The sequence below is a fragment of the Roseateles depolymerans genome (genome assembly GCF_003387155.1).
GTDB lineage: Bacteria > Pseudomonadota > Gammaproteobacteria > Burkholderiales > Burkholderiaceae_C > Roseateles > Roseateles depolymerans.
In genome coordinates, this window is the sequence record NZ_QUMT01000003.1 from 626,914 (window position 1) to 681,395 (window position 54,482).

57 protein-coding genes and 2 tRNA genes (2 of these 59 only partly in view) are annotated in these 54,482 nt (G+C 66.4%); 15 read left to right on the forward strand and 44 right to left on the reverse strand.

Annotated elements, in window-relative coordinates; translation table 11 throughout:
- Positions 1-689, forward strand: partial view of an ABC transporter ATP-binding protein gene (locus tag DES44_RS16620; RefSeq protein WP_083525277.1) — the 3' portion only. Its footprint begins 451 nt before the window's first position; the window shows 689 of its 1,140 coding nt (coding positions 452-1,140); the start codon falls outside the window, past its left edge; its stop codon occupies positions 687-689.
- Between the two features lie 63 nt (positions 690-752).
- Here the strand turns inward: DES44_RS16620 and DES44_RS16625 are convergent, their stop codons facing one another.
- The 4 genes from DES44_RS16625 to fba form a co-directional block, all read right to left on the reverse strand.
- A complete protein-coding gene (locus tag DES44_RS16625) occupies positions 753-1,892 on the reverse strand; it encodes a hypothetical protein (protein ID WP_058933652.1) in 1,140 nt (379 codons plus the stop codon).
- A gap of 13 nt (positions 1,893-1,905) precedes the next feature.
- Entirely contained in the window at positions 1,906-2,802 is an 897-nt protein-coding gene (locus tag DES44_RS16630; protein WP_058933651.1) for a phosphoribosylaminoimidazolesuccinocarboxamide synthase, read from the reverse strand.
- Positions 2,803-2,908: 106 nt separating this feature from the next.
- Positions 2,909-3,352 (reverse strand): gamma-glutamylcyclotransferase family protein, encoded by a 444-nt coding sequence (locus tag DES44_RS16635; RefSeq protein ID WP_198164887.1) that lies wholly within the window; start codon positions 3,350-3,352, stop codon positions 2,909-2,911.
- Positions 3,353-3,368: 16 nt separating this feature from the next.
- Entirely contained in the window at positions 3,369-4,433 is a 1,065-nt protein-coding gene (gene fba, locus DES44_RS16640; protein ID WP_058933650.1) for a class II fructose-bisphosphate aldolase, read from the reverse strand.
- A 289-nt stretch (positions 4,434-4,722) separates the two neighbouring features.
- Between fba and DES44_RS16645 the strand changes: the two genes are divergently transcribed.
- A complete protein-coding gene (locus DES44_RS16645; protein ID WP_058933649.1) occupies positions 4,723-5,742 on the forward strand; it encodes an STAS-like domain-containing protein in 1,020 nt (339 codons plus the stop codon).
- A gap of 566 nt (positions 5,743-6,308) precedes the next feature.
- Here DES44_RS16645 and pyk read toward each other — a convergent pair.
- A complete protein-coding gene (gene pyk / locus DES44_RS16650; protein WP_058933648.1) occupies positions 6,309-7,739 on the reverse strand; it encodes a pyruvate kinase in 1,431 nt (476 codons plus the stop codon).
- 140 nt (positions 7,740-7,879) lie between these two features.
- On the reverse strand, positions 7,880-10,201 hold the full coding sequence (locus DES44_RS16655) for an NADP-dependent malic enzyme (RefSeq protein ID WP_058933647.1): 2,322 nt from the start codon (positions 10,199-10,201) through the stop codon (positions 7,880-7,882).
- A 353-nt stretch (positions 10,202-10,554) separates the two neighbouring features.
- On the opposite strand from DES44_RS16655, the gene pstS reads away from it, so the two are divergent.
- Complete coding sequence (gene pstS, locus DES44_RS16660) at positions 10,555-11,706, forward strand: phosphate ABC transporter substrate-binding protein PstS (RefSeq protein WP_058933646.1); 1,152 nt, start codon at positions 10,555-10,557, stop codon at positions 11,704-11,706.
- A gap of 30 nt (positions 11,707-11,736) precedes the next feature.
- Here pstS and DES44_RS16665 read toward each other — a convergent pair whose 3' ends face one another.
- From DES44_RS16665 to def, 8 genes are all read right to left on the reverse strand, one after another.
- On the reverse strand, positions 11,737-12,930 hold the full coding sequence (locus DES44_RS16665) for a phosphoglycerate kinase (protein WP_058937149.1): 1,194 nt from the start codon (positions 12,928-12,930) through the stop codon (positions 11,737-11,739).
- 165 nt (positions 12,931-13,095) lie between these two features.
- Positions 13,096-13,425 carry a branched-chain amino acid transport AzlD family protein gene (locus DES44_RS16670; RefSeq protein WP_058933645.1) on the reverse strand — a complete coding sequence of 110 codons (330 nt, stop codon included), beginning with the start codon at positions 13,423-13,425 and terminating at the stop codon, positions 13,096-13,098.
- A complete protein-coding gene (locus DES44_RS16675; protein ID WP_058933644.1) occupies positions 13,422-14,159 on the reverse strand; it encodes an AzlC family ABC transporter permease in 738 nt (245 codons plus the stop codon). The genes DES44_RS16670 and DES44_RS16675 overlap by 4 nt, the downstream gene beginning before the upstream one ends.
- A gap of 171 nt (positions 14,160-14,330) precedes the next feature.
- Positions 14,331-15,095, reverse strand: a complete 765-nt coding sequence (locus DES44_RS16680) for a head GIN domain-containing protein (protein WP_058933643.1) — start codon at positions 15,093-15,095, stop codon at positions 14,331-14,333.
- Between the two features lie 105 nt (positions 15,096-15,200).
- Entirely contained in the window at positions 15,201-15,605 is a 405-nt protein-coding gene (locus tag DES44_RS16685; protein WP_198164958.1) for a hypothetical protein, read from the reverse strand.
- Between the two features lie 233 nt (positions 15,606-15,838).
- Positions 15,839-16,684: a zinc metalloprotease HtpX gene (gene htpX / locus DES44_RS16690; RefSeq protein WP_058933642.1), complete on the reverse strand. Its 846-nt coding sequence runs from the start codon at positions 16,682-16,684 to the stop codon at positions 15,839-15,841.
- 232 nt (positions 16,685-16,916) lie between these two features.
- Positions 16,917-17,873 carry a methionyl-tRNA formyltransferase gene (gene fmt, locus DES44_RS16695; protein ID WP_058937147.1) on the reverse strand — a complete coding sequence of 319 codons (957 nt, stop codon included), beginning with the start codon at positions 17,871-17,873 and terminating at the stop codon, positions 16,917-16,919.
- 41 nt (positions 17,874-17,914) lie between these two features.
- Entirely contained in the window at positions 17,915-18,430 is a 516-nt protein-coding gene (gene def, locus DES44_RS16700; RefSeq protein WP_058933641.1) for a peptide deformylase, read from the reverse strand.
- A gap of 214 nt (positions 18,431-18,644) precedes the next feature.
- Here def and DES44_RS16705 point away from each other — a divergent pair, with 214 nt between their 5' ends.
- From DES44_RS16705 to DES44_RS16715, 3 genes are all read left to right on the forward strand, one after another.
- Positions 18,645-19,799, forward strand: a complete 1,155-nt coding sequence (locus DES44_RS16705) for a LysM peptidoglycan-binding domain-containing protein (RefSeq protein WP_058933640.1) — start codon at positions 18,645-18,647, stop codon at positions 19,797-19,799.
- Between the two features lie 23 nt (positions 19,800-19,822).
- Positions 19,823-21,067: a DNA-processing protein DprA gene (dprA, locus tag DES44_RS16710; protein WP_058933639.1), complete on the forward strand. Its 1,245-nt coding sequence runs from the start codon at positions 19,823-19,825 to the stop codon at positions 21,065-21,067.
- Between the two features lie 124 nt (positions 21,068-21,191).
- Positions 21,192-21,644 (forward strand): Smg family protein, encoded by a 453-nt coding sequence (locus tag DES44_RS16715; protein ID WP_058933638.1) that lies wholly within the window; start codon positions 21,192-21,194, stop codon positions 21,642-21,644.
- 125 nt (positions 21,645-21,769) lie between these two features.
- On the opposite strand, the gene DES44_RS16720 is transcribed toward DES44_RS16715, so the two are convergent.
- The 4 genes from DES44_RS16720 to yajC all read right to left on the reverse strand — a co-directional run bounded on the left by DES44_RS16720 (position 21,770) and on the right by yajC (position 27,739).
- A complete protein-coding gene (locus DES44_RS16720) occupies positions 21,770-24,244 on the reverse strand; it encodes a DUF1631 family protein (RefSeq protein ID WP_058933637.1) in 2,475 nt (824 codons plus the stop codon).
- Between the two features lie 34 nt (positions 24,245-24,278).
- Positions 24,279-25,310: a protein translocase subunit SecF gene (gene secF, locus DES44_RS16725; RefSeq protein WP_058933636.1), complete on the reverse strand. Its 1,032-nt coding sequence runs from the start codon at positions 25,308-25,310 to the stop codon at positions 24,279-24,281.
- Positions 25,311-25,351: 41 nt separating this feature from the next.
- A complete protein-coding gene (gene secD / locus DES44_RS16730; RefSeq protein WP_058933635.1) occupies positions 25,352-27,292 on the reverse strand; it encodes a protein translocase subunit SecD in 1,941 nt (646 codons plus the stop codon).
- Positions 27,293-27,415: 123 nt separating this feature from the next.
- Positions 27,416-27,739, reverse strand: a complete 324-nt coding sequence (gene yajC / locus DES44_RS16735) for a preprotein translocase subunit YajC (protein ID WP_058933634.1) — start codon at positions 27,737-27,739, stop codon at positions 27,416-27,418.
- 236 nt (positions 27,740-27,975) lie between these two features.
- On the opposite strand from yajC, the gene DES44_RS16740 reads away from it, so the two are divergent.
- Genes DES44_RS16740 through DES44_RS16750 form a run of 3 tightly spaced genes read left to right on the forward strand, consistent with a single transcriptional unit; the run spans position 27,976 to position 31,484 of the window.
- Entirely contained in the window at positions 27,976-28,641 is a 666-nt protein-coding gene (locus tag DES44_RS16740) for a GntR family transcriptional regulator (protein WP_058933633.1), read from the forward strand.
- A gap of 4 nt (positions 28,642-28,645) precedes the next feature.
- Positions 28,646-29,647, forward strand: coding sequence for a proline racemase family protein (locus DES44_RS16745; protein WP_083525274.1), 1,002 nt, complete (start codon positions 28,646-28,648; stop codon positions 29,645-29,647).
- Positions 29,648-29,666: 19 nt separating this feature from the next.
- Entirely contained in the window at positions 29,667-31,484 is a 1,818-nt protein-coding gene (locus DES44_RS16750) for a glycine betaine ABC transporter substrate-binding protein (RefSeq protein WP_232309910.1), read from the forward strand.
- Here the strand turns inward: DES44_RS16750 and DES44_RS16755 are convergent.
- The 4 genes from DES44_RS16755 to DES44_RS16770 all read right to left on the reverse strand — a co-directional run bounded on the left by DES44_RS16755 (position 31,441) and on the right by DES44_RS16770 (position 36,566).
- On the reverse strand, positions 31,441-32,589 hold the full coding sequence (locus tag DES44_RS16755) for an HDOD domain-containing protein (protein ID WP_058933632.1): 1,149 nt from the start codon (positions 32,587-32,589) through the stop codon (positions 31,441-31,443). The two genes, DES44_RS16750 and DES44_RS16755, sit on opposite strands and share 44 nt — an antisense overlap.
- A gap of 123 nt (positions 32,590-32,712) precedes the next feature.
- Entirely contained in the window at positions 32,713-33,453 is a 741-nt protein-coding gene (locus DES44_RS16760) for an ABC transporter ATP-binding protein (protein WP_058933631.1), read from the reverse strand.
- Between the two features lies 1 nt (position 33,454).
- Positions 33,455-35,497 carry a branched-chain amino acid ABC transporter ATP-binding protein/permease gene (locus DES44_RS16765; RefSeq protein ID WP_083525273.1) on the reverse strand — a complete coding sequence of 681 codons (2,043 nt, stop codon included), beginning with the start codon at positions 35,495-35,497 and terminating at the stop codon, positions 33,455-33,457.
- A 31-nt stretch (positions 35,498-35,528) separates the two neighbouring features.
- Positions 35,529-36,566 carry a branched-chain amino acid ABC transporter permease gene (locus DES44_RS16770; protein WP_058933629.1) on the reverse strand — a complete coding sequence of 346 codons (1,038 nt, stop codon included), beginning with the start codon at positions 36,564-36,566 and terminating at the stop codon, positions 35,529-35,531.
- 153 nt (positions 36,567-36,719) lie between these two features.
- Between DES44_RS16770 and DES44_RS16775 the strand changes: the two genes are divergently transcribed.
- Positions 36,720-37,481 carry an enoyl-CoA hydratase/isomerase family protein gene (locus tag DES44_RS16775; RefSeq protein WP_058933628.1) on the forward strand — a complete coding sequence of 254 codons (762 nt, stop codon included), beginning with the start codon at positions 36,720-36,722 and terminating at the stop codon, positions 37,479-37,481.
- A 14-nt stretch (positions 37,482-37,495) separates the two neighbouring features.
- On the opposite strand, the gene DES44_RS16780 is transcribed toward DES44_RS16775, so the two are convergent.
- Positions 37,496-38,017: a GAF domain-containing protein gene (locus DES44_RS16780; protein WP_058933627.1), complete on the reverse strand. Its 522-nt coding sequence runs from the start codon at positions 38,015-38,017 to the stop codon at positions 37,496-37,498.
- 609 nt (positions 38,018-38,626) lie between these two features.
- On the opposite strand from DES44_RS16780, the gene DES44_RS16785 reads away from it, so the two are divergent.
- On the forward strand, positions 38,627-38,863 hold the full coding sequence (locus DES44_RS16785) for a hypothetical protein (RefSeq protein WP_058933626.1): 237 nt from the start codon (positions 38,627-38,629) through the stop codon (positions 38,861-38,863).
- 82 nt (positions 38,864-38,945) lie between these two features.
- On the opposite strand, the gene DES44_RS16790 is transcribed toward DES44_RS16785, so the two are convergent.
- Positions 38,946-39,506 (reverse strand): thymidine kinase, encoded by a 561-nt coding sequence (locus DES44_RS16790; RefSeq protein WP_058933625.1) that lies wholly within the window; start codon positions 39,504-39,506, stop codon positions 38,946-38,948.
- Positions 39,507-39,690: 184 nt separating this feature from the next.
- On the opposite strand from DES44_RS16790, the gene DES44_RS16795 reads away from it, so the two are divergent.
- The 4 genes from DES44_RS16795 (at position 39,691) to selD (ending at position 42,895) form a co-directional block, all read left to right on the forward strand.
- Positions 39,691-39,894, forward strand: coding sequence for a hypothetical protein (locus DES44_RS16795; RefSeq protein ID WP_058933624.1), 204 nt, complete (start codon positions 39,691-39,693; stop codon positions 39,892-39,894).
- Between the two features lie 158 nt (positions 39,895-40,052).
- Positions 40,053-41,093, forward strand: coding sequence for a ProQ/FinO family protein (locus tag DES44_RS16800; RefSeq protein ID WP_116001740.1), 1,041 nt, complete (start codon positions 40,053-40,055; stop codon positions 41,091-41,093).
- An 88-nt stretch (positions 41,094-41,181) separates the two neighbouring features.
- The gene (locus DES44_RS16805; protein ID WP_083525272.1) at positions 41,182-41,802 is read left to right on the forward strand and encodes a tRNA-uridine aminocarboxypropyltransferase; all 621 of its coding nucleotides are present in this window, start codon (positions 41,182-41,184) and stop codon (positions 41,800-41,802) included.
- A gap of 25 nt (positions 41,803-41,827) precedes the next feature.
- On the forward strand, positions 41,828-42,895 hold the full coding sequence (gene selD / locus DES44_RS16810) for a selenide, water dikinase SelD (protein ID WP_058933622.1): 1,068 nt from the start codon (positions 41,828-41,830) through the stop codon (positions 42,893-42,895).
- A 195-nt stretch (positions 42,896-43,090) separates the two neighbouring features.
- On the opposite strand, the gene DES44_RS16815 is transcribed toward selD, so the two are convergent.
- From DES44_RS16815 to rplX, 20 genes are all read right to left on the reverse strand, one after another.
- Positions 43,091-43,167: transfer RNA gene (locus DES44_RS16815), tRNA-Met, on the reverse strand.
- 174 nt (positions 43,168-43,341) lie between these two features.
- Positions 43,342-43,418, reverse strand: a tRNA-Met gene (locus DES44_RS16820).
- A gap of 77 nt (positions 43,419-43,495) precedes the next feature.
- Complete coding sequence (gene dsbD / locus DES44_RS16825; protein WP_083525271.1) at positions 43,496-45,472, reverse strand: protein-disulfide reductase DsbD; 1,977 nt, start codon at positions 45,470-45,472, stop codon at positions 43,496-43,498.
- Between the two features lie 173 nt (positions 45,473-45,645).
- On the reverse strand, positions 45,646-46,035 hold the full coding sequence (gene rplQ / locus DES44_RS16830; RefSeq protein WP_058933620.1) for a 50S ribosomal protein L17: 390 nt from the start codon (positions 46,033-46,035) through the stop codon (positions 45,646-45,648).
- A gap of 95 nt (positions 46,036-46,130) precedes the next feature.
- Positions 46,131-47,123, reverse strand: a complete 993-nt coding sequence (locus DES44_RS16835; RefSeq protein WP_058933619.1) for a DNA-directed RNA polymerase subunit alpha — start codon at positions 47,121-47,123, stop codon at positions 46,131-46,133.
- A 153-nt stretch (positions 47,124-47,276) separates the two neighbouring features.
- The gene (rpsD, locus tag DES44_RS16840; protein ID WP_058933618.1) at positions 47,277-47,900 is read right to left on the reverse strand and encodes a 30S ribosomal protein S4; all 624 of its coding nucleotides are present in this window, start codon (positions 47,898-47,900) and stop codon (positions 47,277-47,279) included.
- Between the two features lie 272 nt (positions 47,901-48,172).
- Entirely contained in the window at positions 48,173-48,577 is a 405-nt protein-coding gene (gene rpsK / locus DES44_RS16845) for a 30S ribosomal protein S11 (protein WP_056194196.1), read from the reverse strand.
- A gap of 25 nt (positions 48,578-48,602) precedes the next feature.
- On the reverse strand, positions 48,603-48,968 hold the full coding sequence (gene rpsM / locus DES44_RS16850; RefSeq protein WP_058933617.1) for a 30S ribosomal protein S13: 366 nt from the start codon (positions 48,966-48,968) through the stop codon (positions 48,603-48,605).
- A 33-nt stretch (positions 48,969-49,001) separates the two neighbouring features.
- A complete protein-coding gene (rpmJ, locus tag DES44_RS16855; RefSeq protein ID WP_058933616.1) occupies positions 49,002-49,115 on the reverse strand; it encodes a 50S ribosomal protein L36 in 114 nt (37 codons plus the stop codon).
- Between the two features lie 62 nt (positions 49,116-49,177).
- Complete coding sequence (gene infA, locus DES44_RS16860) at positions 49,178-49,396, reverse strand: translation initiation factor IF-1 (RefSeq protein WP_009855680.1); 219 nt, start codon at positions 49,394-49,396, stop codon at positions 49,178-49,180.
- A gap of 52 nt (positions 49,397-49,448) precedes the next feature.
- Positions 49,449-50,759, reverse strand: a complete 1,311-nt coding sequence (secY, locus tag DES44_RS16865; RefSeq protein WP_058933615.1) for a preprotein translocase subunit SecY — start codon at positions 50,757-50,759, stop codon at positions 49,449-49,451.
- 25 nt (positions 50,760-50,784) lie between these two features.
- Positions 50,785-51,216, reverse strand: coding sequence for a 50S ribosomal protein L15 (gene rplO, locus DES44_RS16870; RefSeq protein WP_058933614.1), 432 nt, complete (start codon positions 51,214-51,216; stop codon positions 50,785-50,787).
- 25 nt (positions 51,217-51,241) lie between these two features.
- Positions 51,242-51,424 (reverse strand): 50S ribosomal protein L30, encoded by a 183-nt coding sequence (rpmD, locus tag DES44_RS16875; RefSeq protein ID WP_058933613.1) that lies wholly within the window; start codon positions 51,422-51,424, stop codon positions 51,242-51,244.
- A gap of 16 nt (positions 51,425-51,440) precedes the next feature.
- Positions 51,441-51,959 carry a 30S ribosomal protein S5 gene (rpsE, locus tag DES44_RS16880; RefSeq protein WP_058933612.1) on the reverse strand — a complete coding sequence of 173 codons (519 nt, stop codon included), beginning with the start codon at positions 51,957-51,959 and terminating at the stop codon, positions 51,441-51,443.
- Positions 51,960-51,977: 18 nt separating this feature from the next.
- Complete coding sequence (gene rplR, locus DES44_RS16885; RefSeq protein ID WP_058933611.1) at positions 51,978-52,337, reverse strand: 50S ribosomal protein L18; 360 nt, start codon at positions 52,335-52,337, stop codon at positions 51,978-51,980.
- A gap of 11 nt (positions 52,338-52,348) precedes the next feature.
- Positions 52,349-52,882 carry a 50S ribosomal protein L6 gene (rplF, locus tag DES44_RS16890; RefSeq protein ID WP_058933610.1) on the reverse strand — a complete coding sequence of 178 codons (534 nt, stop codon included), beginning with the start codon at positions 52,880-52,882 and terminating at the stop codon, positions 52,349-52,351.
- 19 nt (positions 52,883-52,901) lie between these two features.
- Positions 52,902-53,297, reverse strand: coding sequence for a 30S ribosomal protein S8 (gene rpsH / locus DES44_RS16895; RefSeq protein ID WP_058933609.1), 396 nt, complete (start codon positions 53,295-53,297; stop codon positions 52,902-52,904).
- 23 nt (positions 53,298-53,320) lie between these two features.
- Positions 53,321-53,626 (reverse strand): 30S ribosomal protein S14, encoded by a 306-nt coding sequence (rpsN, locus tag DES44_RS16900; RefSeq protein ID WP_058933608.1) that lies wholly within the window; start codon positions 53,624-53,626, stop codon positions 53,321-53,323.
- A gap of 8 nt (positions 53,627-53,634) precedes the next feature.
- The gene (rplE, locus tag DES44_RS16905) at positions 53,635-54,174 is read right to left on the reverse strand and encodes a 50S ribosomal protein L5 (protein ID WP_058933607.1); all 540 of its coding nucleotides are present in this window, start codon (positions 54,172-54,174) and stop codon (positions 53,635-53,637) included.
- A gap of 10 nt (positions 54,175-54,184) precedes the next feature.
- Positions 54,185-54,482 carry the 3' portion of a 50S ribosomal protein L24 gene (gene rplX, locus DES44_RS16910; RefSeq protein ID WP_058933606.1) on the reverse strand. 20 nt of this gene lie beyond the right edge of the window, so the window shows 298 of its 318 coding nt (coding positions 21-318); its start codon lies off the right edge, out of view; its stop codon occupies positions 54,185-54,187.

Below are 54,482 nucleotides of genomic sequence, written 5' to 3' on the forward strand. Positions count from 1 at the left end.
CGCTGTCCGGCGGGCAACGGCAGCGGGTCGCGCTGGCCCGCGCGCTGGCGCCGCAGCCGCGACTGCTGCTGATGGATGAGCCGTTCTCGGCCCTCGATGAGCACTTCCGGCTGCCGCTGCGGCGGCAGTTCCGTCAGCTGCAACGGGCCCTGGGGCAGTCCTGCCTGATCGTCACCCATGACCGGGAAGAGGCCTTCGAACTGGCGGACCGGGTGGCCGTGATGCTGGGGGGTCGGATCGTGCAGTGCGCGTCGCCGCGTACCTTGTGGCGGGAGCCGGCGACGGTGGCGGTGGCGGACTTCCTGGGCGTGTTCAATCGCCTGGACGCTCGCGGGCTGGAGGGCGCGTGGCGACGGGAGAGCGGGCAGTGGCTGGCGCCCATCGAGGCGATGCAATGGCTGCCCGCAGGCATCCCGTGGCCGGAGGATGCACTGCGCCTGCAGGCACGGCTGCAGGCGGTGTATTGGGGGCAGCAGCGGGTGGCGATGGAGCTGCTGCTGGAGGGATGCGAACGGTGGGGCGACGCTGGCGTTGCGTCAGCTTCAACGGCAACGGCAGCGTCAGCGGCCGCGTCTCAGCATCCGCGTCCCCTCACCGTCTGGTGCGACCATCATGCATCGTTGCCTGAACCCGGGCAGGTGCTGCGGCTGGCAGTGCCGGCCTCGGCGCTATGCTGGTTGCCCGATTAGGCGACGGCTGCCGGCAGACTATCCGTTGACAGCACGCCCCTTTGGACCCGTCCCGTCAGCCGATCATCCCGTCAGCCCGCTCTCCGTCAATGCCTCACGCCAATGCCGCTGATGGGCGGCAAACTGGCCCCACACCTCGGTGGCCAGGGCCTCATGGCGCTGCGCATCCGCCGTCTCGCCGAGCAGGCGGTAGACCTGGGCCAGCCGGCTGTGGGTGATGGCCTGGTCGTCCAGGTCGCAGCGCGGATCGAGTTCGATCTCGGCCTCGCGGGCCTGCAGCAGCGCCAGGTCCGGCTGCCCGCTGTTGGCACGGCACCAGGCCACATCGGACAGCAGGCTGCTGCCCAGCCGCTCCAGGCCCAGTGACATGGCCTGCGGCAGGTGCTGTTCATACAGCTGCCGCGCCTCCTCGAAGCGACCTTCGACGGTGAGCACCTGGGCGCGCAGCACCGGGGTGAGCTCGTTCATCATGGCTGCGCCGACGGCGGCGTCGTAGTGATCGACCGAATCGACGCTCAGCAGCATTTCCTGCACCCGCACCGCCCCGCTGAGGCTTTCGCGGCGCAGCTGTGCCACCCGCATGGCCGCCATGTTGTACATGAGGGCCGACAAGGTGGTGTCGTCTCCTTCGGCCGTGGCGTGGCGGCGGGCCTGCTGGTACCAGCGCTGGGCCGTTTCGCTCTCCCCCGTGAAATGCCAGGACACGCCCAGCGCCATGCCCAGCCGCGCCAGAGCGCCGTGGTCCACGTCGGGCCGCGCCAGCGACAGGCAGCGACGCGCATGCAGGATCAGCCCGTCCAGCTCGTGCCGCACAAAGGCCAGTTGCGTCAGCCAGGCATCGGCCAGCACCTGCACCTCTTCCAGCCCGGGATGGGTGGAGGCGATCACATGGGCACGCTGGATGCGCTCCTGGGCCGGCTGCAGGGCAAAGCCGTTGTAGTAGGCCATCAGGCCTTCGGCCAGGTGCAGCCAGGCGCCGATGTCCGCATGGGGATGCTGGAAGGACAGCTGGTGCAGCACCGTCAGCGCTTCACGCGCCTCCGACAGGGCGCCGTGACGGGCCAGTTGCATGGCCCGGCGGGCCCGCGGGCCGACCGATGCCATCGGCGACGGGGCCGCGGCGACCTGCTGGTCCAGCTGCTTGAAGAGTCGCGACTTGATGGCCGCGGTGGCGGCGCTGGAGGCGGGTGTGGGAGCGTCCATGGCCGTTGCGCTTTCAGCGTGTCAGCCGTTCAAGCGCTTCCTGGTACTTCTCGGAAGTCTTGGTGATGACGTCAGCGGGCAGCGTGGGCGGCGGTGCCACCTTGCCCCAGGGCTGGCCGTTGACGGTGGCCTGCTCCAGCCAGTCGCGCAGGAATTGCTTGTCGTAGCTGGGCGGGTTGCTGCCGACGGCGTAGCTTTCAGCCGGCCAGTAGCGGGACGAATCGGGCGTGAGCACCTCGTCCATGAGGGTCAGGGTGCCGTCGGCGTCCAGGCCGAATTCGAACTTGGTGTCGGCAATGATGATGCCCTTGGTCAAGGCGTAATCAGCCGCACGGCGGTAGAGCTGGATGGCGATGTCGCGCACCCGCTCGGCCATGTCGCGGCCGATGATGGCGACGCAGCGCTCGAAGTCGATGTTCTCGTCGTGGTCGCCCATCTCGGCCTTGGTGGCCGGGGTGAAGATGGGCTCGGGCAGCTTGCTGGCGTTCTGCAGGCCGGGCGGCAGTTGCACGCCGCAGACGGTGCCGCTGGCCTTGTATTCGGACCAGCCGCTGCCGGCCAGGTAGCCGCGCACCACGGCTTCGATGGGCAGGGGCTTGAGCCGCTTGACCAGCATGGCGCGGCCACGGACCTGGTCCTGCTCATCCGCCGTCACGACCGACAGCGGATCGTCGCCGGTGAGGTGGTTGGGGACGATGCCCTCGAGCTTGTCGAACCAGAACAGCGCCATCTGCGTCAGCAACGCGCCCTTGCCGGGAATGGGCTGGTCCATGATGACGTCGAAGGCCGAGATGCGGTCCGACGCGATCATCAGGATGCGGTCTTCACCCACGGCATAGTTCTCGCGCACCTTGCCGCGGGCAAGGAGGGGAAGGGAGCGGATGGAGGAGGTATGCAGGGCGGCGGTCATGGACGGTGCGCACAGGGCAGTGCGAGGCTGGTGCGGGAGAACTTCGGGATTCTAGGGAAGTTCTGCGTCAGGTCCGAGATCCGCGCTTGTGGTTCTGGGGGGGCGGTCAGCCGGCTGTGGGCGGCTTGGTCGCGTCGAAGCCCGCATACTGCTCGATGAAGCGGGCCTTGCCCTCGCTGGCAAAGCGCGCTTCATCCCACGCGCCGGGCTCCAGGGCGGCAGCCCGGTCTTCCTTGAAGAGATAGGTCCAGGCCCGCAGGGGCAGGCCGTCCGGGCCGGTGATCAGCACTTCGCTGCGCTGGTAGTCGTCGCCTTCGAAGGCATCGAGCCGGGGCCAGGCGGCCTCGGGCAGGTCCAGGTAGACGCAGCCGGAGACATCGCCGCCGGTGTGGGGACGCAGGCCGGGATAGTCCTGGCCGCGGACCGGATGGCGCGCATGGTCCGCCAGTCGGGCCGGCTGCGGGGGATGGGCGGGCGCGGCGTCGGGTCCGCAGACCCGGGCCATGATGTCGGCCCACATGAGCGAGCCGTAGACGAAGAGGTGGGCCACGTCGCCGCGCGCCGGTTTACTGCACCACCTGGGCCAGTTCGCCGCTGGCGTAGGCCTTGGCGGTGTCCGCCAGGCTGCGCGGCTTGATCTTGCCGGCCTGGCCTTCGCAGCCAAACTCCACATAGCGCTGCTTGCAGATCAGCTTGGCCGCTTCGCGGGCCGGCTTGAGCCACTCCCGGGCATCGAACTTTTCCGGGTTCTCATGCAGGAACTTGCGGACGGCGCCGGTCATGGCCAGGCGGATGTCGGTGTCGATGTTGATCTTGCGGACGCCATACTTGATGGCTTCCTGGATCTCCGACACTGGCACGCCGTAGGTTTCCTTCATGTTGCCGCCGTACTGGCGGATGATCTCCAGCAGGTCCTGGGGCACGCTGGAGGAGCCGTGCATGACCAGGTGGGTGTTGGGGATGCGGGCGTGGATTTCCTTGACGCGGCTGATGGCCAAAATGTCGCCGGTGGGCTGGCGGGTAAATTTGTAGGCGCCGTGGCTGGTGCCGATGGCAATGGCCAGCGCATCCAGACCGGTGGCCTTGACGAATTGCGCCGCTTCTTCAGGATCGGTCAGCAGGGAGGCATGGTCCAGCACGCCTTCGGCGCCGATGCCGTCTTCCTCACCGGCCATGCCGGTTTCGAGGGAGCCCAGGCAGCCGAGTTCGCCTTCGACGGTCACGCCGACGCGGTGCGACAGTTGCACCACTTGGCGGGTCACGTCGATGTTGTACTCGAAGGAGGCGGGCGTCTTGCCGTCGGGCATGAGCGAGCCGTCCATCATGACCGAGCTGAAGCCCAGGTCGATGGCGCCCTGGCAGATGGCCGGGGTTTGGCCGTGATCCTGGTGCATGACCAGGGGGATGTGGGGATACGCTTCGACTGCCGCCTGGATCAGGTGCTTGATGAAGCTTTCGCCGGCATATTTGCGGGCGCCGGCGCTGGCCTGGAGGATGACCGGGGCGTTGACTTCGTCAGCCGCCGCCATCACCGCCTGGACTTGCTCCAGGTTGTTGACGTTGAATGCAGGAATGCCATAGCCCTGTTCAGCGGCATGATCCAGCAGTTGGCGCATCGAGACGAGTGCCATGAGAGTTCTCCGGAGAAGTGAATAATTCTTGAGGCGTGGACGCACCCGGGGGCAGGCGATGTAACCACGCCGTAACTGCAACGATTCTAGCCAGCCCCTGTGAGGTCCCTGTGTCGGCAGCTGTAACGTCCCCCAAACAAGTGCTGCGAGCCATGGAGGAGCCGCGTTCACAGTCGCCCCTGGAACGGGGGTCTGTGCGCTTGCACACCGACAAGCGGCGCCGGTAGGCTTGCGGACCAGGGGGAGCAAACTTCGTGCCTTCGCCCCAAGCTGTCATTCGTGGAGTTTCATGACCCGTCTTGTGCTGGACCAGTTGACGTTGTGGATCACCGCCGCTGCCAATGAACATGGGCTGGATCTGGCCTCGTATGTGGAGGAGCGCACCGGCGCGAGTCGGCGGGCGGCGCAGGCGGCGCTGAAGCGGCTGGTGGACGCCCAGTGGCTGGTGCGCAGTGGGACGGGACGGCGTCCGATGTACGCCCCCGGTCCGCTGCGGCAGGTGGTGCGCAGCTTCACGCTGCACCAGTTGCAGGAGGACGTGGCTTGGCAACGGGATTTCGCGCCCCACTTTGATTTCCCCCGGCATGTGCAGCGGATGGTGCAGCATGCCTTCACCGAGCTGGTGAACAACGCGATTGATCACAGCGGCGGGACGAGCGTGACGGTGTCGCTGCGGCAGACGCCGCGGCATGCGCAGTTGCTGGTGTCGGACGATGGATGCGGAGTGTTCGAGAAGATCTGCGGCACCTACGAGCTGACCGATGCTCAGCATGCGATGCTCGAATTGAGCAAGGGCCGGCTGACGACCCAGCCTCAGGCCCACACCGGGCGGGGGCTGTTCTTCAGTTCGCAGTTGGCGGATGTGTTCGATATCCATGCCAACGGAAAAGCCTTCCAGCGACGCGCCTGGGAAGGCAACGCCTGGCAACCCGGGCGCGGGCTTTCGCGTCAGGGAAGCTCCATCTACATGGCCGTTTCTCTGGACACCTCCCGAACCCTCGATCAAGTCCTCGGTCAGTGGAGCATCGACGGCTCCGGCATCGCGTTCGATCAGACACGCGTCATGCTTCAGCTCGTCGTCGGGCCAGGTCAGATGCTCGACTCCCGCGCCCAAGCGCGCCGTGTGGCCACCCGGTTGCCTCAATTCAAACGCGCTGAAGTCGACTTCGCTGGCGTCGAGGATGTCGGGCATGCGTTCGCCGATGAGCTGTTTCGGGTGTTCGCTAAAGCGCATCAGGAAGTGGAACTCGTGCCGGTCAATATGTCGCCCAGGGTCGCTGCGTTGGTGGAGGCGGTGAAGAACGTTTGAAGCGGTGTTCGAACGGTCGTGTTTTTGGCGTGGATCGGCGGGGGGGGAGTTGTCACGGCGCGCTGGGGGGGCCGAGCGAGGAAGCAGGATGGGGGCGGGCTGGGGGTTGCGAGTCCGGAGGTCTTGAGGGCAAAGCCCTCAAGACTCCCCTGCGGTGCTCGGAAGTCGGGGCGGGCCCAACTCGCTTCGCTCACCTTCGGCTCGCTACGCTCAAACAGCCGGTCCCTCTAGCTAGTCATTGATGCGCGCTCCGCGCGCCCCCGACTTCCTCCGCTCCTCGGCTCCTCCCACGCAACCCCCAGCCCGCCCCCATCCCGCTTCCCTTCCCCGTTCAGCGCACACTCGGGGAAAAACTCCCCCCTTCAAGACCTTCAGCCTTGGGAGGAAACAACAGGGGTCAGCGCGCAGCAGTCAGCAGTCAGCAGTCAGCAGTCAGCAGTCAGCGGTTAGCCGTTAGCCGTTAGCCGTTAGCCGTTAGCCGTTAGCCGTTAGCCGTTAGCCGTTAGCGTTTTGGAGGTTAGCGGTTGGCGGCTTTCGCTTGGCGTCCAGCGTCTCGGCTCTCTGGCTCAGCCGACGCGGCAGACCTTCAGCATGTTCGTGCCGCCGGGGTAGCCCATCGGCTCGCCGCAGGTGATCGCGTAGGTGTCTCCCGGCTTGAGCACGCCGCGCGCGACCAGCAGCTCTTCCGCCGCCTTCAAGGCCTGGTCACGGTCATCAAAGTTGGGCATCAGCACCGGCGTGACATTGCGGTAGAGCGCCATCTTGCGGTGGGTCAGCACTTGCGATGTCAGCGCATAGATCGGGACATGGATGCGGTGACGGCTCATCCACAGTGCCGTCGAACCCGACTCGGTCAGCGCAACGATGGCCTTGCAGCCCAAATGGTGCGCAGTGAAGAGCGCGCCCATGGCGATGGACTGGTCAATGCGGCCAAACTGCCGGTTGGCAAAGTCAGTGTCCAGGCTCACGAATTCGGCGTTCTCCGCCTCCAGCGCAATGCTGGCCATCTGCTCGATGGTCTCGACCGGGAAGCGGCCCGCGGCCGTCTCGGCACTCAGCATGACCGCATCGGTGCCGTCCAGCACGGCATTGGCGACGTCGGACACCTCCGCACGCGTAGGCACCGGGTTGACGATCATGGACTCCATCATTTGCGTGGCCGTGATGCAGAGCTTGTCCAGCTCCAGCGCCATGCGGATCATGCGCTTTTGCAGCGCCGGAACCGCCGCATGGCCCACTTCCACGGCCAGGTCGCCCCGCGCCACCATGATGCCGTCGCTGGCCTTGAGGATGGCTTCCAGGTGCGGAATGGCTTCGTAGCGCTCGATCTTGGCAATCATGCCGGGCTTGTGGCGCCAGCGCTCACCCGCCACGTTGGCCAGTTGCCGGGCCATTTCCATGTCGGTGGCATTCTTGGGGAAGCTCACCGCCAGGTATTCGCACTGGAAGGACATCGCCGTCTTGATGTCCTCCATGTCCTTGGCCGTCAGAGCCGGCGCCGTGAGGCCGCCGCCCTGCTTGTTGATGCCCTTGTTGTTGGACAGCTCACCGCCCTGCTTGACGATGGTGTGCACCTGCGAGCCGCGCACCGACTCCACCGTCAGCACCAGCAGGCCGTCATTGAGCAGCAAGGTGTCGCCAGGCTTCACGTCGCGCGGCAGTTCCTTGTAGTCCAGGCCCACGCACTGTTCATTGCCCAGCTCGGTACGGTCGGCATCCAGCACAAAAGGCGTGCCGTTGATCAGCTCGATCTTGCCGTTCTCGAACTTGCCCACCCGAATCTTGGGGCCCTGCAGGTCGGCCATGATGGCCACTTCCTTGCCGGCCCGCGCCGCCGCTTCCCGCACCAGACGCGCACGGTCAATGTGATCCTGCGCCTTGCCGTGCGAGAAGTTCAGACGCACCACGTCCACCCCCGACTGAATCATCCGCTCCAGCACCTCCGGCGAAGAAGATGCAGGACCCAGGGTAGCGACGATCTTGGTGGCGCGGAACATGGCGTTGTCTCGGTCTGAAATTTAGTTACAGCAGCCGATTATGGATCGCATCCAGGTCGGCGAGAGGTTCCTGAAGGTTACCAGCGGGTTTCCAACACGGGGAACCGGCAAGCGCGGCTCCCCGTGCGAACCTCAGACAGTCAGGCCGCCCGGTTGGCCTGGACGTCCGCCACCGCCAGCGCCGTCATGTTGACGATGCGGCGCACCGTGGCCGACGGCGTCAGGATGTGCACCGGACGCGCCGCCCCCAGCAGGATGGGGCCCACCGTGACGCCCTGGCCGCCGACGATCTTCAGCACGTTGAAGAGGATGTTGGCCGCATCCAGCGTCGGCAGCACCAGCAGGTTGGCCTCGCCCTTGAGGGTGCTGTCCGGCAGGAAGGTGTGACGCACGTCCTCGGAAAGAGCGGCGTCACCATGCATTTCGCCGTCGCATTCCACGTCCGGATGCTGTTCGACGAAGAGGTCACGCGCCTCGCGCATCTTCACCGCCGACGGCCGCTTGCTGGAACCGAACATCGAATGCGAGAGGAAGGCCAGCTTGGGCGGCAGGCCAAAGCGCTTGAGCTCGTCCACCGCCTGAGCCGCAATTTCTGCAAGCTGGTCGGCATCCGGGTCGTCATTGACGAAGGTGTCGGCAATGAACAGGGTGCGCTGGTCCAGCATGAGCGCATTCATGGTGGCGAAGTTGCGCACGCCGGGCTTGAGGCCAATGAGGTTGTTGACATGCTCCAGGTGAGAGTCAAACCGGCCGACCAGGCCGCAGATCATGGCGTCCGCATCGCCCAGGTGGATGGCCAGCGCCCCAATGGTGGTGTTGGAGCGGCGCACCGCCGACTTGGACATCTCCGGCGTGAAGCCCTCGCGGCCCATGATCTGGTGATACGCCTCCCAGTACTGGCGGAAGCGGGCATCGTTCTCGGGGTCGATGACGGCCACATCCTCGCCCAGCTTCAGGCGCAGGCCCGCACGCTGGATGCGCATCTGGATGACTTCCGGACGTCCGATCAGCGTGGGACGGGCCAGGCCTTCATCCAGCGCGACCTGCACGGCGCGCAGCACGCGTTCGTCCTCGCCTTCCGCATAGATGACACGGGCCGGCGAGGCCTTGGCCGCAGCAAACACCGGGCGCATGAACATGCCGGTCTGGTAGACGAAGCGCGAGAGCTGCTCGCGGTAGGCGTCCATGTCCTGGATCGGCCGCGTGGCCACGCCGGACTCCGCCGCTGCCTTGGCCACCGCCGGCGCAATACGCAAGATCAGGCGGGCATCAAAGGGCTTGGGAATGATGTAGTCCGGGCCGAAGACCAGCTCCTGGCCTGCATAGGCCGCCGCCACTTCCGGCGGTGTCTCGGCCTTGGCCAGCGCGGCAATCTCGCGCACGCAGGCCAGCTTCATGGCTTCGGTGATCTTGGTGGCGCCACAGTCCAGCGCGCCGCGGAAGATGTAGGGGAAGCACAGCACGTTGTTGACCTGGTTCGGATAGTCCGAACGGCCCGTGGCCATGATGCAGTCCGGCCGCGCCTGCTTGGCCAGCTCCGGACGGATCTCCGGCTCCGGATTGGCCAGCGCCAGGATGATGGGCTGGCGGGCCATGGTGGCCACCATCTCACCGGTCAGCACGCCCGCAGCGGAGCAGCCCAGGAAGACGTCAGCCCCCTGCACCACGTCCGCCAGGGTGCGGGCCGGCGTGGTCTGGCAGTACCGGCGTTTGGACTCGTCCAGCTTGGACGCATCGGCACGGTCGGTCTGGATGACACCCTTGGAGTCCACGACGAAGATGTTCTCGCGCTTGACGCCCAGGCCCACCATCACGTCCAGGCAGGCAATGGCCGCAGCGCCCGCGCCCGACACCGCCACCTTGACCGCCCCAATGTCCTTGCCCACCAGCTCCAGGCCGTTGAGCAGCGCCGCGCTGGAGATGATGGCCGTGCCGTGCTGGTCGTCGTGGAAGACCGGAATGTTCATCCGGGCGCTGAGCTGCTTCTCGATGTAGAAGCACTCCGGCGCCTTGATGTCTTCCAAATTGATGCCGCCCAGCGTGGGCTCCATCGCCGCAATGATCTCGACCAGCTTGTCCGGGTCCCGCTCGGCCAGCTCGATGTCAAACACATCAATGCCGGCAAACTTCTTGAACAGGCAGCCCTTGCCCTCCATCACCGGCTTGGCAGCTAGCGGACCGATGTCGCCCAGGCCCAGCACCGCCGTGCCATTGGTGATCACTCCCACCAGGTTGCCCCGCGAGGTGTACTCCGCCGCCAGGGTCGGGTCCTTCTCGATGTCCAGGCACGGATACGCCACCCCCGGCGAATACGCCAGGGACAGGTCGCGCTGGTTGGACAGGGCCTTGGTCGGCGTGACGGCAATCTTGCCGCGGGTCGGCAGGCGGTGATAGTCCAGCGCAGCCTCACGCAGCGCCGCTTCGGCAGGACTCAGGCCGTGGCCGTCGTTGTGTTCACTCATGCGGGTTCTCCATCGCGACCTATCGCGAACCATCGCGAATCGGGATCTGAATTCGACAGGGGTTGAATCGGCAGCCAGCAGCCTTCAGGCCGCCATGCGCCCCATTAGACAGGAGCCCCTACTCCCGCAAACGGGCCCGAAGCTTAAAGGCTGTTGAAAGCCCGTGCCGATGCTTTCAGTTTTGACTTCCATGCAAAGATGGCCTTCGATCGGGCGCTGTCCAACCCCCTGGCTGCAACATTCGCACAACACCTGGAGAGCGCTCCCCAGAAACCGCAGCTGCAACGACATGTTTCTGAGGCATGCCCTCCCTAGAATCGCGCCCGCCTCCCAGCCTTCGTGATTGCCAGAGCATGCCTTTCAAGATTTCCTGTCTGTCCTTGTCCGTTCCCGGCGCGTGCAGTGCTGCGACCACCACATCCACGCCCGCCCGTGCCCGCACGGCCCGCCAGGGCGGGCTCCGTCCCCTCCTGCTGGGCGCCCTGATGACGCTCACGGTGACGCTCTCAGGCAGCGCATTCGCGCAGGTCAAGGGCGCGGGGGCCTCGTTCCCCTCCCTGGTCTACGGCCGCTGGGCCGTCGCCTACGAAAAGAGCAGCGGCGGCCAGCCCGTGACCTACAAGGCCACCGGCTCGGGCGATGGCGTAAAGCGCATCACCGCCCGCGAGGTGCAATTCGGCGGCAGTGATTCGCCGCTGTCCGCGGAAGAGCTGGCCAAGCGCCATCTGGTGCAGATTCCGATGCTGGTGGGCGGCATCGTGCCGGTGGTGCAGTTGCCCAGCGTTCCGGAAGGCCGCCTGCAACTGAGCGGCGAGGTGCTCGCCGACCTGATGGCCGGGCGCATCCGTCAATGGAACGATCCGCGCATCGCAGCGCTGAACCCGGGCCTTCCCCTGCCCGCCCTGGCCGTGCGGCGCGTGGTGCGGGCGGACAAGTCCGGCACGTCCGAAGGCTTCACCCGCTACCTGAGCGAGGTCTCGCCGGAATTCGCGGCGGAGATCGGCGTGAATGCCCAGCCCAAGTGGCCCGGCGAGGTGGAACGGGCCGAAGGCAACGACGGCATGGTCAAGGCCCTGAAGGCAGCGCCCGGCTCGATCGCCTATGTCAGCTATGACCGGGTGCAGGCGGAGCGGCTCAATGCGGTGAAGCTGCGCAATGCCGCTGGTCAATGGGTGAGCGCCACCGAAGCGGGCTTCCGGGCCGCCATCGCCGAAAGCGATCTGTCGCGTCGTGGCGATGACCTGGCGTCCCTGATGAACCGGCCCGGCGCCAACAGCTGGCCCATCACCATGACCAGTTTCATCCTGATCGACGCCACGCCGCCCAAGGGAGAGGAAGCCTCCCCGGTGATGCGCTTCCTCTACTGGTGCTTCATGCACGGCGACGACCTGACCCGCGGCACCGGCTTTGCACCGCTGCCGCTGACGCTTCAGTCGAAGCTGGCCGCTCGCTTTGGCGCCGTGAAGGCGCAGGACGGCAAAGCGCCGGTCTATCAGGCGATGTAATCGCAGCGGGCCCCGAAGGGCCCTGGATGCTCAGCCCGCCGCGCGGCGGCTGAGGATCTCGAAGGCCGGCAAGGTCTTGCCTTCCAGCACTTCCAGGAAGGCGCCACCGCCGGTGGAGATGTAGCCCACGTCCTTCTCGATGCCGTACTTGGCAATCGCCGCCAGGGTGTCGCCACCGCCGGCAATGGAGAAGGCGTCCGACGCCGCAATGGCGCGGGCGATGGTCTCGGTGCCCTTGGCGAAGGCATCGAACTCGAACACCCCCACCGGACCGTTCCACACCACCGTGCCGGCCGCCTTGAGTTGCTCGGCCAGTTGCGCCGCGGTCTTGGGGCCGATGTCCAGGATCAGGTCATCGTCCGCCACGTCCGTCGCCGCCTTGACAGTGGCCGGCGCGTCCGCGGCAAAAGCCTTGGCCGTCACCACATCCACCGGAATCGGCACGGCCGCGCCGCGCGCCTTCATGGCTTCGATCACCGCCTTGGCTTCGTCCACCAGGTCCGGCTCGGCCAGCGATTTGCCGATCTTCAGGCCCGCCGCCAGCATGAAGGTGTTGGCAATGCCGCCGCCCACGATCAGGCCGTCCACATTGGCCGACAGCGACTTGAGGATGGTCAGCTTGGTCGAGACCTTGGAGCCGGCCACGATGGCCACCAGCGGTCGCTTCGGATTGGCCAGGGCCTTGGTGATGGCATCGATTTCCGCGGCCAGCAGCGGCCCGGCGCAGGCAATCTTGGCGAACTGCGCGATGCCGTAGGTGGACGCTTCGGCCCGGTGCGCAGTGCCGAAGGCGTCGTGCACGAAGATGTCGCACAGGGCAGCCATCTTGCGCGAGAGTTCTTCGCTGTTCTTCTTCTCGCCCTTGTTGACGCGGCAGTTCTCCAGCAGCACGACCTGGCCCGGGGCCACGTCCACGCCGTCCACCCAGTTGGCCTTCAAGGGCACGTCGCGGCCCAGCAGCTCACTCAGGCGACGGGCCACCGGGGCCAGCGAGTCTTCCGGCTTGAATTCCCCTTCGGTGGGGCGACCCAGGTGGGAGGTGACCATCACCGCAGCGCCCGCCTTCAGGGCCATCTCGATGGCGGGAATGCTGGCCCGCACGCGGGTGTCCTCGGTGATCTCGCCCGCGTCATTGAGCGGCACGTTGAGGTCTGCGCGGATGAACACACGCTGCTGGTCGACCTTGCCGGCACTGATCAGGTCGGCGAAACGCAAGACATTCATGGTGGATAGGCTGAAGTTGTGGGAAATCTGCGGCATGAGCCATGCCAGTCGGGGCGAAGCTTACCAAGAGGCAGAGGCTCGCCCGACGCGGCGCGTGTCCAAAAGCAGGGACTGCACGGGCAGCCCGGCCCGGCCCGGCCAGGGCCAGTGCCCAGGCTCAAGCGCTCACCACCCCAGGCCGATGCGCAGCGACAGCATCACCACCGTGCCGCTGACGATGGTGCCCAGAATGCCGCGCTTCCAGAAGAAGTAGGCCGTGGCCACCGCAGTGGCGTACAGACGCGCATCCTTCCAGGTGGACACCAGCTCGCCCTGCGTCATGACGATCTCCGGCACGATCACCGCCGCCAGGGCCGCCAGCGGCGCATACCGCAGGCCGTCCCGCAGCCAGTCGGGCATGGGCACCTCTCGGTCCGGAATGAGGAAGAAGCCGCGGGTCAGCACCGTGATCAGCGCCATGCCCGCAATGCCCAGCACCGTTTCCCAGCCGCTCATGCTGCCCTCCCGCCGCGTGCGTCGGTGGCTGGGGCCCAGCGCTCCATCATGAGCCCGGCCGCCACGGCCGCCGCAATCGCCACCAGGATGTTCAGACGCAGCGGCAGGCCGTAGGCCGCCACCGCCGCACAGGCCGCCACGGCCGCGGACACCCAGGTGTTGCGGTTGCCCAGCAGCGAATAACTCAGGCCCAGCAGAGCCAGCACGCCGGCAAAGCCCAGACCCCAGTTCGTCGGTATCCGGTCAGCCAGGAAGATGCCGGCCACAGCGGGTACCTGCCAGGCAAACCAGTTGATCGCCACGCCGCCCCAGAAGTACGGCACCTGCCGCTCCGGGTCGGGTTTCATGTCCGGGAAGCGCTTGAGGAAGGCGACGTAATTGAGGTCGGCGGCGAAGTAGGCCATCCACAGGCGCTGGCCCCGGGGCAAGGGCGCGAGGTAGTGCCGCCACTGCGTGCTGAAGATGACGAAACGCAGGTTGACGCAGAAAGAGGTGGCCCACAGCACCCACAGCGGCGCGCCGCTGGCCAGCAGCGGCAGGGAGGCCAGCTGCGAGCTGCCCGCAAACACCACCAGGCTCATGAAGAGCGCCATGCCGGCGCTCAGGCCGCTCTTGACCATGGCTACTCCGGTCACCAGCCCCCAGGCGGAAATGCCCAGGGTGATGCCCAGCATGTCGCGGGCGCCTTGGCGGAATTCAGGATGGCGCCAGTGCGCGGGAAAAAGGTCGGCCATAGCGGGATTGTCGGGCCTGGACTGTCAGCGGTGTCGTCCCTCGCCCACGCCGGACCCGGGGCAGGTCCGGCATTCGCCCGGCATCGGGGGGAACGGCCGCCGCCCAGCCATGGGCAGGACCTCGACAGCCGTGCGATGGATGGAAGTTGGGCGGGCTTATCCCGCCCGCGCTCAGTCCTTCAGGCGACGCACCGAGCCCGAGCCGGCGTTGGACATGCTGATTTCCGGGTTGCCCACATAGCCGACGTCGCCAGAGCCCGCGATGCTCACATCCAGTTTGCGGCGGGCCTGGACGGTCACGTCCCCGCTGCCGGCGATGCTGACCTTGGCGGCTTCCACCGCCAGCTCCCGGGCCTTCACGTCGCCGCTGCCGGTCACGCTGACCGCGAGCACGTTGGCCTTGCCATTGGCCGCGATATCCCCGCTACCAGAGACCCGCAGGCCGATGCGGTCGGCTTCGACACCGATCAGGCGGATGTCCCCGCTGCCGGCGATGCTCGCATCCAGGGGGCCGCTGGTCTTCATGCCCTCGACCCGGATCTCGCCCGATCCGCTGATCGACACGCCGCGCAGGTCCCGCAGCTCGATGGTGATGACCGGCGTGGTGCTGCTGTTGAGGTGATAACCGCGCTTGGAGGTGACCTCCAGCGTGCGCCCTGCGCGTCCGCTGACCACCTTCGTCTCGAGGTAGGGCTGCAGGTTGCTGTCCGTGCGGACCTCGACCTTGTCGGCACCGGCCTGGCGCACCATGACCTTGAAGCTGCTGGACAGGGCGACCGCCTCGAAGCTTTCCAGGTCGCGCCGCTCGGTCGTTACGTCCCCGTTGCCCTCCACCCGCTGGGAACCCCCGATGCTCCAGGACCACGCGTGGGCGGAACCGGCCGCGGCCAGTCCGATCAGCGTGAGGGCGAAGCAGCGGCGTGTGGTCTTGTTCATGGATGCAATCTCCTGGGATTCGGAATGATCGCATCTTCGGCCCGACCCCCAGCAGGGGGCCAGCCCCGGGTGACGAACTGCAAGGGCGCGGGGATGAACTGCTCGTCAGCCCTTGCTCTTTGTGCCCTTGTCGGACTTTTCAGCCTTGTCGGCTTTCTCCCCCTTGGCCGACTTGGCAGGAGGCTCGTCCTCCTCGGCCTGCGAGGCGCTGTCCGCCGGTTTGCTGGCCGCACCGTGCGCCACGACCGGCCGGGTGCCCTCCAGCTTGTTCTCGCGCATGTATTCGTCCATCTCGCGCCAGCCGTCGTACACCGCCGCCTTCTGGGCCTTGGGATTGAGGGCGTAGCAGTCCTCGATGGCCCGCATCGCATTGCGGCAGGCGCCACCGATGGCCTTGCCCTCGGCCTCCTTGGCCGCCGCCACCTTGGCCGGGTCCTCGATGCCGAGCTGGTCGCAGCCGGACAGCAGTATCGCCACGCCCAGCGCGGAGGGCAGCAGACCCAAACGCAGGCGCCGGTGAGAACGGCTGCGGGCCGCCGGCAGGGTTGCCGACGCCGAACCCGCCGCATGAACAGCCGCGTGAACAGCCGCAGGAACAGGAACAGGAGAGGAAACAGAAACGGGCCCCATGTCGGAGCCCGCAGGATCAGCCACCGCGTCGGGAATGCGGTGGGGGGAGGACAGGGGCCAGCTCAGCTTCATCATGTCGATATCGGCCGGGCGAGGCGCCCCTTGAGCCGCAGTTACCGGCGCACCATCGCCATCAGGCGCGCAATGCGCTCCTCGGTCGAGGGGTGCGTGCTGAACAGGCCCCGCAGCCCACCGCCCGAGAGCGGGTTCATGATCATCATCTGGGCCGTTTCCGGATGGCGTTCGGTGGTCTCCAGAGGAATGCCCTGAGCATACCGGTGGATCTTGTCCAGCGCAGCGGCCAGCGCCTGCGGGTCGCCGGAGATTTCCGCACCGCCGCGGTCGGCTTCAAATTCACGGGCCCGGCTGATGGCCATCTGGATCAGGCTGGCCGCGATCGGCGCCAGCAGCGCCACCAGCAGACCCACCAGCGGGTTGGCCGGACGGCCTTCACTGTCGCGACCGCTGAAGAACATGGCGAAGTTGGCCAGGGCGGAGATGGCACCCGCCATCGTGGCGCTGATGGTAGAGATCAGGATGTCCCGATGCTTCACGTGGGCCAGTTCATGCGCCATCACGCCGCGCAGCTCACGCTCGCTCAGCACCCGCAGGATGCCGGTGGTGGCCGCCACCGCCGCGTTGGCCGGGTTGCGGCCGGTGGCGAAGGCGTTGGGCGCGTCTTCCTGGATCAGGTAGACCTTGGGCATCGGCAGCTGCGCACGCTGCGCCAGTTCCTGCACCATGCGGTAGAACTGCGGCGCGCTGCGCTCGTCCACCTCCTGGGCGTTGTACATCTTCAGCACCAGCTTGTCCGAGAACCAGTAGCTGAAGAAGTTCATGGCCAGCGCGAACACCAGCGCCAGCATCATGCCCTGCTGTCCTCCGATGACGGACCCGATCACCATGAAGAGCGCGGTGATCGCGGCCATCAGGATGGCGGTCTTCATCAGGTTGAACATGGCAATCTCCTCAATCCTCACAGCAGATGGAATGGACCCAGTGCACAGTACACCGTCCTGAGGAACCATGTGACGGCAATACCGGCCACTTCAAGTCGGCCCGGCCTGATGACACCATCGGAATACACGAAGTTGGTTCGTTGAAGACCTCGGAAATTCCGCAAGCCGCCGGCGGGTCTCAGGCCCGGGCTCGGGCCCGGGCTCGGGCTCCAGCGAGGGCTGGGGCCTAGGCTCAGCCCAGCCGCTCCCCAGGTTTGAGCGGCCGCGACTGCAGGAAGGCCGCCGCAGGCAGGCGCTTGCCGCCGGCGCGCTGAAGCTCCAGCAGGCGCACCGCCCCTTCGCCGCAGGCCACCACCGGTCCTTCGGGAGACACCGCCAGCACCTCGCCGGGGTCGCCGGAGCGCCCTTGGCCATCCGCCACCTCGGCACGCCAGACCTTGAGCGCTTCGCCCTCCAATTGCGCCACGCCGCCCGGGAAGGGGTCGAAGGCGCGCAAGCGGCGGGCAATCTGCTCCGCGCTGTCGCTCCAGCGGATCTGGCTCTCGGCCTTGTCGATCTTGTGGGCGTAGGTGACACCCTCCTCCGGCTGGCGCCTGGGTTGCAGACGGCCGGTCGCAGCCTGCACCAGCGCCGCGATGATCAGCTTGCCCCCCAATGCCGCCAGGCGGTCATGCAGCCGGGCGGTGGTGTCGTCAGCGGCAATCGGCTCGCGCGCTTCGAGCAGCATGTCGCCGGTGTCCAGGCCCTCGTCCATCTGCATGATGGTGATGCCGGTCTGCGCGTCGCCGGCCTCGATGGCCCGATGGATGGGGGCGGCACCGCGCCAGCGCGGCAGCAGCGAAGCATGGATGTTCAGGCACCCCAGGCGCGGCGTGGTCAGCACCCAGGCCGGCAGGATGAGGCCATAGGCGGCCACCACGAGCACGTCCAGGCGGGCAGCTTCCAGAGCCGCGCGACCGGCCTGCGCCTCGTCCGGGAACTTGCCGTCCAGGCGCAGGCTCCGCGGCTGTGCCACCGGCAGCTGATGCTGCACAGCCAGTTGCTTGACCGGAGACGCCTGCAGCTTCATGCCGCGGCCGGCCGGACGGTCGGGCTGGCTCAAGACCAGCGGCACGGTCACGCCGGCCTCCAGCAGCGCGGCCAGCGCCACGGCCGCGAACTCGGGCGTGCCCGCAAAACCCACGCGCAGACCGCGCAGGGCACTCAGGTCGTCCGGGGACAGGCCTTGCATCAGCGGACCTTGGCGTCTTCGCGTGCTTTTTTCACGAGCTTGGTCTTGATGCGCTCCCGTTTCAGGGGGCTCAGGTATTCCACGAACACCTTGCCGGCCAGATGATCCATCTCATGCTGGACGCAGACGGACAGCAGGCCTTCGGCATCGAACTGGAAGGTGTTGCCGTCGCGGTCCAGGGCCTGGACGGTGACCTTGCGGTGGCGCATGACCTTGTCGTAGATGGTGGGCACCGACAGGCAGCCCTCCTCACCTTCGATGAGGTCGTCGCTCTTGAAGACCAGCTCCGGATTGACCAGCACCAGCGGCTGATTGCGCTCTTCCGAGACATCCATCACGAGAACGCGCTCATGCACATCCACCTGCGTGGCGGCCAGGCCCACCCCTTCGGCGGCATACATGGTCTCGAGCATGTCGTCCGCCAGTTGGCGGATGCGGTCGTCCACCGCTGCCACAGGCTGGGCCACGGTATGCAGGCGAGGATCGGGATAACGAAGAATGTTGAGTTTGGACATGTTGAAGACCTGTGCGCTTGTGGACACAACACAACGCCGGTTTGTAAGGGCTTGCAAGCGGGGGCGGCTCCCTTCATTGCGGGTACCCCTGAATCTGGGCAGAATCGCCGCCAGCGTTCAGCGGATTTTCGCCGATTTGGGATCTACCGCCGCTCGTTCGCTGAAAGCGCCACTGGCCACGAGGGGCCTTCACTACGGCGATGGAGAACAAGGAATGACGCAACGGCGGCCGCTGGGCTTGACGACCATTTATGCAGCGCTGCTCGCCGGCGCTCTCATCAGCGCCCCTGCACTGGCGGCTGGTGATTACCCCATCACGCCCAAGCAGCGTGAAACCGCCCAGAAGGTGGCTCAGGCCGGCGTTCCGCTGTCGGAGCTGGCCCCCAATGCGCCGGACACCTACACCGTCAAGCGCGGTGACACGCTGTGGGCCATCTCGAGCCTGTTCCTGAAGTCTCCGTGGCGCTGGCCCGAGCTCTGGGGCATGAACGACGACCAGATCAAGAACCCCCACCTGATCTACCCCGGCCAGGTGCTGGTGCTGGTCAAGGCCGACGGCCGCGCCCGCCTGCAACTGGGCCGCGACGTCACCGGCGGCACCAACGGCGATGTGAAGCTGTCGCCGCGCGTGCGCTCCACCAGCCTGGATGACGGCTCCATCGCCTCCATCCCGCAGCACCTGATCGAGCCGTTCCTGAACGAAGCGATCGTGCTGAACACCGACGAACTCGCCACCGCGCCCCGCATCGTCGCCGCCCAGGAGAACCGGGTGTGGATGACCAAGGGCGAGCTGGCCTATGCCCGCGGCGAATTCACCGGCGACTCGGAATACCGCATCTTCCGCAAGGCCAAGCCGCTGGTGGACCCGGTCACCAAGGAAGTGCTGGGCTATGAGGCTGCTTATGTCGGCACCGCCGATGTGGTGCGCCCGGGCAGCAATGCCGGCGGCGCGCAGGAAGTGCCCACCACGCTGAAGATCGGCGTGGCGCGCCAGGAAGTGGGCGTGGGCGACCGCCTGGCCCCCATCCCGGCCCGCGGCTACACCAGCTACATGCCCCATGCCCCGTCGGGCCCGGTGGACGGCCTGATCGTCTCGGTCTACGGCGACGCCATCAACGCCGGCCAGAACCAGATCGTGGCGCTGAACCGCGGTTCGGCCAACGGCATGGAAAAGGGCCACGTGCTGGCCCTGTGGCGCACCGGCCGCGTGGTGCGGGACGGCACGACCGAAGCCAATGACGCCATCCGCCTGCCGGATGAACGCCACGGCTCGCTGTTCGTGTTCCAGGTCTTCGACCGGGTGTCCTACGCCCTGGTGCTGACCGTGCAGGAGCCGGTGACCGCCGGCGACCGCTTCACCCAGCCTTAGTCGGCTTCCCCGACGCCCCCGCGATGCAGCACGAGGACCTCCGGACCTGGCTGCATCTGCTGGACAGCGTCGGGCGCGCCGCCGCGCGGCGGCTGCTGGCGCGGCACGGCGACCCTGCTGAGATCCTGAAGGCGGGCCCGTCTGGCTGGACGGGCCTGATCACCGCGGCGGAATCCCAGCGCCTCAGGGACGGCCCGCCCAAGCTGGATCAGATCTGGCAACGCACCCTGGCGTGGCTCGACGCCTCGCCCACCCACAGCATCCTGCTGCTGGGGGATCCCGATTACCCCCCTGCCCTCCTCCACACGGCCGACCCGCCGCTGATGCTGCATTTGGCCGGCCGGCGCGAGCTGCTGAACCGTCGCGCCATTGCGGTGGTGGGCAGCCGTCATCCCACCCCTCAGGGCGAGGACAACGCCCGGCTGTTTGCGCAGGGGCTGGGGGAGGCCGGCTTCTGCGTGATCTCTGGACTGGCTACCGGCATCGATGGCGCGGCCCATGAAGCTGCACTCCACACCCCCGGCGGCACCGTGGCCGTGCTGGGCACCGGCATCGATCAGGTCTATCCGCTGGCCCATGAGGACCTGGCGCGGCATATCCGCCGGGGCGGCCTGCTGGTGAGCGAATACTTTGTCGGCACCCCTCCGCTGCCGCCCAATTTCCCGCAGCGCAACCGGATCATTGCCGGACTGGCAGAAGGCTGCCTGGTCGTGGAAGCGGCCGTGAAATCCGGCTCGTTGATCACCGCGCGCATGGCCAGTGAGGCGGGCCGCGAGGTGTTCGCCATTCCCGGCTCCATCCATGCGGCCCAGTCGCGCGGTTGCCACCACCTGCTCAAGCAAGGCGCCTGCCTCGTGCAGACCCTGGACGATCTGCTGTGTGAGTTGCCGCCGATGGCGAAGGGCGGGCAGGCCGGGCAGGCAGGACAGAGCGGCTCGCCTGGGGACGCCGCGGTAGCGTCCTTGGAAGCTGAGCGGGATGCGCAAGCCCGTGGCACCCATGGCGCCCATCACACCCTTCACGCCAATGACGCAAGTGCCGCCGGCGAAGCGGAAGCGCCCTTCGAATCGGCCGACGCCCCAGCAGACGACACCACACTCCATCCCGTGCTGCGCGCCCTCGGCCATGACCCCTTGTCGCTCGAACAGCTGGGACAACGCACCGGCTGGCCGGTGGAATCGCTGTCGGCCGCGCTGCTGGATCTGGAACTCGACGGTCAGATTGCCCGGCTGCCGGGCGCCCGTTTTCAGCGGCGGGTGCGGGCCTGACCGGCGCTGAAACCGCGCCATAGCGGCCTGGGGCGCGCGCCCCGCCGCCCATCCGGGAATATCCGTGCGCGGGCCCTTTCATTTCGCTCGGGAGGGGTTTCGGGCCCTGGGGTATAGTCCCCTCATGTTTGACGTGCTCGTCTATCTGTACGAAACCTATTGGCGGCCTGACGCCTGCCCGGATCACGCCCAGTTGACCCGGAAACTGTCGGCCGTGGGGTTCGAAGACGAAGAAATCCGGGACGCTCTGTCCTGGCTGGATGGTCTGGCCGCATCGGCCCAGTCCCACCATGCCGAACCCGGCGATCGCAGTCTGCGCATCTATTCGCGGGATGAACAGGAACATCTGGGCGATGCCTCGATGGGCTTCATCAGCTTCCTGGCCTCCGCCGGTGTGTTGCCCACCGCCATGCGTGAGATGGTCATCGACCGTGCCATGGCGATCCCCGGGGGCCCGCTGGACCTGGAAGACCTGAAGATCATCGTGCTGATGGTGTTCTGGAGCCTGGGTGAAGAGCCCGATGCGCTGATTCTGGACGAGCTGTTCGTCGCCCCGGAAGAGCGTCTGATCCACTGATTCGCTGTTGATCGGCTGATCCGCGCTGCGCTGCGGCGCCCCTGTGTTGCGGCCAAGCTGCGTTCAGAAGAAACAAAAAGCCTCAGGCGTATCGCGCTGAGGCTTTTTTGCAATCAGGCCAGCCATCAGGCCAGCAAACGGGTGGGATCCACTTCCAGCTTGGCCAGCGCATTGCGGGTGGCCTTGACGGTCAGCGACTCGTCCTGTGCCGGCAACATCAGCCCGGCCTGCAGGAAGGCGCCCAGCCGGCTCAGCTGGAACAGCACCCCTCTCCCGTGCGGCGACACGAAGAGGATCAGGTGGTGGCGCATACCCCGCCAGACCAACTGCACCGGTTCCACCCGGTTGCGATAGTCCAGCATGTACCAGCTGCCGACCTGCAGCTCCCGCGCCCAGGCCAGCATGGCCGGCGTGGGCGGCGTGCCACCTTCGGCCACGACTTCCAGGCCGTCCACCTCGTGGCTGGACAGGTCCCGCACCAGCGACTCGTTGATCTCCACACCCGCTTCGGTGCTGGGCAACATGGCTTCCAGCGTTTCCAGCTGGCTCATCAGTTCGTCCAGCCGTTCGCGCGGAATCGCCGCCGTCTTGGCGGTGAAGGCCGCCGCCAGGGCGTTGTTGAGCGAGCGGATCTGCTCGTCCTGCCGGTCGGCCGTCATGCCGGCGTGGCCCATGCCGTCGCGCAGCGTCTTGAGCAGCGGGGGCAGTCGGCGGATGACTTCGGCCCGGTCCTCCCGCGAGACCTTGGCGCTGGCGGACCAGATCAGGTCCGCGGCGGCCCGCTTCATCAGCTTGGTCTGGTCGGCCTGCGGGCCATAACGCACGCCGGTGACGGCCAGCACATCGGCCCAGATCTGGAAGAGGAAATCCCGCACGCCGTCCTGCACCGGCACCTCGGAGAGCATCTTGCGCAGCTCGATGGTGTACTGGATGGCCAGCGTCTCGCGCTGCTCCACCTGCTGGGCCAGGGACACGCCCTTGCGGGAGACTTCGTTTTCCTGTTGGAAATAGTGGTCGAGGAACTTCTCGAATTCGGTGAGCACCGTCTGGAAGACGCGCCGACCGGTGTCCGGATAGGCTTCCACCACCTGGACTACACGTTTGATCTCCCGCTCCAGTGCGTCGCCGATGTCGGCTGCGGAAGCGCTGAAGCCCATGACGCAGGCGCCCATCCGGTCGATCAGGCGCCGGGCTGGATGATCTTCCGCGGCGAAGAAGTCAGGTTCTCCGATGGCCACGCGCAGCACCGGCATCTGGAGCCGGGCGAACCAGACCCGCAGGGCTGGCGGAATGCGCTCTTCCTGCAGGATGGCCTGGAACAAGAGCGCCACCAGTTCGATGGTGGCGCGTTCGGCGGGCGTGTCGGCGGCCTGTTTCAGGGCCGATTTGAGCGTCTGGTTGCGCTGGCGGATTTCATCCAGCGCCTGAGGCGCCGTCATGTGAATGTCCACGCCGGGCGCTTCCGCCTGCTCGACCCGTCGCTGGACGGTTTCCTGGGCCATGTTGATGGCCGCGCCGAGCCGCTGCGAATGCGGCACCTGGGCCGCATGGCGGGACAGAGGCGCGCCCATCTGCGTCGTGCTCACACCGGTGACCGTGGCGCGGCCCGGGCCAGCGCCCATCTGGGACGGACGGGCCGGCACGGTAGGCGCTGATGCGGACGCCGATCCGCGCGCCAGTTCCGGCACATGACGGGCCAGCACCCGCTGGAGCTGGGCCATGACCTGCTGGGCGGACTGGGTGGCGGGGGTCAGTGCTGGCGTCCCGGACTGGGCCTGGACGGCGGCCTGCGGTGCGATGCCGGCTGCGACCGCGGCCCCATGGGTGGGGTGGGCGGGATGGCCAGAATGGGCTGAATGGGCCGGCGTGGGCGCACCGCCTGCCGGGACCTGGGCGGCGGCATGGCCCGCCTGCGCTGCACTGGCGGCCGAGGTCGGCAGCGCGGACGCGTTGCGCCGGATCAGCGGACGCAGATCCACCTCCGGCATGACGCCCTGGGTCAGCAGCAGGTGGTTGGCATCGTGGTAGGCCTCCAGCAGCAGCTGGGACAGTTCCTGATGCAGCGGACGCTGCAGCATCTGCCAGACCGAGCTGCTCAGGCCCGATTCGAACCAGGCGTCCAGCACCAGGCGGGCCAGTACCTGGGCCCGCAGCAAGTCCTGATGGGGGAGATCTTCCAGGCCCTCGAGCCGCTGCATGCGGTTGCGCAGGTCGCTGAATTCCCAGCTGGCCTTGTCCATCATGGCCAGGGCAAGCCGGGAGGCGATGATCTCGCGCTCGATCGTGTCGTCATCCACCAGCGACAGATTCTGCGGACGGCTGGAGAGCGAGGCCGAGCGGGAGTCCCCCGGCCCATGGTGATACACATGCCGCAGCGACTTGCCCAGACGGGCATGCCAGGGCGTGGCACAACGCTGCCACGCTTCAAAAGCGTCGCGTCGGGCCATCTGCAGCGCGTGCTCGGCGGGCTGGGACAGCAGGTCCTGCACCGCCGAAGTGAGTGTGGCCACGACGGACGGCAGGCCCCGCAGCAGCACTTCCGTGTGAACGCGCCGCGCCTGGGTAGCCAGTGCCTGTGAACGAGCGTCTGCGGCGGTCATCGAAAAAAGGAGTGGAGAACTGCAGCTGACTCTACTACACCACCGCGCCAGCGTTGGGGTCGTCAGGATCCTCCCGCTTGACGGATTGCTTCACCAGGTCCTCGCGCTTGACACCCAGCCACATGGCGATCGCCGCCGCCACGAAGACGGAGGAGTAGATGCCGAACAGGATGCCGATCGTCAGGGCGATGGCGAAGTAATGCAGGGTCGGGCCGCCGAACAGCAGCATCGACAGCACCATCATCTGGGTCGAGCCGTGGGTGATGATGGTGCGGCTGATGGTGGAGGTGATGGCATGGTCGATCACCTGGTGGGTGTTGAAGGTCCGGTACTTGCGGAAAGCCTCGCGAACCCGGTCAAAAATCACGACCGACTCGTTCACCGAATACCCCAGCACCGCCAGCACCGCCGCCAGCACCGCCAGCGAGAACTCCCACTGGAAGTAGGCGAAGAAGCCCAGGATGATCACCACGTCGTGCAGGTTGGCGATGATGCCGGCCACGGCGAACTTCCACTCGAAGCGGAAGGCCAGGTACAGCATGATGCCGATGACGGTGGCGGCCAGCGCATAGGCTGCATTGGTGGCCAGCTCGGCGCCCACGGAGGGCCCGATCAGCTCGCTCTTGGACAGCGACAACGGTTCGGCCTGCCCCACCACGCAGGTGGGCTTGCTGACCGATTCGCCTTGCGGCGTCACCGACTGGTGCTGCTCGACCGTGCCGTTCTCGGCCTTGCACAGCGCCTCGAACACCTTGCCGACGATGACGTCCTGCTTGACCTCCGGACGCACCGGCAGGCGGATCATCACGTCACGGGTGGTGCCGAAGTTGGTGACCTGCACCTCGCCGAAGCCCATCTGCTCGACCACCTGCCGGGTCTTGTTGATGTCCGCCGGCTGGCTGTAGGCCACCTCGATCGAGGTGCCCCCGGTGAATTCGATGGAGAAATGCAGCCCCTTGGTGAACAGGAAGAACACGGCGGCGGCGAAGGTCAGGAAGGACACGACGTTGAAGACCAACGCGTGCTTCATGAACGGGATGTCCCGTTTGATTCGGAAGAATTCCATGGCGGTGTGTGCTCGCGACTGGAGGGATGGGGGGCAAGGCCTCAGCGGGCCTTTGCCACCTCGGTGGCTTCGCTGCTGACGGCAGCGTCAGCAGCAGCGCCCGGCTCAGGCGTGGGTTTCCAGATGGTGCCGATGGACACGCCCTTCAGGCGCTTGCGGCGGCCATACCAGAGGTTCACCAGCGCCCGCGAGAACATCACCGAGGAGATCATCGAAGTGATGATGCCCAGGCAGTGCACGACGGCGAAGCCCTTGATGGGGCCGGAGCCGAAGGCCAGCAGCGCCAGGCCGGCGATCAGCGTGGTGACGTTGGAGTCCAGGATGGTGGCCCAGGCCCGCTCGTAACCGGCGTGGATGGCCTGCTGGGGCGCCAGGCCCGCCCGCAGTTCTTCCCGCACCCGCTCGTTGATCAGCACGTTGGCGTCGATGGCCATGCCCAGCACCAGCGCAATGGCCGCGATGCCGGGCAGGCTCAGCGTGGCCTGCATCAGCGACAGCACCGCCAGCAGCAGCAGCAGGTTGAAGCCCAGCGCCAGGGCAGAGAAGACACCGAACATCATGTAGTACAGGCACATGAAGACGGCGACCGCCACAAAGCCCCAGGTCACCGAGGCGATGCCCTTGTCGATGTTTTCCTTGCCCAGGCTCGGGCCGATGGTGCGTTCCTCGATGATGTCCATCGGCGCGGCCAGCGAGCCGGCGCGCAGCAGCAGCGCGGTGTCGGCGGCTTGCTGGGTGTCCATCGAGCCGGTGATGCTGAAGCGGTTGCCCAGCTCGCCGCGGATGGTCGGCGACGTGACCACCTCACCCTTGCCCTTTTCGAACAGGATGATGGCCATGCGCTTGCCGATGTTCTCGCGCGAGACGTCCTTCATGATGCGGGCGCCCTTGGCATCCACGCTCAGGTTGACCGACGGGTTGTGACCCTCGTCGAAACCGGGCTGCGCGTCATTCAGGTTGTCACCGGTGATGATGACGGTGCGCTTGACGATGATGGGAATGAGTTGATCGTTGCGGCGCTCCATGTAGCGCTCGGACCCGAAGGGCACCGGACCACTGCCGCTCAGCGCGGCCTGGGCTTCGGCGCTTTCGTCCACCATGCGCAGCTCCAGCGTGGCGGTGCGGCCGATGATGTCCTTGGCCTTGGCGGTGTCCTGCACGCCCGGCAACTGGACGATGACGCGGTCACGGCCCTGCTGCTGGATGACGGGTTCGGCCACGCCCAGCTCGTTCACCCGGTTGTGCAGCGTGGTGATGTTCTGCTTGATGGCGGCGTCCTGGACGGCGATGACGGCAGCCGGGGTCAGCGCACCGGTCAGGCGCAGCTCGCTGCCTTCGCCGGAGGAGGTCCAGGCCACTTCGGTGGTCATGCCGCGCAGGGCGTCCAGCGCCTGGTTGCGGGTGGCGTCGTCGCGGAAGTTGATGACGACGTTGTTGCCGTCCCGGGCGATGCCGGCATGGCGGATGTTCTTGTCACGCAGCAGGGTGCGGGCGTCGCTGGAGAGGGCGTCGGCCCGCTTGGTCAGCGCGGCCTTCATGTCCACCTGCATCATGAAGTGGACGCCGCCGCGCAGGTCCAGGCCCAGGTACATGGGGAAGGCATGCAGCGCGGTGAGCCATTCGGGCGAGCGGGACACCAGGTTCAGCGCCACGATGTAGGGCGGCTCGCCGCTGTCCCCGCCGGTGGCGGTGCCGTTGAGTTGCCGGGAGATGACGTCCTTGGCCTTGAGCTGGCTGTCGGTGTCGCCGAATCGGGCGCGGACCGAATTGCCTTCCAGGTGCACGAAATCGGGCTTCAGGTTGGCCTGGGCCAGGGCCTGCTCCACGCGCTGGCGGACGCTGTCGTCCACCTTGATCGTGACCTTGGCGCTCGACACCTGCACCGCCGGCGCTTCGCCGAACAGGTTGGGCAGGGTGTAGATGAAGCCCACCAGCAGTGCCACCAGCAGCACCGCATATTTCCAGAGCGGGTAACGGTTCATGAGGACATCCTCTGACAACCAGGCGGGGCGTCCGACGCCGCCACCTCAAGCGGAACCCGGCCGGTGCCAAGGCACGGGCCGGGTCTTGGGGGGAAGCCGGTCACCGGGTGACCGGCAGGGCCGTCACTTGGTGACGGTGCCCTTGGGCAGCACCTGCAGCACGGCCGAGCGCTGCAGCTGCACTTCGGTGCCGGGGGCGATCTCGACGGTCAGGTAGGTCTCGCCGACCTTGGTGATCTTGGCCAGGATGCCGCTGTTGGTGATGATTTCATCGCCCTTGGCCAGGGCCTCGACCAGCGCGCGATGCTCCTTCTGACGCTTCATCTGCGGACGGATCATCACAAAGTACATGACCACGAACATCAGCACCAGCGGCAGCATGCCGAGGAAGCCCCCTGTCGGATCGGAACCAGTCGCCGTCTGGGCGTAAGCGTTGGAAATAAACACGTCGATATCCCTCAGAAATGGGTCATCCCTGCATCAGGCCTTCAGCCCTTTGCTGGACGAATGAACCGGTGATTGTATGCGTCCGGTCCGCACCAGCCCCACCCGCTTCCGCGCGGATTCATCGGGGGGCGCCATCGGAAACCCCGAAAGCCCGCCAGGGCGCCCGCGTCAAGCCGGGGAAGCGAGCGCCAGCGCGGCCCGCAAGCCGATTGTTCGAACTGCGATGATGTCTACCCATGACTTCAGACACCCTCGAAGAACTAGAACAGGACAAGCGCCGCCAGGCCGACCAGGCCTTTGATGCCATCGAGAACATGGTCGCCACGCTGCAGCTGCGGCCCGGCACGCCGGTGGTGGAGTCGGACCTGATCGCCCGCATCGCGCTGGGACGCACGCCGACCCGGGAAGCGCTGATGCGGCTGGTGGCCCACGGACTGATCGTGCAGTTGCCCCGGCGCGGGATGATGGTCAGCGACATCCAGGTCGCCGAGCAGTTCGACCTGCTGGATGCACGCCGCCCGCTGGAGCGGCTGATCGCCTGCTGTTCGGCCCGCCGCGCCACGCCGGCGCAGCGGCAGGCGCTGCTGGACTGTGCCGCGCGGATGGCGGAGGCGGCCGCCCGGGAAGACCTGGACGCCTACATGCGGGTCGACCAGGTGCTGGACCGGGTGAACCATGCGGCCTGCCGCAACCGCTTCGCCGCCGGGGCGGTGATGCCGATGATCATCCAGTGCAGACGCTTCTGGTACGCTTACCGGCACCTGGGCGACGTGGCGGTGGGGGCCCGCTGCCATCAGCGCCTGGCCGAGGCCATCGCCAGTGGCGACGGCGAGGCGGCTACCCAGGCCTCCGATGCGTTGATCGACGCCCTGCGCGAGTTTGCCCAACAGGTGATCAGGTGATGGCATGACGCTTTCCGCCCTTCCGCTGGGCCTGCCTGCCGGCGTGCTGCCCGGTGGGCTGGACACGACCACCCGGGTGGTCGATTCCCACACCGGTGGCGCGCCCACCCGGGTGGTGGTGAGCGGCGGACCGGCGCTGTACGGGGTGACGATGGCGCAGCGCCTGCAGGAGCTGCGGGAGCATCACGATGCCTGGCGACGGGCCCTGGTGACGGCCCCACGCGGCCACGACGGCCTGGTGGGCGCCCTGCTCACCGAACCCGAACGTCCCGGCAGCCAGGCCGGCGTGATCTTCTTCGACCACCACGGCTATCTGGGCATGTGCGGCCACGGCACCATCGGCGTGGTGGCGTCGCTGGCGCATCTGGGCAAGGTGCGGCCGGGTCCGCTGTGGCTGGACACGCCGGTGGGTACGGTGCATGCAGAGTTTGCGCTGGACGGCAGCGTCAGCCTGGAGAACGTGCCGGCCTTTTGCCATCAGAGCGCGGTGGAGGTGGAGGTACAGGGGCGCACGGTGCATGGCGATGTCGCCTGGGGCGGCAACTGGTTCTTCATCTGTGAGGACCATGGGCTGGTGCTGAAGGAAGATGAGGCGCCGCGACTCACGGCGTTCTGCCAGCACCTGCGGGAGGCGCTGAAGGCACAGGGCATCACCGGCGCGGAGGGCGCGGCGCTGGAGCAGATCCAGCTCACCGGCACGGCGCTGGACCCGGCCCACGACAGTCGCAACTTCGTGCTGATGGCCGGCGCCAGCTGGGACCGCAGCGCCTGCGGCACCGGCACCAGCGCACGGCTGGCCTGCCTGGCGGCGCAGGGGCGCCTGCAAGCCGGCGAGGTCTGGAGGCAGGAGAGCATCACCGGCAGCGTGATGGAGGCGCATTGGCAGCCCGCGCCGCAAGCCGGGCAGGTCCTGCCGACGCTGGTGGCGCGGGCCTACGTGATGATGGAAGGCACCGTTGTGATTCAGCAGGATGACCCGCTGGGATGGGGAGTCTCCCCTGTCTAGCACGACGCTCGTTCCTCTGTTGCAGCGCCTGCTTCTGAATGTCCTGATCCTGCTGATGGTGGGACTGATCGGGCTTGGCCTGCCGGCACCGCAGGCGCGGGCGCAATCCGCCACCCAGACACTCTCGCAGACAACGGCATCGGCGAAGGGTCAAGCACAGACCCTGGCGCCGTCCGTCACACAGACCGGCACGGCAGCAGCGACGGCATCAGGGGCTGCACAAGGGGCGGCATCAGCGACAGCATCGGCGACCGCTCCCCGCCCAAGCACCGAAGGCCGCGAACCGCTGCGCATCGGCTCCAAGCGCTTCACCGAGAGCTACATCCTGGCCGAGGTGCTGGCCCGCACCGTGCGGGACCAAGACCCCGCCGCCCGGGTCGAAGTGCGCCAGGGCCTGGGCAACACCGCCATCGTGCTGGCGGCGCTGAAGGCCGGCAGCATCGATGTCTACGCGGAATACACGGGCACCATCGAACGGGAGATCCTGGGCCTGCGCGGTGCCGGGGTTGCCGCGGGTGCGGGGGGTGCCGGCGCTGCCGCCGGCCACGCAGACTCGCTGGACCGACTGCGCGCGGCGCTGCGTCCGATGGGGCTGGGCGTGGACGTGCCACTGGGCTTCAACAACGGGTATGCGCTGGCGATGCGGGGCGACGTGTCGCGCCGGCTGTCCCTGACCCGTCTGTCCCAGCTGAAGGACCATGCGGACCTGCGGCTGGGCCTGAGCAATGAATTCATCGGCCGCGCCGACGGCTGGCCCGGTCTCGCCCAGCGGTATGGGCTGCCGCAGCGCCCCCAGGGCCTGGACCACGGACTGGCCTACCAGGCGCTGCGCAGCGGCCAGATCGACCTGACCGACATCTACACGACCGATGCCCAGATCGCCGCCCAGGGGCTGGTGGTGCTGGACGACGACGACGGCTACTTCCCGCGCTACGACGCGGTGCTGCTCTACCGCCTGGCGCTGCCGCAGCAGCACCCCAAGGCCTGGGCGGCCCTTCAGTCGCTGCAAGGCCGCATCCACGAACCGGCCATGATCGCGATGAACGCCCAGGCCGAGCTGCAGGCGCAGCCGTTCGATCGCATCGCCGCGGCGTTCCTCGCCGGGAAGATCGGGGCGGCGGCGCCGCCGGAGGGAAGCGCGGCGCAGGCAGCGAGCGGTGCCAGTTCCGCTGCTAGCGCCGGTACCGGTGCCGGCATCGGGGACGCTGCCACGCTCTGGTCCCGCATCGCCGGCCCGGACCTGCCCCGCCTGACGCGCCAGCACCTGACCCTGGTGGTGGTGTCCGTCGCACTGGCCACGCTGATCGGTCTGCCGCTGGCCTTGCTGCTGCACCCCTGGCCCCGCTGGCGCAGTGCTTTGCTGGCGGTGAGCGCCCTGCTGCAGACCGTGCCCTCCCTGGCCTTGCTGGCGGTGCTGATCTGGGCGATGGGGCGCATCGGCCCGGGGCCGGCGCTGGTGGCCCTGTCGCTTTATGCGCTGCTGCCCATCCTGCGCAATGGCACGGTGGGGCTGGACGAGGTGCCCGAGGGGCTGGCGACGGCGGGCAAGGCGCTGGGCCTGACCCGCACGCAGGTGCTGCGCTTCATCCAGTGGCCCCTGGCCCTGCCGGTGATGCTGGCGGGCGTGCGCACGGCCACCAGCCTGTCAGTGGGGACGGCGACGATGGCCGCCTTCATCGGCGCCGGTGGATTCGGTGAGCGCATCGTCACCGGGCTGGCTCTGAACGACCCCGCGCTGCTGCTGGCCGGGGCCTTGCCAGCGGCCGCACTGGCCCTGGCCTTCGAGGGACTGTTCAGCCTGCTGGCATGGTGGCTGGCGCGTCGCCCGAGGCATTGAAGCGCTCTTCCAGCGCCGCATAGGCCCGCTGACGGGACGGGGACCAATCGCCGAGCTGAGACACCGTCAGCCCCGGTTGCATCAGATGGCGCAGGGCCACTGCATGCGCCTCACGCACGGTCTCGGACAGCAGGGCCACTTCGGCGCCCTGCCCAGCACGCTGGGACAGTGCTTCCGCCACCCGCCCCGGGAAGCCCCAGTGCGTGACGATGCGGGCCGACCAGTCGCAGGACATCGGCAGCAGCTGACGGTGCAGACCTTCCCGGTCCAGCGCGGGACGCTGGGCGACCGGCAGGCCATCCAGCACACGCAGCAGCGCCATCATGCCGACCTGCGCCCCCAGCCCCGCCAGGTAGGCCGCGAACCGCTCATCCCCCGGAGGCGCCAGCCGCATCGCCGCCAGCGCGCAGCGTTCGCCCAGGTCCCACAGCAGTGTGCCGGCCTGACGGCTGAAGCGCCCCTGCCGGTCCTGGTTGAAGATCGGCCGCAGGGTGACCCGCAGCACCACCTGGTTCAGGCCCTCATGACCGATGACCATGACGGCGCTGGCCAGATCGGTGATCTCCCGCTCGGGCCGGTACAGCGCCGAGTTGGCCATGCGCATGAGTTCCCCGACCAGGCTCGGATCCCGCGACAGCAGGTCCACCAGCTCGCGGGAGGACAGATTCTCGCGCCGCATCAGGCGCATCAACTGCGGCAGCACCGCCGGCAGTCGCGGCAGCAGATCGGCCCAGTCGGGTCCGGAGCGGGCCTGCAGGCGCTGCAGCAGCGGCGCTTCCTGCGGATGCGGCGGCACGTCCCGCAGCCGCTGGAAACCAAACAGCCGGGCGCTGAACTGCAGCCACTCCGGCGAGGCCTGCAGCGGGGCGCCGGACAGCTCGGCCGGTGCGCTGGCGGTGACCAGGGCCACGGCGGCCACCGTCGTCGGCAGTCCCGAGGCCGCCGGCAGCGCCGAAGGGCTCGCGGGGGACCCGGGCGGTATCGACACCCCCGGCTGGCTGCCGGGACCGCTCACGCGTGATGAGAGGCCGGCGTCCGTCCCCGGCGCAGCGGGACGTTCACCGGAGGAGGACAGGAGTTTGCGCAGGGAGTTCAGCAGGGCCATGATCGTTGATGCGAATTATCTGGCGCCCCTGCGGCGCCATGGCGACCGCCACCCCCTCCCCCCTCATGCAGGGTGGCCGGCCGCCGTGGATTTCGCACGCAACACGCCGGCTTTGCAAAGCGGTCATCCCACCGGCGTCGCCCGGCGGCTGCTGCCGAGGTAGGTGTCGACCACGCGCGGGTCCTTGGCCAGGTCGGCGGCGCGTCCCTCCAGCGCGATCTCGCCGGTCTCCAGCACATAGGCGTGGTCGGCCACTTCCAGCGCCGCACGGGCGTTCTGCTCGACCAGCAGAATCGACACGCCCGTCTCGCGCAAACGGGCCACGATGCGGAAGATGTCCTTGACGATCAGCGGCGCCAGGCCAAGGCTGGGTTCGTCCAGCATCAGCACTGTCGGCCGGCCCATCAGCGCGCGGCCCACCGCGAGCATCTGCCGCTCTCCGCCGGACAAGGTGCCGGCCAGTTGCTGGCGGCGTTCACGCAGACGCGGGAACAGCCCGTAGACCGTCTCGAGCTGGTCCCGCCAGTCCCGCTGGCCGAGCTTCATCGGACGAAAGCCGCCCAGGACCAGGTTGTCCTCGACCGACATGGTGGTGAAGAGTTCACGCTTCTCCGGGACCAGGGCCAGCCCCTTCATCACCCGCTCTTCCAGGTCCAGGCCCTGCAGGTCCTCTCCGTTGAAGCGGATGCAGCCGCGCGACGGCAGCACGCCCATCAGGGCGTTCAGCGTCGTGCTCTTGCCGGCCCCGTTCGGGCCGATCACGGTCACGACCTCGCCCTGGCGCAGCCGCAGGTTCAGGCCGGTCAACACCTCGGCGCGGCCGTAGGCGGCGCACAGTCCCTGCACCTCGAGAAGATCGCTCATGTCAGTGCTCCGTCCCCAGATACGCGGCCCGTACCGCTGGACTGGCCTGCACCTCCTGGGGCGTGCCTTCCATCAAGCGGGTGCCGAACTCCATCACCACGATGCGGTCGGTCAGCCCCATCACGAAGTCCATGTCGTGCTCGACCAGCAGGATGCTCAGCCCTTCCTGGCGCAACTGGCGCAGCACGTCCGCCAGCGCCTGCTTTTCCTTGAGCCGCAGACCGGCCGCCGGTTCGTCCAGCAGGAGCAGCGCCGGGTCGCTGCACAAGGCGCGGGCGATCTCCATCAGCCGCTGCGGGCCCAGGGCCAGGTTGCCGGCCAGCTCATGGGCATGGTCCTGCATGCCGATGCGCTGCAGTTGCCGCTGCGCTTCCGCCATCAGCTGACGCTCCTCCGCCCGGTCCAGTCGCAGCATCGCCTTGAGCGTGCCGCTGCGGCCGCGCAGATAGCCGCCCAGGGCGACGTTCTCCAGCACCGTCATGTCCGGAATCATCTTCACATGCTGGAAGGTGCGCGAGAGCCCCAGGCGGGCAATGCGCCGCGACGGCCAGCCGGTGACCGGCGTGCCGGCCATCTCGACGCGGCCCGACGACGCGGACAGCACGCCCGAGATGAGATTGAAGGTGGTGGACTTGCCGGCGCCGTTGGGACCGATCAGGCCCATGATCTCGCCGGCATGCAGGGTGAAGCTGACATCGTTCACCGCCACCAGCCCGCCGAACTGCTTGCGCAGCCGGTCCACTCGCAGCAGCGGCGTTCCGCGCGCGGGCTGGGCACGCCTGGGCAGCGCGGCGGTGGTGGATGGCGCGCCAACGGCATCGCGGTGGGGGCGGCGCTGCGCAGATGCGTCGGCGTCGGCGTTGGCGTTGGCGTTAGCGTTGGTGCCGACCGGGCGATGGCCCAGCGCACGCGTCGGCTGCAGCCGCGCCGTCAGCAGACGTGCGGCCGGCCACAGCCCCTTGGGCGCGTACTTGAGCATCAGCACCAGCACAACGCCCAGCACGATGATCTCGAAATTGCCGTTGCTGCCCAGCAGCCGCGGCAGCAGTTCCTTGAGCTGGTCCTCGATGATCTTGAACACGCCGGCGCCCACAAACGCGCCCCACACGCTGGACACACCCCCGACCACCGCCATGAACAGGTATTCAATGCCCATGCGCAGGCCGAAGGGGCTGGGATTGACGGTGCGCTGCACGTGGGCGAATAGCCAGCCGGACACCGAAGCCAGCAGCGCCGCCAGCAGGAAGACGATGACCTTGTACCGGTAGGTGGACACGCCCATGGCCTCGGCCATGACAGTGGCGCCGCCGAGCGCCCGGATGGCGCGACCCGGCCGCGAATCCAGCAGATGCCGCACCGCCACAGCGCCCAGCAGCGCACACAGCCAGATGAGGTAGTAGATGCTGCGGCCGTCCGCCAAACTGACGCCCAGGAACTCCAGCGCCGGCACGCCCAGGATGCCGTCGTACTTGCCCAGCACATCGAGGTTGGCGATGGTGTAGTTGAGGCTGAGCGCCCAGGCGATGGTGGCCAGCGGCAGGTAGTGGCCGGACATGCGCAGCGTGATCCACCCCAGCACCAGGGCCACGACCAGCGTGACCATCAGCCCTGCGAAGAGGCCCAGCCAGGGTGAGACGCCATATCGGCTGCTCAGCAGCGCGGTGGTGTAGGCGCCGAGTCCCACAAAGGCGGCCTGTCCGAAGGAGGTGAGCCCGGCCACGCCGGTGAGCAGCACCAGGCCCAGCACCACCAGCGCGAACATGCCGATGTAGTTGGCCTGCGTGATCCAGAACTCGGGCACGGGCAGCAGCGGGAGCGCGGCCAGCACCAGGAGCGCAAAACCCGCGGCGATGCGGCCCGCGTGATCCTTCCAACCGGATGTGGAGGAACGCCCTGCGAGCGCAGCAGCGGCCGTTGCAGCCGCAACCCCTGGCGGCTGCAGAGGCCGCGTGGAATCGCCGGAGTCAGGGGCGTCAGGGGCGTCAGGGGCGTCAGGGGCGCTGGGCGCGCTGGGGACATCGGGGGTATCGGCGGCGTGGGTCATGGCATCTCTCATCGGCATCGCGTCCTGTCCCTCAATGCTCTTCGTGATGCGGGTCCCGCCAGCTGCGCCACAGCAGCACTGGCAAGATGGTGGTGAAGACGATCACCTCCTTGAAGGCGCTGGCCCAGAAAGAGCTGAAGGACTCGATCAGCCCGACCGCGATCGCCCCCAGCGCCGCCCCCGGATAGCTGGACAGACCGGCAAACACCGCGGCCACGAAGCCCTTGAGGCCGATGAGAAAACCGCTGTCGTAGAAGATGGTGGTGGTGGGGCTGATCAGCAGCCCGGACAGGGCGCCGATGAAGGCCGCCAGCGTGAAGGACAGGCGTCCGGCGGACGCACTGGAAATGCCCATCAGGCGCGCGCCCAGCCGGTTGACCGCGGTCGCGCGAAGCGCCTTGCCCTGCAGGCTTTTCTCGAAGAACAGCCACAGCGCCAGGATCAGCGCGGCCGATGCGCCGATGATGATCAGCGCCTGCCCGGACAGCATCAGCGGCCCTGCCGAGAGCGAGGCGTCCCAGAAGCTCGGATTGCGCGAGCCCTCGGCGCCGAAGAACACCAGGCCCAGGCCGGTCAGCGCAAAGTGCACGCCGACCGACACGATCAGCAGCACCAGCACCGACGCATCGGCCAGCGATTGATAGGCGAGCCGGTAGACCAGGCCGCCCATCGGCGTGACGATGGCCAGGGTCAGCAGCACCTGCGCCAGCAGCGGCAGACGCATCGGCGCCAGCCACAGGGCCAGCAAGCCGATCACCAGTCCCGGCAGCGCCCGCGGCAGATGCAGCCGCAGCGCCCTCATCAGCGGAAGGTGCGCCCGCACGGCCGCGATCAGGTCCAGCACCAGGGCCATCGCCACCAGTACCAGCAGGAAGTGGATGGTCAGCGGCGTCTGGCCCATCTGCAGACCGGCCAGCGTGAGCGCGCCAAAGGCCACGAACTCGCCCTGCGGAATGAAGATGACGCGGGTGACCGCGAAGACCAGGACCAGGGCCAGTGCCAGCAGCGCATAAATGGCGCCATTGGTCAGCCCGTCCAGCATGAGGATGCCCGCGATCGTCCCGTCCACTGTGTCTCCTGTGGGGGTAGTCCCTTTTATCGTTGGGCCCACTCTAGCCACATTCCCCCACCCGCCCGTCAGTGGATGCCGCATTGACAAGCCGGCAGTGAATCAGCCGACCGGTCGGTCGAGCCATGCGCCGGCAGGGCTAGACTGCGCGTCATGGCGCATGACAAGACTCCCTCGCTGGACATCGACGGACCGCTGGCACGCATCACGCTGCGTCGGCCGGAGGTGGCCAACCGGCTGGAACTGGCGGACCTGGAAGCGCTCCAGGCACAGCTCAAGATCGTCAACGACACCGAATCCGTGCGGGTGCTGCTGCTGCAGGCGCAGGGCCGTCATTTCTGCAGCGGCTTTCATATCGATGCGATGCCTGGCGTTGACGCCGGTGCCCTGTTCGAGCGCCTGACCGACGCCTGGGAGAACGCACGGCCGGTCACCGTGGCGGCGATCCAGGGAGGCGTCTATGGCGGCGCGACCGATCTGGCGCTGGCCTGCGATTTCAGGCTGGGGGTGAATGCCTGCGAGATGTTCGTGCCCGCCGCGCGGCTGGGCCTGCATTTCTATCGGGGCGGCATGGAGCGGTATGTGCAGCGGCTGGGACTGGCCACGGCCAAACGCCTGCTGCTGGCCGGCGAGTCCTTTGATGCGCCCGCCATGCTGGCCATGGGCTATCTGGATTCACTGCATGCGGACGGCGGCGCGCTGGAGGCAGCGGCCGATGCACTGTGCCGTCAGCTCGCCGCGATGGCGCCGCTGGCGCTGGCGGGCATGAAGCGGCATCTCAATGCGATGGCACGCGGGCAACTGGACCGGGCCGCCCTGCAGGCGGACATCGACCGCTGCAATGCCTCGGACGACCTGGCCGAAGGCATCAAAGCCTGGCGTGACAAGCGGGTGCCGACGTTTCAGGGCCGGTGATCGGCGCGCGCCGATCAGACGGTTTCGAGTTCGTGCCGCAGGCCGTGCAGACGCAGGCAGGTCTTGGCGGTCGCCCGGCGCAGGTCCAGTTCTTCGCGACGCGTCCAGACGCGGGGGGCGCCGCGCTGCCCCAGCGCCAGCACCCCCACCGTGCGGCCATTGATCTGGCCCGCCATGTCCAGCATGGAGCGCCAGGTGGGTGGGTTCAGCCCGAACAGACGGGGATCGGAGGCGGCGTCCTCACAGCGGAACATGCCGTCGCGCAGCAGCGTGTCGAAGTAGCCGGGAAAGGCCTGCTGGTCGCACACCGGCGGTTGCTGGCTGGGGCCGTCCGATTCGAAGCTGCCCAGGCAGCGCAGCCGGTAGCGGCCCGGCGCCCCATCCAGCAGCCACAGGCTTGCATGCGAGCTGCTGAAATGCTGGCACAGGGCCTGGCTCGTCTGGCGGGCAAAGGGCGCCAGTCCGGCGTTGCCTTCCCAGTCCAGGATGTGGGCCGCACTCCGCATGGCGGAGTACAGCGACTCGATGCTGTCCATTCGGTGCGTTCGCTTCCCTGATGTTGCGCGGAGACTTCCGCCCACTGCGCTGCGCCGCTTCTGGTGTGAAGCCTTGCATGCCGTGTTTTGCGCTGATCGTGGCGCTGATCGTTGCGGAGTCTTTGCATGGGTCTGCGGTCCGGCCGGAACGTCACGATGGGCCGGATACCTGCAGAACGAAGCGGCGCCTTGACAGGGGCGCGTCCCGAACGACTTCTTGATGAAAGCGCGGATTCTAGGTAGTTTCCCTAAAGGGCGTCGAAGCGTTACATCTGTGTTGAAAGACAAACGGTACGGCGAGCTGCGTTGTTCGAGGGCACGCCGTACGGCGCGGGCAGGCGGTCGCCACGCGCCCGGACGCACCGCCATGGTGTGCACAGCGACCTCAATTGCAGGGCATTAGCGATGGCCCGATACGGAGAGGGTCCCGGATATAGGAAAATACGGCTTTTGCCGATCGCCTTCAGGGAGGCTTGGACGGCTCTTCCCAAGTGTTCTTGCAAAGAACGTGCCAGGGGGAACGGTATCAAAGAGGACGCCCGTGTCTGGCAAGGATACGTGCAGTCTCGACGGCAGCAGGCATTTCACCCTTTCAACATCAGGATCAGCGTGGCCAAGGAAACGACCAAGACGACCATCGAAGCTGATGGTTTGCGCTATCGCTCTAAAGCTCCCGGTTCGCCGTTCGCGGCAACCTCCTCGTTTGGCGCGGCGACCATGTCGTGCTTCCTCTGCGGCAAGCATCGCCCCCGTGCGCTGCTGAAGTCGCGCAAGCTGCTGGGCAAGTCCCAGCCGGTCTGCGCGCCTTCCTGCAAGGAACTGGAAGAGCAGTTGTCGAAGAAGTAAGGCAAGGCCCGCAAGGGCGTTGCCACCGCCTCTGCCCCCCGCGCATCCCGCCGGGGGAGACAGAGCGGGCCCTCAGGTCTGATCAGGCCGCTCGGAAGCAGCGGCCACAGACGGAGCGGTAACGGGAGTTACCGCCGATCTCCACTTGCGCCCCTTCGGTCTGTTTGCGGCCCGAAGCATCCACGCGCATGTTCATCGTGGCCTTGCGACCGCAGTCGCAGATGGTCTTCATCTCGTCCATTTCATCCGCCAGGCCCAGCAGCGATGCCGAGCCGGGGAACAGTTCGCCCTGGAAGTCGGTGCGCAGGCCATAGCAGATCACCGGGATGTGCTGCAGGTGCGCAATCTCGTGCAGGGCCCAGACCTGCGGCTTGGTGAGGAACTGGGCCTCGTCGATCAGCACGCAGGCGATGCGCGGCGTGGCCGCGAGCAGTTCCCGGAAGTCGGTGTCGCGGGTGAAGACCTCGGTCTGACGCTGCGGCCCCAGGCGGGAGGTGACTTTGCCCTGTCCGTAACGATCGTCCACGGCTGCGGTGAAGATCCGGACCGTGTGGCCTCGTTCCTCATAGTTGTGCGCCACCTGCAGCAATGCGGTGGACTTGCCCGCATTCATTGCGGCGTACCGGAAAAACAATTTGGCCATTGAGGGCGATTGTCGGCTCATTTCCGACCGTTCGTCGGTTGGCCGGTGCGAGGGCCCCACACCCCCGGGCAAGCGATGTGGCGGATCGTCACATCGCCCCCCTACTATGGTCTGGCGAGGGAATCCAGGAACCGGCACGTACTGCGCGCCGGCACCGTCTGAAAGCGTCAAGCAAAGCGAGACCATGAGCAAAGACACCTGCACCGCCGTTCGGGAAGACGGCCTGCGCTATGCCTCCAAGCTGGGGGGATCGCCATTCCAGGGGAGCGGACAGACACGTTCCTGCTTCAAATGCGGTCGCCACCGCCCCTCCAGCAGCCTGCAATCCAAACGCATCCTGGGCCGCACGGAACTGATCTGCAAACCCGCTTGTGAGCCCAAAGTCTGAACCCACGGCCGGGGCAGGGCCCGGCTGAATACCTGCCAGGAAGACGGTTCGAACGGCCGGTTCATGCAGTTCGGCAAATTTGTGATTTGCCACGCCCGCGCGGCTATGGGCACAATCCCGCTTTTACCCGGATGGCCGGCCTGCGCGCCGCACGATTCATGTCTTCCAGCACCCAGCCGACCTCGGCGCAACCCGGCGACGCCGCTTCCTCGACTCCGGAGACGGCGCCCGAGAGCCTGACGCCTTCGGCTTCCGAGTCGGCCAGCGCCTCCTCAACAGCCGCTGAGGCTCCCTCTGATGACGTCGCCGCCGGCGAAGGCACGCCATGGGCTGACACCGTTGCTGCCGACACCGCCGAGCAGGCGGCACAGCCGTCGGCAGAGCCAGGCGCAGCAGACGGCACCCAGGCCAGCGATGGCGCGGTGTCCGCAGACAAGCCCCACCCCAAATCCTCCGGCAAGGCCGCACAGGATGGCGGCCGTGTGGACGTGCCCGCCGTGGCCGCCGCCCTCAAGGACCTGTTCCCGGCGCTGTTCAACGGTCCGGCCAAGCCCGTCAAGCTGCGCATCCAGGCCGACATCCAGGAGCGTGCGCCCGGCAAGTTCAGCAAGCAGCAGTTGTCCGCATTCTTGCGCCGCTACACCGGCGGTACCGGCTATCTGATCGGTTTGACCAAGGCCAAGCATCGCTTTGACCTCGACGGGCAACCCGCTGGTGAGATTTCCGATGAACATCGCCAGGCCGCCCAGGAAGAACTGACCCGCCGCCGCGGCATCACCGAGACCCGTCGCGCCGATGAAGAACGCGGCCGTCAGGAACGTGCGCAGTTGCTGCGGGACTTCTCCCGCACCACGCTGACGCCGGCGAATTTCTGCGCCCTCAAGGGTCTGACGCAGGAACAGCTGGACGCCCAGCTGGCACTGGCCCGCGAAGAAGAGGCCCAACAGCCGCCGCGTCCCCCTCGGGATGATCGCGGCCCCCGTGGGGATCGTCGTCCGCAGGGTCAGGGACGGCCGGATGGTGGTCGCGGGGGTGAGCGTCGTGGGGACCGCCCGGCCGGAGGCGGAGAGCGCCGCGGCGAGGGGGGACAACGCCCTGCGCGCGGAGACGGTCGCCCGCGCGGCGATGGGCCCGATCGCCAGGACGGTGGCAGGCGCCCCGACGGTGGCAAGCGTCCGCCACGACGCAGCAACGGCTGAGGCCGCTGACGGACCGAGGGGATGCACCGCTGTCTCCTTCCATGAAGACCCGGCCCCCCGGTCGCGCGCCAGCGGCGCATGCCTCAGCATGACGCCGCTTTCTTCTTCTCGCGCCCGCTGCGACACCTGCCATCGACCGCTGGCCGGTTGCTGGTGCGCCTGCGTGCGCCGGGTCCTCAATCCGGTGCCGGTCCTGCTGCTGCAGCATCCGCAGGAACTGCGGCAGGTGAAGAACACCGCCGGGCTGCTGCATCGCTGCCTGGCCCATGTCCGGGTGGAGGTGGGCGAGCGTCTGCAGGCGCCCGCTTCCACCGACGGCATGGCCCTGCTGTATCCCAGCACGGCCGCCGACCCGGATCTGCCCTCGCCAAGGGCCTGGCCACCGCCCGGTGGCGTGCAGACGCTGGTGGTGATCGACGCCACCTGGCGCAAGAGCCGCCGCATGCTGCATTTGAATCCCTGGCTGGCCGCCTTGCCTCGACTCAGCCTGGTGGCGACACCGCCGTCCCGGTATGCCATCCGGCGGGTTCGGGGCGATGACCAGCGCAGCACGCTGGAAGCCTGCGCCCTGGCCCTGGCCCAGCTCGAGGGCGACGACAGCCGCTATCTCCCCCTGTGGGAGGCCATGGACGCCTTCGTGACCTTGCAGCAGCGATTGCTGCGCGAGGGCCGTGCCGGTCGCGACGCCGGGGAATCCACGAGCGGGTAAGCTTTCGGCTGCTCTGGAGACCTCGATGACTCACACCCCTGCTGCCACCGAACCGCGTCTGACCTCCCTCTCCCACGGGGGCGGGTGCGGCTGCAAGATTGCACCGGGCGTGCTGTCCGACATCCTCAAAGGCAGCAATGGACTGCCGATGCCACCGGAACTGCTGGTCGGCATCGAGACCTCGGATGACGCCGCGGTCTACCGCCTGAACGATGAGCAGGCCCTGGTGGCCACTACCGATTTCTTCATGCCGATCGTGGACGATCCGCATGACTTCGGCCGCATTGCGGCGACCAATGCCATCAGCGATGTCTACGCCATGGGGGGCCGGCCCATCATGGCGCTGGCGCTGGTGGGCATGCCGATCTCGGTGCTGAGCACCGCCACCATCGGGCGCATCCTGGACGGCGGCGCGTCGGTCTGCAGACAGGCCGGCATTCCGGTGGCGGGTGGCCACACGATCGACTCGGTGGAGCCGATCTATGGCCTGGTGGCGCTCGGGCTGGTGCATCCCGACCGGGTGCGCCGCAATTCCGACGCGAAGCCCGGCGACGTGCTGGTGCTGAGCAAGGCGCTGGGCGTCGGGGTGATGTCGGCGGCGTTGAAGAAGGGGCATCTGGATGCCGCGCTGTACCAACGCATGATCGCCACCACCACGCAGCTCAACACGCCGGGGCCGGATCTCGCCGCGATCGACGGGGTGCATGCCATCACCGATGTCACCGGGTTTGGGCTGGCGGGGCATGCACTCGAGATGGCACGGGGCTCGCGCTGCCAGGTGCGGCTGGATTGGTCGGCGGTGCCGCTGCTGGAGGGCGTGCCCGGACTCGCGCGGGAAGGCTTTGTGACCGGCGCTTCGGGACGCAACTGGGCCGCCTATGGGCAGGAGGTGTCGTTGTCAGCGGCCTTGCCCGGTGAAGCGCAGGCGCTGCTCAGCGATCCGCAAACCAGCGGAGGCCTGCTGGTGTCCTGCGCGCCGCAGGCGCTGGATGCGGTGATGCGCGTCTTCGCGCAGCATGGCTTCAGCGCCGCTGCCGTGATTGGAGACGTGGGGGCCGCTGAGGCGCAGGGGGCTGCGCTCGTGGTTGCCTGAACGACAGACGCCGCAGTCGCCATAGTCGCGCGCGCCTGAGGGCATTTCAGCGGGCGTGCGATGGACTATCGGGCCGGATGCGGAGAGCGGAAGGCCATGGCGGGACCAAAACCGGTTGCAAGTCCAAGGCAAGTCCAAGGCAAGTCCAAGAAGCGAAAAAGCCGTTCCAACTTTCGTTGAAACGGCTTCTCACGTTGGTTGCGGGGGCAGGATTTGAACCTACGACCTTTGGGTTATGAGCCCAACGAGCTACCAGACTGCTCCACCCCGCGACTGTTCTGTCGCGTCGCCTGCTGATCACTGCGAATGAATCTATGAATGACCCATACAGTGGCAGACCACTTTGTTGAGGTTGGCCAGCTTGGCTTGTTAGCTTCGCTGCTTTCCTCAAGCCCTTCGATGCACGCAGCCTGCGCTGCAACACTTCTCGAAAGACCTCTGAATTCTGGTTGCGGGGGCAGGATTTGAACCTACGACCTTTGGGTTATGAGCCCAACGAGCTACCAGACTGCTCCACCCCGCGACTGAGAAGCGAGAGTCTAGCACGATTCCCGACTTCAGGGCGAATCTATACCGTCCCTTCGCAGGATTGTGCGAGGGTCAGCGAATGCCCGCGTCACTGAGTGACTGCAGGAAGCGCTCGGCCTTCTGGAATCCAATGACGCGCACCTGGGTGATCTCCTGACCTTGGGCATCGAAGAAGATCGTTCCGGGCGGTCCGAACAGACGGAAGCGCTTGAGCAGTTCGCGGTCAGCTTCGCTGTTGGCCGTGACGTCGGCCTTGAGCAGCAGCATGCCCCGGAGCTTGGCCTGTACCTGCGGATCGGTGAAGGTGTAGCGCTCCATCTCCTTGCAGGAGACGCACCAGTCCGCATAGAAGTCCAGCATGACCGGTTTGCCGGCGGTGCGCAGCGCTTCGTCGAGTTCGGCGACGGTGGTGACCTTTTGGAATGTCACCTCGGCACCAGTCGCGGTTGCTGCGGCCACTGCGCCCGGCAGCGTGCTGGCCGTGGCCGGCGATGCGCCCAGTGCAGCCCCCACGGCGAGTCCGGCCAGCGGCTTGAGCGGATCGGTCCCGCCGGCAGCCACGCCGACGAACTGAGCCAGTCCGAAGACGGCCGCCCCCACTGCGACGCTCTTGCGCAGCCAGGTCCGAGGCGCATGCGGCTCGGTCGCATGGAACAGGCCGAGCAAGCCCGCCAGCCCCATCAACCATGCGCCCCACAGGCCCTGCACCAGCACATGCGGCAGGATGGACTGGACGATCCACAGCGCGACGGCCAGCAGCAGCAGGCCGAAGAAATACTTCACCGAATCCATCCAGGCGCCTGCACGCGGCAGCAGTTCACCCGCCGACAGTCCGACCAGCAGCAGCGGCACACTCATGCCACAAGCCAGCGCATACAGTGCCCCTCCACCCAGTGCGACATTGCCGGTCTGTCCGATGTAGACCAGCAAGGTCGCGAGCGGCGCGGCCACACAGGGGCTCACGATGAGCGCCGACAAGGCGCCCATGACGAAAACGCTGGCGTAACGTCCGCCCGGCAGGCGCTGCGTGACGCCGGACACCCCGCTGGTGAAGCGGCTTGGCAGCTGCAGCTCATACACGCCAAACATCGACAGCGACAGCACCACCAGCAGCAGGCCGAACAACGCCAGCACCCAGGGCTTTTGCAGATAGGCCGCCAGGCCCCCACCAATCAGCGCGGCCGCCACCCCCAGCGCGGTGTAGACCAGCGCCATGCCCTGCGAGTAGGACAGCGCCAGCAGGAAGCCGCGGCGGCGTGACACCTGGCTGCCCTGCCCCACGATGATCGAGGACAGGATGGGCACCATGGGGAGCACACACGGCGTGAAGGACATCAGCACGCCCAGCAGGAAGGCCGCGGCAAGGGCGGCCTTGAGCTGACCGGACTCCAGCAGGCGCTGAAGGCCAGAGCCGTCGGCCAGGTCCAGGGCATCGGTGGTGTTGGCGCCCGCGCTCGATGTGCCAGCAGGGTTCGTACCAGCGCCGCCGCCGTTGCCGTCATCCTTCGCTGGGGAGGCAGCGACCGCCTCGGCCAGGCCAAAGCCACTCATCGCATTCTTCGCGGCGGAGATCTTCACGCTGCCGTCGCCACCAAATCCGCGCAGCCCCAGCATCAGGTCACTGCTCAGCGGCGGATAGCACAGCCCCTTGTCGGCACAGCCCTGCCCGGTCAGCACCAGATGCACCGGCGCATTCCCCGCGGCCGTAATGGGCACGTCCAGGGTGAGCCGCTCGCGGTAGGTTTCGACCTCCTTGTTGAAGGTCTCGTCGAATTTGCGCTTGGGCGTGGGCCATTGGATCGGGCCCAGCGTGCCGCCATCCAGCTCGAGCTTGAACTGGTCCCGGTACATGTAATAGCCGGGCGCGATGTCGAAACGAAGCCGCACCTGGCGGTCGCCCGTGAGTTCGACACTCAGCTTGAAGGCCTGTTCCGGATCCAGAAAGTCGTCCGCGCGCGCAGCCTGCGAGAAGCCCAAGCCCAGCATGAGGGCCAGCAGCGCCAAGGACAGCAGGCGGCGAAGCACCTGGTGGAGCGGAAGAAGAGTCATGAGAGCGGCCTTGGCACCCGCGTCAGTCGGGTCCACCAACAAGGAGGAAAAACGGGAAGCTTAGCGCGACGGCGCCCCACCATGGGTCAGCCCGGTGACGCCTGTGCGCTGGCAGATAAAGAAAAAGGCCAGCAGAGCTGGCCTTTTCAGGGTGCGTTTCAGCGGGCAGCTGCTTATTCAGCAGCGGCTTCGCCTTCGGTCGCTTCCGGACGATCCACCAGTTCCACGTAGGCCATCGGGGCGTTGTCGCCCACGCGGAAGCCCATCTTCAGGATACGGGTGTAGCCGCCCGGACGGGTGGCGAAACGGGGGCCCAGCTCGTTGAACAGCTTGCTGACGATGTCCCGGTCACGCAGGCGGTTGAACGCCAGACGACGGTTGGCCAGGGTGGGTTCCTTAGCCAGGGTGATCAGGGGCTCGACGACGCGACGCAGTTCCTTGGCCTTGGGCAAGGTGGTCTTGATCGCTTCGTGTTGCAGCAGGGACACTGCCATGTTGCGGAGCATCGCGGCGCGGTGCTCGCTGGTGCGGTTCAGCTTACGGAGGCCGTTACGGTGGCGCATGGTGCTTTCCTTTCCTTCAGTTATTGCCGGCAGCCGGATCAGGTACTGCCGGGGGCACCGGGCAGGGGCGCAGCGCCCTTGCCCTCATTCAAAAATCAACGCTTGTCGAGACCTTGCGGCGGCCAGTTCTCGAGACGCGAGCCCAGGGTCAGGCCGCGCGAAGCGAGCACTTCCTTGATCTCGTTGAGCGACTTGCGACCCAGGTTCGGGGTCTTGAGCAGCTCGGTCTCGGTGCGCTGGATCAGGTCACCGATGTAGTAGATGTTTTCGGCCTTCAGGCAGTTGGCCGAACGCACGGTCAGTTCGAGCTCGTCCACCGGGCGCAGCAGGATCGGATCGAAGCTGCTGGAGCGGGCGGCCGGGGCCTGGTCGAACGCGTCCACCAGATCGGTGCCTTGCAGCTGGGCGAACACGGCCAGTTGCTCCACCAGGATCTTGGCGGAAGCGCGGATGGCTTCCTCGGGAGAGATCGCACCGTTGGTTTCGATCTCCATGACCAGCTTGTCCAGGTCGGTGCGCTGTTCCACACGGGCGTTTTCCACGGCGTAGCTGACGCGCTTGACCGGGGAGAACGAAGCGTCGAGGACGATGCGGCCGATGGCCTTGGTCGGCTCGTCGCCATAACGGCGCATATTGCCGGGGACATAGCCGCGGCCCTTCTCAACCTTGATCTGCATGTCCAGCTTGCCGCCTTGCGACAGATGGGCGATGACATGCTCAGGGTTGATGATCTCGACGTCGTGCGGGGTCTGGATGTCAGCGGCGGTCACGGGACCTTCGCCTTCCTTGCGCAGGACCAGGGTCACTTCTTCGCGGTTGTGCAGGCGGAACACCACGCCCTTGAGGTTCAGCATGATGTGAACCACGTCTTCCTGCACGCCGTCGATGGCGGAGTACTCGTGGAGCACGCCTGCGATCGTCACTTCCGTCGGCGCATAACCCACCATCGAAGACAGCAGCACACGGCGCAGGGCGTTGCCCAGCGTGTGGCCATAGCCGCGTTCAAACGGCTCCAGGATCACCTTGGCGCGATGACCGCCCAGGGGCTCCACAGTGATGGATTTGGGTTTGAGCAGATTCGTTTGCATGAGGTCTTTCTTTCAATACCCTCGGTTCGTTACACCGATAAGGCTGAGGGACCAACCGGACCCACCCCACAACGGGCGGGCAAAGTCCGGACGAGGAAACGCCAAGCGGCCCCTACAGAACAATGTCTGGGCCGCTTGGCAGGCACGAAAGAATTAACGCGAGTACAACTCAACGATCAGCGATTCGTTGATCTCGGCGCCGAACTCGTCGCGATCCGGCGTCTTCTTGAACACGCCTTCCATCTTCGACACGTCCACGGCCACCCAGGCCGGCAGACCGATCGATTCGGCCAGCTTCAGGCTGTCCACGATGCGCAGCTGCTTCTTGGCCTTTTCGCGCACGGCGACGACGTCACCGGCCTTGACCAGGTAGGAAGCGATGTTCACGACTTCACCGTTCACGGTGATGCCCTTGTGCGACACGAGCTGACGTGCTTCAGCGCGGGTCGAGCCGAAGCCCATGCGGTAGACGACGTTGTCCAGGCGCGATTCCAGCAGGACCAGCAGGTTCACGCCGGTCGAGCCCTTGCGGCGCTCGGCTTCAGCGAAGTAGCGACGGAACTGGCGCTCCAGCACGCCGTACATGCGCTTGACCTTCTGCTTTTCGCGCAGTTGCAGACCGAAGTCCGAGGTGCGCTGGCCGGAAGTGCGGCCGTGTTGGCCAGGCTTGCTGTCGAACTTGGCCTTGTCGCTGATGGCGCGGCGGGCGCTCTTCAGGAACAGGTCGGTACCTTCACGGCGGGAGAGTTTGGCCTTCGGGCCGAGATAACGTGCCACTTTGCGTGTCCTTCATCAATCTGACGCGGCCTGGCCTGCCCGGCCTCGAAGGGCTCGGGTGGGCGCAAACTGCGCGAGTCTGGCCAACTGTTGTTCTGGGCTCAGACGGTGGGCTTCAAACTGAACGGAAGCACTTGGCCCGCATTCGCGTGCCAGGCGCATCAACTCAGCAAAACGGCCGACTGGCGCAAGGCACCAGCCGGCAGCATCGGAAAAGAGTCCGAAATTATGGCACCAAACCGACCGGTTCGGTGCACCTCAGCGCAACAGCCTTAGATACGGCGGCGCTTCTGAGGACGGCAGCCGTTGTGCGGCACCGGGGTCACGTCCGAGATCGAGTTGATCCGGATGCCCAGGGCAGCCAGCGCGCGAACCGACGACTCACGACCCGGGCCAGGGCCCTTGATCTTCACGTCCAGGTTCTTGATGCCTTGTTCTTGAGCAGCGCGGCCGGCCACTTCAGCAGCCACCTGGGCAGCGAAGGGGGTGGACTTGCGCGAGCCCTTGAAGCCCTGGCCGCCCGACGAGGCCCAGGACAGCGCACCACCCTGACGATCGGTGATCGTGATGATGGTGTTGTTGAAAGAAGCGTGAACGTGGGCGATGCCGTCGGCAACGTTCTTCCGAACCTTCTTGCGAACGCGCTGGGCAGCCGAGTTATTGGGTGCTTTTGCCATGGTGAGCTTTCTTCAGTTGCCGCGATTACTTCTTGCCAGTAGCCGCCGACTTGCGCGGACCCTTGCGGGTACGGGCATTCGTGCGGGTACGCTGACCGCGAACCGGCAGGCCACGGCGATGGCGGAAGCCACGATAGCAACCCAGGTCCATCAGACGCTTGATGTTGATGGACATCTCGCGACGCAGGTCGCCTTCAATGGTCATGCGGCCCACTTCCTCACGAATCTTTTCCAGATCGGAGTCAGTCAGGTCCTTGACCTTCTTGTCAAACGGAATGCCGCAAGTGGTGCAGATCTTCTGCGCGGTCGTACGGCCAATGCCGTAGATCGAGGTCAGACCGATCTCCGTGTGCTTGTGCGGCGGAATGTTGATACCAGCAATACGTGCCATTTGCGTCCTCTAATTCGCTTGCGGTGTTGCCAATCAGCCTTGACGCTGCTTGTGGCGCGGATCGGTACAGATCACACGCACCACGCCATTGCGACGGATGATCTTGCAATTGCGGCACATCTTCTTGACGGATGCCGAAACTTTCATGGTCTGCTCCTTGACCTAACTTTTCGCTCAATCAGCGTTGATCCGGGGGGTTGCTGTAAAGCTCACTTCGCCCGGAACACGATGCGAGCACGACTCAAATCGTACGGTGTCAATTCCACAGTCACTTTGTCACCGGGAAGGATGCGGATGTAGTGCATGCGCATCTTTCCGGAGATGTGACCGAGAACGACATGACCGTTCTCCAACTTGACGCGAAAGGTTGCATTGGGGAGGTTTTCAAGAATCTCACCCTGCATTTGAATGACGTCGTCTTTCGCCATACCTTCGAAACTTGCTGGATAGGGTCGGTGTTAATTTCTGGGGCCCAGCGGCTCAGTTGGCTTTGAAACTTGCCTTCTTGAGCAGCGACTCGTACTGCTGGCTCATCACGTAGGACTGGACCTGGGCCCAGAAGTCCATCGTGACGACCACGATGATCAGCAGCGAGGTGCCACCAAAATAGAACGGTACGTTGTACTTCAGGGTCAGGAACTCAGGCAGCAGGCACACGCCGGTGATGTACACCGCACCTGCCAGCGTCAGCCGGGACAGGATCTTGTCGATGTGCCGGGCCGTCTGGTCACCTGGACGGATACCGGGGATGAACGCGCCGCTCTTCTTCAGGTTGTCTGCAGTCTCACGGCTGTTGAACACCAGCGCCGTGTAGAAGAAGCAGAAGAAGACGATCGCTGCCGAGTACAGCATCACGTAGATGGGACGACCCGGACGGAGTTCGTCCGAGATGTCCTTCAGCCAACGCATGCTGTCACCGGTGGCGAACCAGCTGACCAGGGTGGTGGGCAGCAGGATGATCGACGACGCGAAGATCGGCGGAATCACGCCAGACATGTTCAGCTTCAGCGGCAGATGGGAGCTGGTCCCACCGTACACCTTGTTCCCGACCTGGCGCTTCGCGTAGTTGACCAGGATCTTGCGCTGGCCACGCTCCACGAACACCACCAGGAAGGTCACGGCGCCGATGATCGCGATCACGATGAGGCACGAGAAGATGCTCATCGAACCGGTACGCACCAGCTCCAGCAGACCGCCCACAGCACCCGGCAGACCCGCGGCGATACCGCCGAAGATCAGGATGGAGATGCCGTTGCCCAGACCGCGCTCGGTGATCTGCTCACCCAGCCACATCAGGAACATCGTGCCGGCCACCAGGCTGGTCACGGTGGTGAGACGGAAGCCGAAGCCCGGGCTCAGCACCAGACCCTGGGAGCTCTCCAGAGCGAACGCGATGCTCAGGCTCTGGAAGATCGCCAGGCCGAGCGTCCCGTAACGGGTGTACTGCGTGATCTTGCGGCGACCCGCCTCGCCTTCCTTCTTCAGCGCTTCCAGGCTCGGCACCACATACGTCATCAACTGCATGACGATGGAGGCCGAGATGTAGGGCATGATGCCCAGCGCGAAGACGGTAAAGCGCGACAGCGCACCGCCCGAGAACATGTTGAACAGGCTCAGGATCCCGCCCTGCTGACCCTTGAAGAGCTGCTGCAGCTGGGTCGGATCGATGCCCGGCACCGGGATATGCGCCCCGATGCGGTACACGACCAACGCCAGCAACAGGAACACGAGCCGGCGACGCAGGTCACCGAACTTGCCGCTCTTGGCCAACTGGGATGCGTTGCTTGCCACTGTTGCCTAGTCCTGTTGACGCCGATTAAGCGACGGTGCCGCCGGCTGCCTCGATGGCAGCCTTGGCCCCTGCAGTCGCGCCGATGCCCTTGAGGGACACCTTGCGGCTGATTTCGCCCGACTTGATGACCTTGACCGTCTTGGCCAGCTCCGACACCAGGCCCACGGCCTTGAGCGTCAGCAGGTCGATCTCTTCGGACGTCAGCGCGTGCAGTTCCGACAGGGTCACTTCAGCGTTGTAGGGACGAGCCAGGGACTTGAAGCCACGCTTGGGCAGGCGACGCTGCAGCGGCATCTGGCCGCCTTCGAAGCCGACCTTGTGGAAGCCACCAGCACGCGACTTCTGACCCTTGTGGCCACGGCCTGCGGTCTTGCCCAGACCGGAGCCGATGCCACGGCCCACGCGACGCTTGGCGTGCTTGGCACCAGCGGCAGGCTTGATGGTATTGAGTTGCATCTTCTTTCCTCGATTCGCGCGGCGCTTACAGCACCTGCACGAGGTAGGCGATCTTGTTGATCATGCCGCGCACTGCGGGCGTGTCTTCCAGCGTGCGAGTGCTGTTGAGCTTGCGAAGGCCCAGGCCAGTCACGGTGGCACGGTGGGAGGCACGGCAACCGATAGGGCTGCGCACCAGCTTGACCGTCAGAGTTTTCTTGTCAGACATCTCGATCTCCCGGCGATCAGTTGAAGATCTCTTCAACAGTCTTGCCGCGCTTGGCCGCCACTTCGGCGGGCGTGGAGCAGCGCTTGAGCGCGTCCAGCGTGGCACGAACCATGTTGTACGGGTTGGTCGAACCGTGGCTCTTGGTCACGATGTCGGTCACGCCCATCACTTCGAACACGGCGCGCATCGGGCCGCCGGCGATCACGCCGGTACCAGCGGGAGCCGGAGCCATGATCACGTGTGCTGCACCGTGCTCACCCACCACGTTGTGCTGGATGGTGCCGTTGCGCAGCTGCACCTTGATCATGTTGCGACGAGCAGATTCCATCGCCTTTTGCACGGCCACGGGCACTTCCTTGGCCTTGCCCTTGCCCATACCGATGCGACCGTCGCCGTCACCGACCACCGTCAGCGCTGCGAAGGACAGCGTGCGGCCGCCCTTCACCACCTTGGTGACGCGGTTGACCGCAATCATCTTTTCCTTCAGGCCGTCGTCGTTGCCTTCGGTCTGAGCGCGGGGTTGAAACTTTGCCATTTCCTAATCCTTTGTGCGTCAGAACTGCAGGCCAGCCTCGCGAGCGGCTTCTGCCAGGGCCTTGACACGGCCGTGGTAGGCGAAACCAGCGCGATCGAAAGCCACCTTCTCGACGCCGGCAGCCTTCGCCTTCTCGGCGATACGCTTGCCGATCAGCGTGGCAGCGGCCACGTTGCCACCCTTGCCAGCGAGTTGGGCGCGGACGTCCTTCTCGGCGGTCGAGGCGCTGGCCAGCACGCGCTGACCGTCCTCGGAGATGACCGAAGCGTAGATGTGCAGGTTCGAGCGGAAGACCGTCAGACGGGCCACGCGCTGCAGCGCAATGCGGGCACGCGTTTGACGCGAACGACGCAGGCGTTGTTCCTTCTTGTTCAGCATGGCGCGGCTCCTTACTTCTTCTTGGTCTCTTTGAGAGAGACCTTTTCGTCGGCGTAACGGATGCCCTTGCCCTTGTAAGGCTCCGGCGGACGGATGGCGCGCACTTCAGCTGCCAACTGGCCGACCACTTGGCGATCCGCGCCCTTGATCAAGATTTCGGTCTGGGTCGGGCATTCCACCTTGATGCCGGCGGGCATGTCCTTCACAACCGGGTGCGAGAAGCCGATCTGCAGGTTCAGCTTCTGACCTTGAGCCTGGGCACGGAAGCCCACGCCAACCAGGTTCAGCTTCTTTTCGAAGCCCTTGCTGACACCGTTGACCATGTTGGCCAGCAGCGCACGCATCGTGCCGCTCATCGCATCGGCTTCAGCCGATTCGTTGGTCGGGACGAAGGTCAGCTTGCCACCTTCCGACTTCACCGTGACCAGAGGGTTCACGGCCACGAACAGGGTACCTTGGGTACCCTTGACGCTGATCTTCTCAGCAGCGATCGTCACTTCCACGCCTTGCGGGACGACGACCGGCATTTTTCCAACGCGGGACATTGTCTGTCTCTCCTTGCGCTTAGGCGACGTAGCAAAGCACTTCGCCGCCGACACCGGCTTGACGTGCCTTGCGGTCAGTCATCACACCCTTGGGCGTGGTGACGATCGCCACACCCAGGCCATTCATGACCTGAGGAATGTCGTGGCGGCCCTTGTAGATGCGCAGGCCAGGACGGCTCACGCGCTCGATGCGCTCGATCACCGGGCGACCGGCGTAATACTTCAGCGCAATTTCGAGCTCGGGGCGGGCGGCATCGCCACGCACCGCGAAATCGTCGATATAGCCTTCATCCTTCAGGACCTTGGCGATCGCGACCTTCAGCTTGGAGGAAGGCATCACGACGCTGGCCTTCTCAACGCTTTGGGCGTTGCGAATGCGGGTCAGCATATCGGCGATAGGATCACTCATGCTCATACGAAATCTCCTAAACCTGCCGATTACCAGCTGGCCTTGACGACACCGGGGATGTCGCCCTTGAAGGCCAGCTCACGAATCTTGTTACGTGCCAGGCCGAACTTGCGGAAGGTGCCACGGGGGCGACCGGTCAGCTCGCAGCGGTTGCGCTGGCGGGTGGGGTTGGCGTTGCGAGGCAGCTTCTGCAGCTCCAGGCGGGCGAGGTAGCGCTCTTCATCCGACTTCTTGCTGTCGTTGATGATGGCCTTCAGTTCCTCGTACTTCTTGGCGTACTTGGCGACCAGTTGGGCGCGCTTCAGCTCACGTTGCTTGATCGAGAGTTTTGCCACAAGTCACCTCAGTTCTTGAACGGGAACTTGAACGCAGCCAGCAGAGCCTTGGCTTCGTCGTCCGTCTTGGCGGTCGTCGTGATGCTGATGTTCAGACCACGCAGAGCATCCACCTTGTCGTATTCGATTTCGGGGAAGATGATCTGTTCTTTGACGCCGATGTTGTAGTTGCCACGTCCATCGAACGAGCGACCGGAGATACCACGGAAGTCACGCACGCGCGGCAGGGCCACGGTCACGAAACGGTCCAGGAATTCGTACATCTGTGCGCCGCGCAGGGTCACCATGCAGCCGATGGGCACGCCGTCACGGATCTTGAAGCCGGCAATCGCCTTCTTCGACTTCGTGACCACGGGCTTCTGGCCGGCGATCTTGGTCAGGTCGCCCACGGCGTGGTCCATGACCTTCTTGTCGGCAACAGCCTCGCTCACGCCCATGTTCAGGGTGATCTTGGTGATGCGCGGCACTTCCATCACGGACTTGTACCCGAACTTCTCGGTCAGGCTGGGCACGACCTTTTCGCGATAAAACGCTTGCAAACGAGCCATGTCTAACCTCTTAAGCCTTGATCTCTTCGCCGGTCGACTTGAACACGCGCACCCGCTTGCCGTCGGCGCCGAGCTTGATGCCCACGCGATCGGCCTTGCCGGAGGCGGCGTTGAAGATCGCCACGTTGGATTGATGGATGGGCATGGCCTTGTCGACGATGCCACCAGTCGTGCCCTTCATGGGGTTGGGCTTGACATGCTTCTTGACGATGTTGATGCCGTCGACCACCACGTGGTCTTCATCAACGCGCAGCGTCACGGTGCCGCGCTTACCTTTGTCGCGGCCGGTCAGAACGATGACCTCGTCG

Bases quoted from the DNA above. Each gene is read 5' to 3' on its own strand.
- DES44_RS16680 (WP_058933643.1), bottom strand. From the start codon at position 15,095: ATGAACAAGACCACACGCCGCTGCTTCGCCCTCACGCTGATCGGACTG.
- DES44_RS16630 (WP_058933651.1), bottom strand. From the start codon at position 2,802: ATGACCGCCGCCCTGCATACCTCCTCCATCCGCTCCCTTCCCCTCCTT.
- rpsH (WP_058933609.1), bottom strand. From the start codon at position 53,297: ATGAGCATGAGTGATCCTATCGCCGATATGCTGACCCGCATTCGCAAC.
- fba (WP_058933650.1), bottom strand. From the start codon at position 4,433: ATGGCACTCGTCTCGATGCGCCAACTGCTGGATCATGCCGCTGAACAG.
- htpX (WP_058933642.1), bottom strand. From the start codon at position 16,684: ATGTTCAACCTGATGAAGACCGCCATCCTGATGGCCGCGATCACCGCG.
- dsbD (WP_083525271.1), bottom strand. From the start codon at position 45,472: ATGACTCTTCTTCCGCTCCACCAGGTGCTTCGCCGCCTGCTGTCCTTG.
- DES44_RS16720 (WP_058933637.1), bottom strand. From the start codon at position 24,244: ATGACCGCCGCAGACGCTCGTTCACAGGCACTGGCTACCCAGGCGCGG.
- DES44_RS16655 (WP_058933647.1), bottom strand. From the start codon at position 10,201: ATGAGTGAACACAACGACGGCCACGGCCTGAGTCCTGCCGAAGCGGCG.
- dprA (WP_058933639.1), top strand. From the start codon at position 19,823: ATGCAGCACGAGGACCTCCGGACCTGGCTGCATCTGCTGGACAGCGTC.
- DES44_RS16775 (WP_058933628.1), top strand. From the start codon at position 36,720: ATGGCGCATGACAAGACTCCCTCGCTGGACATCGACGGACCGCTGGCA.
- rplO (WP_058933614.1), bottom strand. From the start codon at position 51,216: ATGCAACTCAATACCATCAAGCCTGCCGCTGGTGCCAAGCACGCCAAG.
- DES44_RS16675 (WP_058933644.1), bottom strand. From the start codon at position 14,159: ATGGCCGACCTTTTTCCCGCGCACTGGCGCCATCCTGAATTCCGCCAA.
- DES44_RS16645 (WP_058933649.1), top strand. From the start codon at position 4,723: ATGACCCGTCTTGTGCTGGACCAGTTGACGTTGTGGATCACCGCCGCT.
- rpmD (WP_058933613.1), bottom strand. From the start codon at position 51,424: ATGTCTGACAAGAAAACTCTGACGGTCAAGCTGGTGCGCAGCCCTATC.
- rpsE (WP_058933612.1), bottom strand. From the start codon at position 51,959: ATGGCAAAGTTTCAACCCCGCGCTCAGACCGAAGGCAACGACGACGGC.
- pyk (WP_058933648.1), bottom strand. From the start codon at position 7,739: ATGTTCCGCGCCACCAAGATCGTCGCTACCCTGGGTCCTGCATCTTCT.
- secD (WP_058933635.1), bottom strand. From the start codon at position 27,292: ATGAACCGTTACCCGCTCTGGAAATATGCGGTGCTGCTGGTGGCACTG.
- DES44_RS16670 (WP_058933645.1), bottom strand. From the start codon at position 13,425: ATGAGCGGCTGGGAAACGGTGCTGGGCATTGCGGGCATGGCGCTGATC.
- selD (WP_058933622.1), top strand. From the start codon at position 41,828: ATGACTCACACCCCTGCTGCCACCGAACCGCGTCTGACCTCCCTCTCC.
- rplR (WP_058933611.1), bottom strand. From the start codon at position 52,337: ATGCTGAACAAGAAGGAACAACGCCTGCGTCGTTCGCGTCAAACGCGT.
- rpsK (WP_056194196.1), bottom strand. From the start codon at position 48,577: ATGGCAAAAGCACCCAATAACTCGGCTGCCCAGCGCGTTCGCAAGAAG.
- rpmJ (WP_058933616.1), bottom strand. From the start codon at position 49,115: ATGAAAGTTTCGGCATCCGTCAAGAAGATGTGCCGCAATTGCAAGATC.
- DES44_RS16745 (WP_083525274.1), top strand. From the start codon at position 28,646: ATGACGCTTTCCGCCCTTCCGCTGGGCCTGCCTGCCGGCGTGCTGCCC.
- def (WP_058933641.1), bottom strand. From the start codon at position 18,430: ATGTCCAAACTCAACATTCTTCGTTATCCCGATCCTCGCCTGCATACC.
- rplQ (WP_058933620.1), bottom strand. From the start codon at position 46,035: ATGCGCCACCGTAACGGCCTCCGTAAGCTGAACCGCACCAGCGAGCAC.
- secF (WP_058933636.1), bottom strand. From the start codon at position 25,310: ATGGAATTCTTCCGAATCAAACGGGACATCCCGTTCATGAAGCACGCG.
- DES44_RS16800 (WP_116001740.1), top strand. From the start codon at position 40,053: ATGTCTTCCAGCACCCAGCCGACCTCGGCGCAACCCGGCGACGCCGCT.
- DES44_RS16780 (WP_058933627.1), bottom strand. From the start codon at position 38,017: ATGGACAGCATCGAGTCGCTGTACTCCGCCATGCGGAGTGCGGCCCAC.
- DES44_RS16715 (WP_058933638.1), top strand. From the start codon at position 21,192: ATGTTTGACGTGCTCGTCTATCTGTACGAAACCTATTGGCGGCCTGAC.
- DES44_RS16765 (WP_083525273.1), bottom strand. From the start codon at position 35,497: ATGACCCACGCCGCCGATACCCCCGATGTCCCCAGCGCGCCCAGCGCC.
- rplF (WP_058933610.1), bottom strand. From the start codon at position 52,882: ATGTCCCGCGTTGGAAAAATGCCGGTCGTCGTCCCGCAAGGCGTGGAA.
- DES44_RS16795 (WP_058933624.1), top strand. From the start codon at position 39,691: ATGAGCAAAGACACCTGCACCGCCGTTCGGGAAGACGGCCTGCGCTAT.
- infA (WP_009855680.1), bottom strand. From the start codon at position 49,396: ATGGCGAAAGACGACGTCATTCAAATGCAGGGTGAGATTCTTGAAAAC.
- pstS (WP_058933646.1), top strand. From the start codon at position 10,555: ATGCCTTTCAAGATTTCCTGTCTGTCCTTGTCCGTTCCCGGCGCGTGC.
- DES44_RS16760 (WP_058933631.1), bottom strand. From the start codon at position 33,453: ATGAGCGATCTTCTCGAGGTGCAGGGACTGTGCGCCGCCTACGGCCGC.
- rpsM (WP_058933617.1), bottom strand. From the start codon at position 48,968: ATGGCACGTATTGCTGGTATCAACATTCCGCCGCACAAGCACACGGAG.
- DES44_RS16835 (WP_058933619.1), bottom strand. From the start codon at position 47,123: ATGCAAACGAATCTGCTCAAACCCAAATCCATCACTGTGGAGCCCCTG.
- DES44_RS16755 (WP_058933632.1), bottom strand. From the start codon at position 32,589: ATGGCCCTGCTGAACTCCCTGCGCAAACTCCTGTCCTCCTCCGGTGAA.
- DES44_RS16625 (WP_058933652.1), bottom strand. From the start codon at position 1,892: ATGGACGCTCCCACACCCGCCTCCAGCGCCGCCACCGCGGCCATCAAG.
- DES44_RS16805 (WP_083525272.1), top strand. From the start codon at position 41,182: ATGACGCCGCTTTCTTCTTCTCGCGCCCGCTGCGACACCTGCCATCGA.
- DES44_RS16740 (WP_058933633.1), top strand. From the start codon at position 27,976: ATGACTTCAGACACCCTCGAAGAACTAGAACAGGACAAGCGCCGCCAG.
- DES44_RS16705 (WP_058933640.1), top strand. From the start codon at position 18,645: ATGACGCAACGGCGGCCGCTGGGCTTGACGACCATTTATGCAGCGCTG.
- DES44_RS16790 (WP_058933625.1), bottom strand. From the start codon at position 39,506: ATGGCCAAATTGTTTTTCCGGTACGCCGCAATGAATGCGGGCAAGTCC.
- rplE (WP_058933607.1), bottom strand. From the start codon at position 54,174: ATGGCTCGTTTGCAAGCGTTTTATCGCGAAAAGGTCGTGCCCAGCCTG.
- DES44_RS16665 (WP_058937149.1), bottom strand. From the start codon at position 12,930: ATGAATGTCTTGCGTTTCGCCGACCTGATCAGTGCCGGCAAGGTCGAC.